We start from the raw sequence: 57,671 nt of genomic DNA on the forward strand, positions 1-57,671 counted from the left end.
CACTGGTTTTTCTGTTGAGCTTTGGCTGGCCGCTTGTTCAGGAACAGCTTCAGGCGCCTGAACTGCAGGCTGACCACAGCCAGTGAAAGCCAGACCACCGGCCAATACCAATAAACCTGTGCTGAGTTCTTTCCGCTTATTTACCTTTGCCATTACCATCACTCCTGCCAGCCAATTCATTAATAAATCCGCGCCTGACTTAAATAAGCCTTAGTAGCGCTGACCTCTGTTATGTCACCTTTGATGGTAAAACTGCCATTCAGCCGGATATCTGCTGAAGAGCTGCCAATCATCAATTTAATTTCGCCGGGTTCGACCACCCAGTTCATTTGTTGATCAAAAAACGCGAACAGGTTCACAGGCAACATAAATTCAATATGAGCCTGTTGACCTGGTTTTAGCGGCACCCGCTGAAAACCTTTCAGCTGCTTTATTGGCCGTGTGACGCTGGCAACAGGGTCCTGGATATACAGCTGCACCACTTCAGTGGCATCAAATTGACCGCTGTTGCGAATGCTCATACGAACTGTGACTTCCCCATTGGCTTTGGCATTGCTGTCATCAATCTTCAGCGCGCTGTAATCAAAACTGCTGTAACTCAGGCCATGACCAAAAGCGTAAAGAGGGCTGATATCGTCAAACAGGTAACCCCGCTTGGCAGAAACTTTGTGGTTGTAGTAACTCGGCACATGGCCAGCACTACGAGGAAAGGTCAGAGGCAATTTACCGGAAGGGCTTACATCGCCAAACAAAACATTCGCCAAGGCCGAGCCGGTTTCCTGTCCCAAATACCAGGCCTCAATAATAGCGGGCATAGACTCTGCCAACTCACCCAAAGCCAAAGGCCGGCCATTGGTCAACACCAGCACCAGCGGTTTACCTGTCGCCAGAATAGCTTTGGCTAACTCCAGTTGATTGCCAACCAAATCTAAACTGGTTCTGTCGCCTAAATGGGTGTCAGCCCAGGCTTCACGTGACAAGCCTTCATTTTCACCTAACACCAACACCACAGCATCAGAGTTTTTTGCTAAAGCCACAGCTTGCTCCAGCAAACCTTTGCGATCGGCCTCATCCGCTAAACGAATATCGTCATAATTCCAGCGCTGCATCGAATAAGTGCCAGCTGCTTTGCTGCGTTCGGCAATATCGCTGGTGACAAAAGCAGCCTGTTTGGCTGGGGTTTGGGTTAAGGCTTTAGTGAGTTTGGTACCTGGGGCGAATTCCACTTTGGCTTTGCCCTGCAACTTCTGCTTTAAGCCATCGACAATACTGACAGTCTGGCGCGGAATACTGCTGTAGCCCCCTAACAATACTTCATCGGCATGAGGGCCGATAACGGCCAGTTGTTTGATCTTGTCGGCTTTTAGCGGCAAAGTACCGTCGTTTTTCAACAGCACCATAGATTTTTCTGCCACCTGACAGGCAAAAACACGATCTGAGTCTGCGCCTACTATGCCATTGGCTTTGCTGGCGTCCACATAAGGTTGTTCAAACAAACCTAAACGGAATTTCAGCGCCAATACCCGCCGCACTGCTTTGTCTATTGCCGCTTCATCCAACTGACCGGATTGGACCAGGCCAGTTAAATGCGGAAAGGTTTTTGGATCCGGAGTTTCCATATCTACCCCGGCCAACAAAGCTGCTTTGGCTGCTGCGGCTTCGCTTTCATACAAACTATGTCTGGTATTGAGCTCTTCAATGGCAAAGTAGTCGCTGACAATCACGCCATTAAAGCCCCATTGCTTGCGCACCACATCTTCCAGCAAAGGCTTATTCACATGAGAAGGAATACCGTCAATTTCATTGTAGGACGCCATAATACTGCTGGCATGCGCCAGTTTTACCGCCGCTTCAAAAGGCGGTAAAAACACTTCATGCAGTTCACGCTCACCGATAAAAGCCGGCGCTATATTGACCCCAGCGGCTGGCTGACCATGACCTGTCAGATGCTTTAAGGTGGCTACTACTTTATCTGCAGCAAAGGGGCCTGTTTTACCGGTTTTGCCCTGAAAACCTTCCACTGCTGCCACACCCATGGCTGACATCAGATAAGGGTCTTCGCCCATGGTTTCTTCTATCCGGCCCCAACGTGGGTCGCGGGCTATATCCAGAATAGGAGTTAAAGCCCAGTGCGAACCCGTCGCGCGCATTTCACGGGCAGACAAGGCATAGACATCATGCATATCTTGTGGCGACCAGCTGCTGGCCAGTGCAATGGCTTGTGGAAAACTGGTGGCATCAAAAGCGGCATAGCCATGCAAAGCTTCTTCATGCATCATGGCCGGAATGCCCAAACGGGTGTTTTCCTTTAACCAGCGCTGTAAGGCATTATTAAATTCAGCGGTTTGTTGTGGGGTTTTAAATTCACTAGGGCGGCCTATATGACCAATACCCAGCGGTATCAATTCTTTGGCTTTTTCCGGCAAAAACCGCAGCTCTTTATCTTCCAGAGTACGGCGTTTTTGCCAGACGGTTTGCAGCTGCGCGACTTTTTCTTCCAGCGTCATGCGGGACAATAAATCATCCACCCGCTGCTCTGTTGGCAAACTGGCATTTTGATAAGGCTGCTGAGCCGAAGCCGCAAAAGCGACTCCTAAACCCAGCACCGCAGAGAGAAGTTGTTTGCCCACTAGAGCCTCCTGTGAAATACCTGATTAATCCCGGTAGGGCTTTAAGGTCTGGATTTTGCCGTCAGCGTCATACTGAATTTCCGCCATTTTGACTGAACGTAAATGAGTGACCCCTTCGGACAAAATAGAGTCGTGGTAAAACAGATACCATTTGCCTTCAAACTCACAGATGGAATGGTGAGTGGTCCAGCCGACTACAGGCTCTAAAATCCGGCCCTGATAGGTAAAAGGTCCGTACGGGTTATCGCCTGTGGCATAACATAAAAAGTGAGTGTCGCCTGTGGAATAAGAGAAGTAGTATTTGCCCTGATATTTATGCAACCAGGAGGCTTCAAAAAAGCGTCGGTCTGTATCACCTGCCAACAGTACCTGGCCTTGTTCATCCAAAATCAGTACTTCACGTGGCGCTTCAGCAAACTCCAGCATATCGTCACGTAACTTTGCTACTTTTGGCCCTAATGCCGGTTCAGCGGCAGCAGGTTCTGCATTGTCAGCCTTGTACTCATTGTTACGGTAGTTTTGTAACTGCCCACCCCAGATACCGCCAAAATACATATAAAAACTGCCGTCATCGTCTTCAAATACCGCTGGGTCTATTGAATAACTACCTTCAATAGCTTTTGGCTGAGCTTTAAAAGGCCCAACAGGAGAATCCGCTACAGCTACACCAATCTGAAAAATACCGTCCGGTCTTTTTGCCGGAAAATAAAAGTAATAGGTACCATCTTTTCTGGCTGCATCCGGTGCCCACATCTGACGTTCAGCCCATGGCACGTCTTTGATATGCAAAGCCACACCATGATCCACAGCTGGGCTTTCAGGGCTATCCAGCGACAACACATGGTAATCCTGCATACCAAAGTGATCGCCGTTATCGTTAAAGGGAATACCAGCCTCAATATCGTGCGACGGATAAATGTAGATGCGACCGTCAAACACGTGAGCCGAAGGGTCGGCCGTATAAATGTGTTCCACTAAGGGCTGCGAAATAGCTTTGGTTTTCAGCGCTTTCAAATCCTGAACTTGCAAATCTTCAGACATAAAACTTACTCCGCTTGTGCTAAACCAGCAGCAGCGCGACGTTCATTCAGCTCCTGCTCAATCTGGTTTTCTTTGTGTTTGTTAATTTCATAAAGGCAAACGCAGGCCACACCCAACAGGAAAGGTATTGAGGCAAACAGACTGACCGATAATTTAATGCCGTTAATAGTGTCAGGTGCCTGAGCGGCCAACTGTGCGTCGTAGCCAAAGTGAGCCAGAATACCAGCCACCAAAGCACCACCTATACTCAGGCCCAGTTTCAGACCAAAAATCATCGCAGAGAAAATAATAGCGGTCGCGCGACGATGGTTTTTCCATTCGGAATAATCCGCTACATCAGCAATCATGGCCCACAGCAATGGAATGGTGATGCCGTAGAAAAAGCCATGTAAAAGTTGTGAGGAAAACACCAGACCTATGGCATCGGACGGGAACAGATAAAACGCCATGACAAATAAAGTGGAGATAAAAAGCGCTACAGCAAACACATCGCGTTTGCCAAAACGATCAGCCAAAGGTTTAGAAAAACCTATGCCTAAAATCATGCAGATAATGCCACCGGCATTAAATAAACTAAAACCTGAAGTCGCCGCATCTTTAGGCCAGAGGAATTCAGTCAGCCCCATACCAGTCAGCATAGCGTTTAAACCGGCAATAAAAGCGTTAAAGCCAATATCTTCAAGAAATACAGCGACATGCTGTTCGCTTAAATAATTCTCGAAGTAAAAAATATACATGCCGCCTTTCAGCGCCAGGGTAATAAACACCAGCACGGTCAGCACCAGCATAATGACCCAGGGCCGGTTTTTCAGCAGGTCGCCAATGTCCTGACGAATAGTTGAGCTTTGCGCGCTGCAGGTCAACACCCGCTCTTTGGTGGTGATAAAAGTAATAAGGAAAAACACGATGCCGACACAGGCAAATAACGTCATGGTGTTTTCAAAACCGACCGCTTTATCGCCATCGCCCAGAATCAGCACCAGCGGTAACAACAAGGCCTGAATAATAAACTGCGCCACCATCACTGCAACAAAACGGTAAGCCGACAAACTGTTTCGGTCGGCCATATTGCCGGTCAATACACCACTTAAGGCTGAATACGGCAGGTTATTCGCAGAGTACACCAGCACCAGCACTACATAAGTAATAAAAGCATAGGCAATTTTTCCTTCCGGGCTGAAATCCGGCGTACTGAAAGCTAACAGCGCTATCACACCAAAAGGGATGGAGGTCCAGAGGATCCAGGGTCTGAACTTGCCCCAGCGGGTTTGAGTGCGGTCGGCGATAATGCCCATAATGGGGTTAAAACAAGCACCAATTAAACCACCAATAAAAATGATAGTGGCGGCTGCCCCTGCAGGTATTTGGTAAACATCTGTGTAGAAAAAAGCCAGGAAGGTCATCAGGGTTTGAAAAATAAGATTGGCCGCCAAATCCCCGAGGCTATAACCGATTTTTTCGGTCACCGATAATTTTTGTACTTCTGTTTGCATATCAATTCGCCTGTTGCAGTTTCATGCCCGCTTAAAGCAGGCTGTTCTTTTTATAGTTGTTCTGTTGCCACTGCTGCAAGAGCTGCGGGCAAGCCAGTGTTGCTGTTTTTTCTGACCTTAACATACATCGACAGTTGCCAAAGCGGACTAACGGAATGTACTGAAAGAATTATGATTTTTAACAAGCTGGCTGTATTTCAGTCAAACAGAACTTATGCTCAGGCTATGCGCTAAGTCTATGCGCTCACCGACAGGAGTTATTATTTTGCAGCACAGCAACCAGCCAGCCGTTTCAGAAGACAACAAGGTCTTTATTTTGTTTATCAGCTTAGTCGCCACCATAGGCGGCTTTTTATTTGGTTTTGACAGCGGGGTGATCAACGGCACAGTCGATGGCCTTCGACAAGCCTTTAACTCAGAGAGTGTGGGCACAGGCTTTAATGTCGCCAGTATGCTGCTGGGCTGTGCTGTAGGTGCATTTTTTGCCGGGCGATTGGCAGATATCAGCGGCCGTAAAACTATATTGTTGCTTGCGGCTGTGTTTTTTATTGTCAGTGCCTGGGGTTCTGGTATTGCCGAAGGTTCTTTCGAGTTTGTGATTTACCGTATTTTAGGTGGATTGGCCGTAGGCGCAGCCTCGGTCATTACCCCGGCTTATATTTGTGAGGTAGCACCAGCCCGTTACAGAGGCATGCTCACTACTTTGCAGCAAATCGCTATTATCTTTGGTCTTTTTATGGCTTTTGTCAGCAATTACCTGCTGGCCGAAGTGGCCGGAGCTTCTACTTCTGCCTTATGGCTGGACTTCGCCGCCTGGCGCTGGATGTTCTGGATCGAACTTGTCCCTGCCGTACTCTTTTTAATTATGCTGTTTTTTATTCCTGAAAGCCCACGTTTTTTGGTGCTAAAAGGCAGCAACGAAGCTGCAGCGGCAGTACTGACCCGTTTGTATGGCAGCGATGCCGCGACACGTAAACTCGCTGAAATTCAGCAATCCTTAACAGCTGACCATCAACCCCGACTAGCTGATTTAGTAAGTAACCAAACAGGTAAAGTACGCAAAATTGTTTGGGTAGGTATTGGCCTTGCCAGCTTTCAGCAACTGGTGGGCATTAACGTGGTGTTTTATTACGGTGCCGTATTGTGGCAAGCGGTCGGTTTTTCTGAATCCGATGCCTTGTTGATTAACGTCATTAGCGGCGGTTTAAGCATAGCTGCTTGTGTCATTACCTTGCTGATTATCGACAAAGTGGGCCGTAAACCTCTGTTGAAATGGGGCTCAATAGGCATGGCTGTCACTCTGGGTTTGATGGTGCTTTGTTTTGCCAATGCGGGCCAGGATGAGAGCGGCAATTTGCTGTTAGGTGACTGGGGCAAAGTAGCGCTGATCAGTGCCAACGCTTATGTGTTCTTTTTCAACTTGTCCTGGGGCCCTGTGATGTGGGTGATGTTGGGCGAAATGTTCCCGAACCAAATTCGAGGTTTAGGCCTTGCAGTTAGCGGCTTAGCACAGTGGAGCTGTAACTTCCTGATTACGATGACCTTCCCTTTACTGCTGGCAGGTATTGGTCTGGCCGGAACTTATGGTCTTTACACACTAGGCGCCGCGCTCTCGATCGTTTTTGTGATCAGGATGGTGCATGAGACCAAGGGAACGGAATTGGAAGATATGCAAGGTTAAACCCAGCGTTAAAAAAGAGAGCGAGTTTATGAATGTCTTTCATTTGACCAATAAAGCTGGCGACCAGTTGAGCATACTTGAAAGAGGTGCTGCTATGCAGCGCTGGTCTACCGCGTTGGGCAATAGCAACCGCGAACTATTGCTGTGTTATCCACAACCCGAGGATTATGGCCAGGACTGTTTTTATCTGGGCTCTTTGGTTGGGCCTTATGCCAATAGAATCAGTAAAGGCCGCTTGATGATAGGTCAGCGGCTTTACCAGTTGGAGCAAAACGAAGGTCAAAATCAGTTGCACGGTGGCTCCTCAGGTTTGCATCAAATGAACTGGCATGTAGTGGAGCAACAAACTTCCAAACTGGTTCTTGGCTGCGAAATGGCGGATGGTCAAGGGGGCTACCCGGGCCCAGTGTCTTTTCGCATCACTTATCAATTATCAGACCAAAGCATTTTAGATGTTTTGCTGGAGGCCAGCAGTGATGTCACTACTCTTGTTGGCCCCACGCTGCATCCATACTTTAATTTGTCCGCAGACAAGGCAAGCATAAACCAACACCAACTTTGCCTGCATGCAGCTCATTACGCTGTAGTAGATGCGCAGAGCATTCCTACCGGACAGCTGCCCAAAGTGCAGGGTAGCGCTATGGATTTCAGCTGCGCCAAAACACTGAATAGCATTCGATTGGACCATAATTTTGTCGTGAACGGCAATTTGCATCAGCCCGCAGCTGAATTAATCAGTCCGGACGGTTTGTTGCGCTTGAAAGTAAGTTCTGACTATCCGGGCTTGCAGGTGTATACAGGGGATCACTTAAGCGGGCCATTCAAATCACGACAAGGCATTTGCCTCGAACCGCAGTTTTTCCCGGACTCACCGAATCAAAAAGGTTTTCCATTTCACTTTACCAGCCCCGGCCAACCTTTTAAGGCTCGGATCCGCTATCAGTTAGAAAAAGCAGGTTAACAGCTGCAGTTGTATTGATTTTTAATTTACTTATCGGAGTCATCAAATGCGATCTACCTCACTTTGTTTTATGTTGTTCAGCACCCTTCTTGCGGGCAGTGTGCTGGCAGAAAACCAAAGCACCTCTCTACAGCAAGCCTACAGCCCTTATTTCAGTATCGGAACTGCATTAAGTGAACGCCAAATACGGGATCAGGAGCCTGGTACTCTGGATCTGGTAAAACAGCAGTTTAATGTTTTAACGGCCGAAAACGTGATGAAATGGGAAGCCATTGAACCTGTAGAAGGTCAGTTCAACTTTGCCGCCGCCGACGCCATGATTGAGTTCGCCGAAGCCAATAACATCAAAGTGATAGGCCATGTATTGTTATGGCATGAACAAACGCCAGCCTGGGTATTTCAGGACGCCAAAGGCCAACCCGCCTCAAAAGAGCTGGTGTTATCCAGACTGAAAAACCATATCAACGCCGTGATGGGCCGCTACAAAGGCCGTATTCAGGGCTGGGATGCGGTGAACGAAGCATTAAACGAAGACGGCACTTTGCGCCAATCCAACTGGTATAAAGCCTTAGGCGAAGACTATATAGCCACAGTCTTTGAACTGGCGCATCAGGCCGACCCTAAAGCGGAACTTTATTACAACGACTTCAATTTATTTAAACCTGAAAAACGTGACGGCGTATTAAAACTGGTTGCCGCTTTAAAAGCGAAAAATGTGCCTATACACGGCATTGGTGAGCAAGGCCATTACAGCCTGGATTACCCGGAGCTGCAGCAAGTGGAAGACTCGATAGTCGCTTTTGGCAAAACAGGGCTACCTGTGATGATTACCGAATTAGATATCTCAGTGCTGCCATTTCCTGATCCAGAAAACATAGGCGCTGACATCTCATTAAATATGAAGTTAAAGCAGGAATTTAACCCTTACGCCGCTGGCTTGTCTAAGGCAGTCAGCGACCAGCTCTCAAACAAGTACCTGCAGTTATTTGAACTGTTTTTACGCCACAGCGACATCGTCCAACGGGTCACTTTATGGGGCGTGAACGACAACCAAACCTGGCGCAACGATTGGCCAATGAAAGGCAGAACAGACTACCCCTTATTATTTGACCGGAAAAACCAGCCAAAAGAAGTGGTGCCACAATTGATAGAACTTGCGCAGAGCGCTGACAAGACCAAAAAATAACAAAAAGCTAACTGGCTGACAAACTCAGGGGCACAGGGAAAGATTTGCCCCTTTGCTTGTGGTTCGCTCAAGATAACGTTGAATCAACCCCAATTTAAACTCTAACTGCTTATATTCTGCAGGATCTGCTGCTACAGAATTAAATGCTTTTTGCTGAATTGCAGGATCTAAGTATCCTTCTTTCATAATACTTAGCGCGAGCCCATGATAAGCTTCAAATGAACCATATTTCCGTTTGAAGTCCTGTTCAAAAAATCTGTTTTGCCTGAAACCTTTTATTGCAGATAAAGCTTCCTTAACGACAGCATCAAATTGCTCGGTAATAAGCTCACTCAAGTGAATACTTTGCGTTACATAATTCTCAACAGAATATGGGATATTATTTCTCTGCAACCACTTGGTCACAGACCAGCCGTAGTTAATGAAATACAGACCTATAAATTGCGCTTCTTCAATATCAATAATCAAATTTGCAAGAGGGACATGAATCACGCCCACTTCAAATTCTGGCATTTTAGATTTCGGGTTCGGTGAATGCACCAAGACTGCCTGAGAGAAAGCCTTTTCGCTTTCTTTAACAAAAACCGCGACGCCGTATTTAGCATTTATTTTTTTATAGCCAAACGCTTTTAGCGACTTTGTTACTTCTCTGATTTGAAACATGCTCGTTACCCTGAAATTTAATTCTATACAATCTAACATTCTTTGGTGATTACGAACTTAGCAAAAAAATGGGGTCATCACATTAGACCTGACCCCAAACGCTCCACACGTTTTTGCTCTTTATTGTGGATCGTAGAAAAATCAATTCCAACTACTGCCACCAAATCCCCGTTGGGGCGCGAGCCGGACAAAATTGGGTGGCCAAGGTTTTAAGGCTGGGAGTGTTTGAGTGAGGAGCGGTAGCGACGAGCGAGTTACCCAGCCGCCTTGGACGCACGATTTTGGGCCGGGCTTTCGCTGCGACCTGGGGTCGCCTTTTCTTTGGATAGCTTTCTTTTGGCGAAGCAAAAGAAAGTATCTCGCCAAAGGCGAAACGCTTTTAACGGAATTTCAGCAGATAGGAGGTCAAGCAGTGACAAGAAAGAAAATAGGGCGCAGTATCTTTCCTGCGCCCGGATAAAATACCCGGCAAGCCGGGCTACGACAGGGTTCGGGAGGCCTATCTGAACAACACTAAATTCACCTGGTTTTCCAGCAATTCCTGACGGCCGCTGACGGCTTTCGGGCTTAACTGTTCGCGTTCAACCATAGCAGCCAGAGTTTGCAGTGAATGTTCGCTGCTCTGAATGGCTTTACCTAAAGAGCCATTCCAGCCGGCATAACGCTCTGCGACTGCCTTACCTAAGAAGTCTTTTTCAACCAGAACTGCAGCACGTTTCAGTGCCATAGCCAGATGATCCATACCACCAATATGACCATGGAACAGATCGGCGCGGTCCATACTCTGACGGCGCAGTTTGGCGTCAAAGTTAAAGCCACCGGTTTTGAAGCCACCAGCTTTCAGAATTTCGTACATCACCAGGCTCAGCTCTTCTACGCTGTTCGGGAATTGGTCTGTATCCCAGCCGTTTTGCGCATCGCCACGGTTGGCGTCAATGCTGCCAAAAATATCCAGAGAAATAGCAGTAGCCACTTCATGATGGAAGGAATGACCAGCCAAAGTCGCGTGGTTGGCTTCGATATTAACGGCGAATTCTTTTTCCAGACCAAATTGCTTCAGGAAACCATAGACAGTAGCGGAGTCGTAATCGTACTGGTGCTTGGTTGGTTCCTGTGGCTTAGGTTCGATCAGTAAAGTGCCTTTGAAACCGATTTTATGCTTGTGCTCAACTACCATTTGCATAAAGCGGCCCAGTTGCTCACGTTCCTGACGCAGGTTGGTATTCAGCAGAGTTTCGTACCCTTCACGACCGCCCCACAGTACGTAGTTTTCTCCACCTAAACGCTGAGTGGCGTTCATTGCATGGAAAACCTGAGTGGCGCCGTAGCTGAAAATTTCCGGATTTGGGTTGGTGGCAGCACCTGCAGCGTAACGTGGGTTACTGAATAAATTGGCTGTGCCCCACAACAGCTTCACACCGGTTTCAGCTTGCTTTTGCTCAAGCACATCCACCATAGCAGCGAAGTTGTTGATGTATTCTTTAATGCTGTTGCCTTCAGGCGCCACGTCTATGTCATGGAAGCAGTAATAAGGAATGCTCAGCTTGCTGAAGAATTCAAAAGCGACGTCGGCTTTGGCTTTGGCTTGCGCCATAGCGTCACCAGCTTCTAACCATGGGCGACCAAAAGTACCCTGACCAAATACATCCTGACCATTCCAGCAGAAGTTGTGCCAGTAGCAAGCGGCCATACGCAGATGTTCTGCCATGGTTTTGCCCAGGATCTTCTCATTGGCGTTGTAATGTTTAAAAGCTAAAGGGTTGGTGCTGTCGGCACCTTCATAGGCAATTTTGTTAATCTGATCGAAATACTGAGCCATTTTGCTCTCCTGTGTTACATCAATTCCAATGCTGCTAATGGTGAGCATTGCAAGCCCGGTTCACAATTATGTTTTTTCAGAGCAACCTTGTGCTTTTAAGTTGTTATCTAAAAATGCTCAGCCAACGACTTATACAAAGCCTTAAACTTGCTGTAGCGTTTCGCCAAAGCAGCGTGACGTTTGGCATCCGGTTTATGCTGGCTGACCACTGGTGGCGGCGGACAAAGTACGTCCAGCGCTGTGTCGGGTTCCATAGCTAACCTGGCAAGACGGGCAGCACCTAAAGCTGGCCCTACTTCACCGCCTTCTCTGAAGGTCAGTGGTTGGTTCATTACATCAGCCAACAACTGCCGCCAATAAGAGCTTCTGGCACCACCACCTATAAGGTTAATTTCGGTGGGCATCAGGCCGCTGGCATGCAGCGCTTCTGCGCCCTGAAACAAGGCAAAACTGACACCTTCAAGCACTGAATACGTCAGAGCTTTTTGGTCTGTGTTGTAGTTCAGACCAAACCAGACGCCTTTGGCATTGGGGTTGTTATGCGGCGTGCGCTCACCCGACAGGTAAGGTAAAAACAGCGGCATATCTTCAAGATCGCCTGGCCCTTGTTCCAAATCGGCCAGCAAAGTAGCAACAGGGGTTTTCACTAAGTGCTCGGCGTACCATTGCAAACAACTGGCAGCACTTAAGGTGACAGACATCAAATGCCAGGTATTCGGCAAGGCATGACAAAAGCTATGTACAGCGGATTTCGGGTTCGTCAGAAAGCCATCACTAACGGCAAAATACACCCCCGAAGTACCAAGGGATAACATGGCCTGACCCGAGCGCACTATGCCAGCGCCCACAGCACCAGCTGCATTATCACCACCGCCTGCAATCAAAGGCACAGCGGCTAAGCCCCAGCGTTTTGCCAGTTCTGGTAATAAGCTGCCGGTGATTTGATTGCCCTCATAGAGTTTTGGCATCTGATCACGGCTTAAACCGCAAGCGCATAACAGTTCGTCGTTCCAGTCACGTTTAGCCACATCCAGCCATAAAGTACCGGCAGAATCCGACATATCAGAAGCAAAGTCGCCACTTAAACAAAAACGTAAATAATCTTTTGGCAGCAATACTTTGGCTACCTTAGCAAAAGCTTGTGGTTCTTGTTGGCGTAACCAAAGTAATTTAGGAGCAGTAAAACCCGGCATCGCCAGATTGCCTGTGATCTGTGGCAAATCCGCCACTTTCACTTCCAATTGCTGGCATTGCTCAAAAGAGCGGCCATCGTTCCATAAAATAGCAGGGCGAATGATCTGGTTCTGATCGTCCAGCAACGTAGCGCCATGCATCTGACCCGCCAAGCCTATAGCTTTGACCGAAGATAAGGACTGACGCTGACTTAATTGGTCCATACAAGACTCTAGTCCAAGCCACCAATGCTCTGGGTTTTGCTCCGACCATAAGGGCTGCGGCCTGCTGACTAACAGCTCGGCACTAGCGCTGTCTATGACTTTGCCGTTCTCGCCCAGCAAAATCACCTTGATGCCCGAAGTGCCTAAATCTATGCCTATGTACATATTCTGCAATCTGTTCTGACTTTTGGTGAGCTAATACTTGGCGAGGGAATGCTTGCCAGCAATTACGAAAATTCATAATTAACTGCTGAATTCTGTTTTATAGTTTGCCAAAAAAGCCTGACTGGCTAATATTTAACCCGCTTAATTAGAAAAAATAAAAAAGATAACTACAAATACCCAAAGTAATTGGAATTGCAGCAGGCGACAGGCGCACGAGACTCCAGGAGCATAGTTGTGCTATGTGACCAGAGTGAACAGCGCAGTCAACAACGCTGTGGCTTCAAGGACGAAGGGTATAACGACAGGACGGGGACAAGATAAATGTTTAAAGCTAAACACAGCATTACACTTTTGTTTAATGCCAATAAGGTATTCGACAGGCAAGTGATCGAAGGCATAGGTCATTACCTGCAATCATCTAAAGTCGACTGGGACGTGTATCTGGAGGAAGATTTCCTCTGTCGTCTCGAACATATTCATGAATGGGGTGGCGACGGTATTATTGCCGACTTCGACGATATGAATATTCAACGTGCTCTGGCAGGTTCAACCAAACCTATAGTTGGAGTAGGTGGCTCTTATAGCAAAGCAGCAGATTATCCTGCAGTGCCTTATGTCGCTACCGACAACTATGCTCTGGTGCATGCAGCTTATGAGCATCTGAAACGCAAAGGCTTAGACCGTTTTGCGTTTTATAGTGTGCCAACAGATGAACATCACCGCTGGGCCAGTGAGCGCGAAAACGCGGTGAAAAAATTAACGGCTCAGGATGGCTACGACTGTCAGATTTATCAGGGCCATTGCACCAGACCTGAAACCTGGCAATACGCCATGAACCGTTTAACAGACTGGCTGGAAAGCTTACCCAAACCTATTGGCATTATTGCCGTCACCGACTCCCGCGCCCGCCACCTGCTACAAGCCTGTGAGCATCTTGGCATAGTGGTGCCAGACAACGTTTCCATCATTGGCATAGATGACGACGACATAGCCCGCTTTCTGAACCGCATCAGTTTAAGCTCAGTGACTCAAGGTTGCTTTGAAATGGGCTACAAAGCCGCCAAGCTGCTGCACACTCAATTGAACAATATTGAAGTAGGCCATAAACGTATTCTGGTACCGCCTGTCGGTGTGGCATCACGCCAGTCTACCGATTTTAAAGCCCTGCGTGACCCTTATGTGATTCAGGCCATGCACTATATCCGCCGCAACGCCACCCGTGGTGCCAAAGTAGAACAAGTCACAGATTTTGTCGGCATATCCAGATCCAATCTGGAGCAACGTTTCAGAGCGGAGCGCGGTCATTCCATTCATACCGAATTGCATAATCAGAAACTGGTGAAAGCCTGCAAAATGCTGGTGGATACTCAGGTAAACCCGATAGAAATTGCCAATATTTGCGGCTACCCTTCATTGCAATATATGTATGCGGTATTTAAACGCCATTTCTGCCAAACGCCAAAAGAATACCGTGAAACCCGCGGAGAACTGATGAGTCATCTGGCGGTGAATAACTGAACCAGTGCAGTAAATTGTACGGGCGCGGTTTATCCGCGCCCGTCTCGTTTTTAAATCCTCCCCTCCTAAAAAACGCACAAAGCTGACGTATTTTCATAAATCCGAAGCCATTGATGATCATGGTATTTTTCTGTTCAACCCTGACTCCAATTGTCAAAGGAATGGATAAAAATGAAAACTACCTATGCTTGTGTGATGCTGGGTTTCAGCCTGTTGCTAAGCGGATGCCAACCTGAAAAACCAACTAATGAAGCGGATACAGCAGCCACTTTTCATTGGTTTGATTATCAGGGCCAGGACGCAGTTTTTGCTGAACCTTTAGCTAAAGGATCCTACCAAAACCCTGTAGTGGCAGGCTTTTTTCCTGATCCCAGCATTACCCGCCGTGGTGATGACTATTACATGGTGATGTCGTCTTTTTCCTATACACCGGGCTTGCCGATTTTACACAGCACCGACTTGGTGAACTGGCAACTGATAGGCCATGCCTTAAGCCGAGCCTCACAAGTGGATATGGCGGGTATGCAGGTGTCCCGTGGCATTTTTGCCCCTACTATTCGGTATCACGATGGTACTTTTTACCTGATCACCACGGTAGTGGATAAAGGCGGTAACTTTATTCTGACCGCCACAGACCCGGCCGGGCCATGGTCTGATCCGATCTGGTTGCCGGAAGTAGAAGGCATAGACCCGGATATCTTTTTTGATGATGATGGCAAGGTCTATATCAGCCATAACGGTGAAGCGCCGGGCGAAGCTTTGTATGAAGGCCACAGGGCGATTTGGATGTGGCAGTACGATCCGGTGAAAAAAGCCGTGCTGCCGGACTCCAAAAAACTGCTGGTCAATGGGGGTGTTGATTTAAGTACTCAGCCGATTTGGATAGAAGCCCCGCATATTTACAAACATAACGGCTGGTATTATCTGGTCTGTGCTGAGGGCGGCACAGCCGATCAGCATTCGGCCGTGGTATTCAGAACCCGCAACCTGAATGAGCCTTTTGTACCTGACGACAGCAACCCTATTCTGACGCAACGTGACTTGCCAGCCGACAGAGCCAACCCTATTACCACAGCTGGTCATGCTGATTTTGTGCAGTTACCTGATGGCCAGTGGTGGGCCGTGTTTCTCGCTACCCGGGCTTACGACCAACGTTTTTACAATACGGGACGTGAAACCTTTTTACTGCCGGTCAGTTGGAAAGACGAATGGCCAACTATTCTGCCTAAAGGACAAGAAATTCCTTACCAGCTTCCAGCCCCAACAGGCTTAATCAGCAGCACCGGGGGTCTGACACAAACCGGCAATTTCAAATGGCGTGACGAATTTGATGGTCAAAGCTTAAAGCTCGACTGGAACCTGCTACGTGAGTTTGATCAAAGCTGGATAACTTTAGATGGACAGAACCTGCAACTTAAAGCCAAAACTGTGGGCATGGATTCTTTATCGCAACCTGCTTTTATGGGTCGTCGCCAGCAACATACCAGTTTTGAAACCAGCACCAGCCTGGTGGTGCCAAAAGGCAATATTTCAGCTGGTTTGGTGGCGTTTCAGAACGAGCAATATCATTACTATCTGGGCATAAAAACTGAAGGCGGTAAGCCCACAGTATTTCTTGAACAAGCTAAAGGCGGCAAACCAACACTGATAACCAGCCAACACTTAGCGGCCAATACCACAGAGCTGCGATTAAAAATTCAGGGCAATGCCGCAGAAATCAGTTTTTATTACGCAGATAAAAATGGCGACTGGCAGCAATTGGGCGAAGTTCAGGATGCCAAAATACTAAGCACTCAAGTTGCAGGTGGTTTTGTCGGCACCACCTTGGGTGTGCATGCACGACAGGACAAAGAGGTAGCGCCATGAAACAACTCTTCTTGTTCAGCTTATTTCTCAGCAGCTTTATCGTTCAGGCTTTACCCGGAGATTATCTGGCACAACAGCCAACCAAAGCCGACTTTGCTTTGGTTGGCAAAAGTTCTGTGGCCCACATTCAGCTGGATGATAAAGACCATAAAGGCTTAAAGCGTGCCGTACAAAGCTTGCAACAGGATATTCAAAAAGTCAGCGGCAAAAGCTTAAGCATCAGCTCAAAAACAGATGCCAAACAATTGCTGATTATCGGCAGTCTGGGTAACAATCAGCTTTTAGATCAACTGATTGCAGCAGGAAAGTTGGATGTAAGTAGCATCCAAGGCCGCTGGGAAGCATATCTTATTCAGGTGATTGAACAACCTCTGCCGGGCGTAGAACAGGCTTTGGTGATTGCTGGTAGCGATAAACGCGGTGCTATTTTTGGCGTTTATGATCTGGCCGAAACCATAGGGGTATCGCCCTGGAGTTGGTGGGCCGATGTGCCGGTGAAAAAGCAGGCAGAGCTGTATATCAAAGCAGGCACCCACCTGACGGATGCGCCCAAAGTAAAATACCGTGGCATCTTTTTAAATGACGAACACCCAGCCTTAACCAATTGGACCAGCGAAAAATTTGGCGGCTACAACAGCCAGTTTTATCAGCATGTGTTTGAGCTGTTGCTGCGGCTCAAGTCGAATTTCCTTTGGCCTGCCATGTGGAATAACGCCTTTGCCGATGACGATCCGCAAAACGCTATTCTGGCTGATGAAATGGGCATAGTGATGAGCAACAGCCACCACGAACCTATGATGCGCGCTGACAAAGAGTGGAACAGATACGGCAAAGGACCATGGGAGTACTCCAGCAACCGCGACAATATCTATAAGTTCTGGCAAGAAGGCGCAGAACGGCATAAAAACCTGGAGAGCATCTATACCCTCGGCATGCGTGGCCAGGAAGATGAGCCGATGAGCGAAGGCGAAAACATCGGTCTGCTGGAACAAATTGTGGCGGATCAGCGCCAGATCCTGACAGAAACCTTCAAAGACAAGCCTGTGACTGAAGTGCCACAAGTCTGGGCTTTGTACAAAGAAGTGCAAGGCTTTTACGAACGCGGTATGAGAGTGCCGGACGATGTCACTTTGCTTTGGGCTGATGATAACTACGGCAATATCCGCCGTCTGCCTACAGCGGAAGAACGCGGCCGTGCCGGTGGCGCTGGTGTGTATTATCACTTTGATTATGTCGGCAGCCCCCGCTCCTATCGTTGGATCAATACAGTGCCTATGGCAAAAATCTGGGAGCAAATGAATTTAGCCTGGCAGTTTCAGGCTGATCGTATCTGGATAGTCAATGTGGGTGATTTAAAGCCGATGGAATTTCCGATCGACTTTTTCCTGCGTATGGCCTGGAACCCACCTGCTTTTAAAGCCGATAATTTAGAGCAATTTGCCGTCAGTTGGGCCACGCAACAATTCAGTGAACAACATGCTGCGACCGTAGCTGAACTGATCCAGGGCTACACCACACATAACGGCCGCCGTAAACCCGAAGCTGTGGAACCTCATACCTACAGCATTTTGCATTATCAGGAAGCAGAAAGGGTCAGCAGCGAACTTGCCGCTTTAGTGAAAAAATCCGACGAGCTGTACCGTCAATTGCCGACTGAACAAAGGGATGCTTATATCCAGTTGGTATCGCATCCACTCAAAGCCAGTCAGGCGGTGTATGAATTAAACCGCGCTGTGGCGATGAATAAACTGCATGGCGAACAAGGCCGGGTGACGACCACTTATTGGGCTGAACAGGTGCGTTATTGGTTTAAACAGGATGCCGAGCTGACCACTATTTATCACAACCTCGGCAATGGCCGCTGGAACCATATGATGTCGCAGCCTCATATTGGTTTTACTTACTGGCGAAACCCTCCTGCGAACTTAATGCCAGTGGTTTCAGTCGCAGAACCTATGCCAGTGGCAGATATGGGCGTAGCACCTGAAGGTTCGGCTTTTTCATGGCCTATCAGCGAATACAAAGGTCAGCCGTTAGAGCTGGACCCTTTTTACCCTCACGGCCAAACAGAGCGCAGCATTGAAGTTTTTAACAAAGGCAGCCTGCCTTTTGAATTTAGTGCCAAAGCATCAGCCGACTGGATTAAGCTAAGCCAGACTAAAGGCCAGATTGAAGTTGCACAGACTATTCAGGTCAAGATCGATTGGAGCAAAGTCAAAACTGGTTTGAATGTCGGTGAAGTGCATGTGCAGGGCACTGGCTGGGGCGGCGCAAAAATTAAAGTGTCGGCCATGAAACCTGAAACAAAGCCGACTTCAGGTTTTGTTGAAGCGGACGGTTATATAGCACTGGACGCCACCAGTGCAAAAGTACAGGGCAATACCACACGAAGCTGGTGGCAACTGATCCCAGGCCATGGCCGTGGTGTTGCCTCAATGGCCGCTATGACTGAACTGGATTATCAAACCAAAGATATTCGTAAAGCTCCTTATCTGGAATACCCGCTGTATTTCCATTCCACTGGCGAATTCACTTTACATAGCGTGATAGCCCCTACTTTGGATCTGGTGCCTGGCCGTGGTTTGCGCTTTGCTGTGTCGCTAAATAATGCTGAACCTGAACTTGTAGACAGCTTGGCAAATAAAAGCCCGACTGTGTGGGATAACGCAGTGTTGGATGGGGTGCGGGTGATCAAAACTGCTATCAAAGTGAATAAGCCTGGCGAACACAAACTACGAATTTACCTGGTAGACCCAGCTTTAGTGCTGCAAAAACTCATCATTGATACAGGCGGCCTGAAACCCAGTTACTTAGGGCCAGAGCAAAGCCAGCGTGTTACAACGACTATAGGAAAATAGGGAAGAGTATGAATCAGCTCGAACAACTTAGCAAAATGACGGTGGTAGTGGCAGACAGCGGTGATATTGCCGCTATACAGCAGCTTCAACCGACCGAGGCCACCACTAACCCATCGTTGATCTTACAGGCCAGCCAGCAGGCGGATTATCAGCATTTATTACATAGCGCTTTAAAAGGCAATGAACAAGATATTGCCGCAGCCTGTGAGCAAGTGACAGTGAATTTTGGCTGTGAAATTTTGCGTCATATTCCGGGTCGGGTCTCGACTGAAATTGACGCCCGTTTGTCTTTTGATACCGAAGCCAGCGTGGCCAAGGCCTTGAGTATTATTGAACGTTACCGAGCAGCAGGGGTCGACTCAAACAGAGTGCTGATTAAACTGGCGGCCACCTGGCAAGGTATTCAGGCCGCAGCCCGGCTGGAAAAGCTAGGTATTCATTGCAATCTGACCTTGATTTTTAGCCTGGCGCAAGCCAAAGCCTGTGCCGATGCAGGGGTCACTTTAATTTCCCCTTTTGTTGGCCGTATTCTGGATTGGTATAAACACAATCAGCCAGAGCAGGATTTTTCCGGCGACAAAGACCCAGGCGTTATGTCGGTAAAAACCATTTATAACCATTACAAAAGCCATGGCATACCTACTGTGGTGATGGGTGCCAGCTTTCGCAATGTGGAGCAAATCCGCCAACTGGCTGGCTGTGATTTACTGACCATAGCCCCTAACTTGTTACTGCAATTAAAAGATTCCACTGACCCTTTGCCTGCAGCGCTGCAACCTCATACAACTCAAAGCCCTGATGCCACCAAAGCTTTAAGTCAGGCTGAATTTTTATGGCAACTGAATGAAGACGCCATGGCCACAGAAAAGCTGGCCGAAGGTATTCGCAAATTTGCAGTGGATCAGCGCAAGCTGGAACAACTGTTACAGAACTTGGCCCCAAGCCGCTAGGATATGTCTATGCAAACCACTCAGCACACTGATCATAAAAGCCGCGCTAACGCTATTCGCGCTTTAGCTATGGATGCAGTACAAAAAGCCAACTCAGGTCACCCAGGTGCGCCTATGGGTATGGCCGATATTGCCGAAGTCCTCTGGCTGCACTTCTTAAAGCATAACCCCGCCAACCCGTTGTTTAGCAACAGAGACCGTTTTGTGCTGAGTAACGGCCATGCTTCTATGTTGTTGTATTCCTTGCTGCATTTAACAGGTTATGAATTATCTATTGAGGATTTAAAGTCTTTCCGTCAACTGCATTCGAAAACGCCTGGGCACCCTGAATTGGGCTATACAGCAGGCGTCGAAACTACCACTGGTCCTTTGGGCGCTGGTATTGCCAATGCGGTAGGTATGGCCATCGCCGAAAAAACTCTGGCAGCGCAATTTAACCGCCCTGATTACCCAGTCGTCGATCACTTTACTTATTGCTTCCTCGGTGACGGCTGTCTGATGGAAGGTTTATCCCACGAAGCCTGTTCACTGGCTGGCACTTTAGGCCTGGGTAAACTGATTGCCTTTTGGGATGATAATGGTATTTCTATTGATGGTCATGTCGAAGGCTGGTTTACCGACGACACGCCAGCGCGCTTTCACTCTTACGGCTGGCAGGTCATTCAGGTGGATGGTCATAACCCAACCCAGATTGCTGATGCCATCACACAAGCTCAGGCAGAAACAGACAGACCCACGCTGATTTGCTGTAAAACTGTCATAGGTTATGGCAGCCCGAATAAATCAGGCACTCACGACAGTCACGGCTCACCACTAGGTGACGGCGAAATAGCTAAAACCCGTGAATTTCTGCAATGGTCGCACGTTCCTTTTGAAATTCCGGCCGAGATTTATGCCGATTGGGACTGCAAAAGCAAAGGTGCAGCACTGGAGCAACAATGGACAGAGTTATTTGCTGCGTACAAAAAGGAATATCCAGAACTGGCTGGTGAATACCAACGTCGGGTTATAAATCGCGAATTACCAGCCAACTTTGAAGCTGCCACTCAAAGCTTTATCGAAAATTGTCAAAACCAACAACAGGATATTGCCAGTCGCAAAGCTTCGCAGCTCTGTATCGCTCACTTTGCGGCACTGCTGCCTGAAGTCTTAGGCGGTTCAGCCGATTTGGCTGGTTCGAACCTGACTTTATGGTCGGGCAGCAAAGGCCTGAGCAAAGACGATAGCTCCGGCAACTATATCTACTATGGTGTGCGCGAATTTGGCATGGTTGCCATAATGAACGGCATTAGTGCCCATGGTGGTTTCCGTTGTTACGGCGCTACTTTCCTGATGTTTATGGAATACGCCCGCAATGCAGTGAGGATATCGGCTTTAATGAAGCTGCCGAATATTTATGTCTTTACCCATGATTCCATAGGTCAGGGTGAAGACGGCCCAACGCACCAGCCGATAGAACAGCTGACGAATTTGCGGACCACACCAAACCTCGTCACCTGGCGCCCAGCCGATTTAACTGAAACCGCTGTGGCCTGGAAAGCAGCCTTAACAACCACAACCTCGCCTTCAGCTTTGGTATTTAGCCGGCAGAATCTGCGTCAGTTCCAGCGCAATTCGGAGCAAATCAAGTTAATCAGCAAAGGCGGTTATATTTTAAAAGACTGCGGCGCAGCGCCGGATATAGTGCTGATAGCCACTGGTTCTGAACTGCAACTGGCTTGTGATACCGCCGACAAACTCAGCGCTGCAGGTAAAAAAGTGAATGTGGTGTCTATGCCAAGCACCACTTTATTTGACCAGCAATCTGAGTTTTACCGTGATTCCGTGCTGCCTGATCAGGCACAAATTGTTGCAATAGAAGCAGCTCACCCGGATTTCTGGTACAAATACGTCGGCAAAAAAGGCCTGATTATTGGTATCAGCAGCTTTGGCGAATCAGCGCCAGGCCCTGCCTTGCTGGATTATTTTGGTTTTAATGCAGACGTCATTGCAGCTAAGATTCTGGCCTAAACGCCAGAAATCAGCAAACAACGGCTTCGACCTTATCAACCTAATAAGGTTGAAGTCTGACTCTAGCTCTCTGAACAAGGATTTTGTTATGCGCCTGGCTTTTTCTGTACTTTGTTTTGTTTCCGCTGCCAGCTCTTACGCCGCAGCACCAGCACCTCAACTGAAATTCAACCAAAGCGGTTACCACCATCAGGGCCAAAAACTGGCGGTGATCCCAGGAAAAAGCCAACAAGCCTTTCAACTGGTCGCCTTGCCATCAGGCAAGATTGTGTTCAAGGGCCAAAGTTCGGAAGCTCAGCTTTGGGCTCCGGCAGGCGAAAGCGTCAGTATTGCAGATTTCACCAAAGTACAAACCAATGGCAGTTACCGACTGGAAGTTGCAGGCTATGCAGCAGTTGAACTGCAGATTGCAGCCCAACCTTATGCCCAATTGCATGATGCAGCTATCAAAGCCTATTACTTCAACAGAGCTTCGCAGCAACTAGACAAAGCTTATGCTGGTGTCTGGGCCCGCCCTGCCGGGCACCCGGATGACAAAGTTAAAATACATGCCTCAGCAGCTTCCGCCAGCAGACCGACAGGCACCGTAGTTCAGTCGCCTAAAGGCTGGTATGACGCTGGTGATTACAATAAATACATAGTGAATTCCGGCATCAGTACTTTTACCTTGTTAGACGCCTGGACAGACTTCACAGACTTTTACCGCCAGCGGCAATGGACTATCCCTGAATCTGGCAACAGCATGCCGGATTTGCTGGATGAAGTATTGTGGAATCTGGACTGGATGAGCAGCATGCAAGACCCTGCTGACGGCGGCGTTTACCATAAACTGACGACACTGAATTTTGAAGGCGCCGTTATGCCGCATCAGGCAGTAGCGCAACGTTATCTGGTACAAAAAACTACGGCAGCCGCTTTAAACTTTGCCGCTGTAATGGCCAAAGCCAGCAGAGTGCTAAGCGAATTTGATAAAGAGCAACCAGGCAAAGCTGTTTTGTTCAGACAACAGGCTATTCAGGCATGGCAATGGGCCAGCAAGAATCCGGATATTCCTTATCAACAACCTGCGGATGTCAACACAGGCGCTTATGGCGATAAAAATCTGGCAGATGAATTTGCATGGGCGGCGGCAGAGCTTTATCTACTAACGGGTGAAGAGCCTTATCTGCAACAGTTTTTCCAGCTGGCTCAGCCAGTACAAACCGCTTCATGGGCTTCGGTCGCTGCTTTGGGTTACTTCTCTTTGGCAAAAGAAGCAAATCGGCTGAAGCCAGCACAGCGCCAGTTGGTGTTCAGCGCTATTACAGCTGTGGCCGATCAATTTGCAGCTCAGCATCAGGCTTCAGCCTATAAAGTAGCTATGGTGCCGGAAGATTTTGTCTGGGGCAGTAATGCGGTGGCGATGAATAAAGCCATACTGCTGTATAAAGCCAACCAGATCACTGCAAAAGCCAGCTATGTGGAAGCAATGCAAGGCCTGCTGGATTATGTGCTGGGTCGTAATCCGCTCGATTTATCTTATGTCACAGGTTTTGGTGTAAAAAGCCCACAGCATATCCATCACCGCCCCTCTGAAGCTGACGGTATAAAAGCACCAGTGCCGGGTTGGTTAGCAGGTGGTGCGCAGCCAGGACAGCAAGATAAATGTAAGTACAGCAGCACATTACCAGCCAAATCTTATGTCGACGACTGGTGCAGCTATGCCAGCAACGAAGTCACCATCAACTGGAATGCGCCACTGGTGTATATGCTGGCCGCGTTTTCTCAGCCTGACTAACCTTCTCAAGGGCCAGAGTTAAAACTCTGGCCTGCCCAGCCTCCACACCTAAATAGTTACACACTCATATGAGTTTTTTGTCCTCTCATCGCAAGCTGTCATAGACGACAGACCGAATACGTATGCAATGCCTTGTATAAAAAAGTTAAAAAACCAACTATTCAACCGGGCTATCACAGGGTGAGGCTCAGGCCCACTTTGAATCACGCACAGAGGATGCAGTTGTCGTGGTTTTTGTGGGGATTTGTAGATTAAAAAAGAGATACAATAATGCTTAAATCACCACTAAAACTACTCACACTCTCGTGCTTAGCAGCCACAAGCTTTCTTTACAGCACCATAAGCTTGGCTTTTTGCCCCCAAACCTCTGACGCAACGCCAAAAGGTCCTATTCCGCTGAACGAGCAAGGAGAATTTGTGCCGCTTTGGGCTAAAAGCGCGACCTGGTATCAAATTTTCCCAGAACGCTTCCGTGATGGCGACCCGTCGAATAATCCTACTGCAAAAGATCTGCTGGGCGCAGATCCTGCTGAACCACCAAAAGAGTGGCGAATTCATCCCTGGGGCAGTGACTGGTACAAATTACAGCCCTACGAAGTGGCAAATGGCGAAGCTGAATTATGGAAACATTTGCTGCGTCGTCGTTATGGTGGCGACTTGCAAGGCATTATCGACAAGTTAGACTACATAAAAGGCCTGGGCTTTAACGCGATTTACCTGAACCCTATATTTGACGCGCCATCCCTGCATAAATATGACGGTGCCAGTTACCATCATGTCGACCCTAATTTTGGCCCCGATCCAAAGGGTGATAGGGCTATGATGGCCAAAGAGAACCCGCTTGACCCATCAACCTGGGTCTGGACTAAAGCCGATGAACTAGCGCTGGAGTTAATTAAACAGGCCAAACAACGGGGCATCAGAGTTATTTTTGATGGCGTCTTTAACCATATGGGTGTCAATAGCTTTGCCTTCCAGCATCTGAAACAGCACCAACAAAACTCGCCTTATAAAGACTGGTTTACGGTGAAGAGCTTTGATAACAAACAGACTGGCAGCACCTTTAGCTACGAAGGCTGGTTTGGCGTGTCTTCGTTACCAGAATTTAAAGAGGACAATAAAGGACTAGCCGCAGGTCCGCGGGATTATATTTTTGCCGCAACAGAGCGCTGGATGAACCCGAAAGGCAAAGGTACAGAATACGGCGTGGATGGCTGGCGATTAGATGTGGCCTTTTGTGTAGCTCATGGCTTTTGGAAAGATTGGCGCCGCCATGTCAAAACCATCAATCCACAAGCTTACATTACCGCTGAACTGGTGATGCCTTCCGAGCAAGTGAAACCTTATTTTCAGGGCGATGAGTTTGATGGCGAGATGAACTACAACTTCGCCTTTAACGCTGCTGAATTTATGTTTAATCCAGCTCCGCATAAAATCAGCCCTACTCAGTTCGATGCCAAGCTGGCACAGGACAGAGCCTTGTATCCTAAAGGCGTAGCTTACGTCACGCAAAATCTGTTTGGCAGTCACGACTCAAACCGTATTGGATCTCATATCGTAAATAGAGGCATAGGTAATTTCCGCGATTGGGGTAAGTACTTCCAGCTATCTCAGGTCGGTAGCAACCCTGCCTATCAGGTGCGTAAACCTAATGCTGAAGAAATTCGTCTGCAAAAACTATTTGTTATTTTCCAGATGACCTATGTCGGAGCGCCTATGGTGTATTACGGAGATGAAGTAGGAATGTGGGGAGCCAACGACCCGGATGACCGTAAACCTATGGTTTGGGACGATATCAACTATGAAGACGAAGTCACTCAGCCTGACGGCAGTAAACGCCCGGCTGATGCAGTGACCGTTAACAAAGATCTGCAACAACACTATAGTAAGCTACTGAAATTACGAAATAGCTTACCGGCTTTGCAGTTGGGTAGTTTTACCACCCTAGTAGCAGACGATGGCCGTGATCTTTATGCTTTTGAGCGTAGTTATCAGCAACAGCAAGTAAGGGTGTTGTTAAACAACAGCAATAGCTCTGCCGAATTTGAGCTCAGCCATGATGGCCTGAACTGGCAAGAGCAACTTGATAAACTTTCGGTCAGTCGCAAAGGGGACAAAATCTATCTGACCGTGCCCGCCAAATGGGGCGCTGTGCTGGTCGCTCAGTAGCTTTGACAGCAGAGGAGATTCAAAGAGGCTACAGCTGGATTGGCTGTAGCCTTTTTTAAGTCACCTATCTAACAAGCTGCAACTGGATTCTCCTGGCTGCGTTGCTGACGGCTACGCCTGAACCATAACACCATCATAAGTCCCAACAGAGCTGTACCGGCACCAGCCAAAGGCACATAACTCAAGCCTAAACCTGTTTTGATAATGGCGGCACCCAAGACGGCGCCCAAAGCATTACCCAGATTAAAAGCGCCTATGTTCATTGCAGCAGCTAAATTGGGCGCAGCTTTGGCTTCTTGTACCACCAATGATTGCAGTGGCGGAACCAAAGCAAAACTGGCAATACCCCATAAAAAAATCAAAGGCGCGACAATCATTGGCGATGACACAGTCATAGAGAACAAAGCTAATAACAAAGTGACAGCAACCAAAGAGGTGATAAGAGTTAAATCCAGTGAGCGATCAGCAAAACGGCCACCCAGATAATTTCCTACCGCCAAACCTGTACCGTACAACACCAGCATTGCTGTGACAAAAGCCGTTGATGCATGGGTTTCATCCTGCAATATAGGCACTATGTAAGTAAATACAGTAAACATTGAGCTTGAACTGACCACTGTTAACAACAAAGCCGCTAACACCGAGCCTTTGCTCAAGACTCTGAGCTCATTACGCACATTGGCTTTGCCTTCGTTCGCCAGTGGCGGCAATGACAAGCGCAGCGCCAGCATAGTAATTACCCCTATCACGGCCATAGCAAAAAAAGCAGGACGCCAGCCAATGACTTCACCAACATAGGCAGCCAGAGGAACACCTCCAATAGTAGCTATGGTCAAACCGGAAAACATAGCTGCTACAGCAGCAGAGCGTTTTTCTGGCGGCACAATACTCATAGCAACAACAGAGCCAACGCCAAAAAAAGCACCATGATTAAATGAAGTAACAATACGCCCAAACAACAACAGGTTATAGCTATCCGCCATAGCGGAGATCAGGTTGCCGAGGGTAAAAATTCCCATAGATAACAGCAACAGGTTGCGGCGACTCATATTGGCAAAAACTAAGGTCATTAAAGGTGCGCCAATCAGCACACCAAAGGCATAAGCGCTAATTAACATGCCCGCTGTTGGAATAGAAACAGCTAAGTCATTGGCAATAACAGGTAACATCCCCATGGGGGAAAATTCGGTGACACCTATACCAAAAGCCCCCAGTGCAAGGGCCAGTAAAGGAATATTGATTTTCATACAAAGTCTCGCTAATTTGTGATGCGAAGGAATATAAACAATCACAACACCAAGAAAAAGTAGCGCAGGATACATTCAGTTTTGCTTCGGAGTCACAAATGAGCGCTGAAAAGACAGGAAAGACAGATCGAACAGCTGAAATGGAGACCTTTTTGTCCGTTGCCTGCACGGGAAGTTTAAGCGCAGCAGCCCGTGAATTAGATCTCACCCCATCCGCAGTCAGCCGTATTATGACCCGTCTTGAAAAACGTCTGGGCGTCAGGCTTATAGTTCGCAGCACCCGCAAACTGCGTTTAACCAGTGAAGGGGAATCTTATGCACTGGCAGCCCGACGGATTTTAAAAGATTTGGAGGACACAGAAGCCAGTATTGCCAGCCGTGGCAGTCCAAGTGGCATGATCAAAGTCACCACAGCAACGGCGCATAGCCGCCTGACCATAGTGCCGCTGCTGAAAGAGTTTCTACAACGTTATCCGGATATCCGCCTTGAAATCGATGTATCAGACCAAATCCGCGATGTTCATGCTGGTCATGTCGATGTTGCCATCCGTTTTGGCCCCTTGCCGGATAGCGGCCTGCATGCCCGCCGTTTGGGTGAAACAGGCCGGGTTGTGCTTGCGTCCCCTGAATATCTGGCCAAAGCCGGAGTACCCCAAACACCAGCTGATTTAACAAAGCACAATTGCCTGGATTTCAGTTTCAGACGACTGGAACCTGGCTGGCCATTTCGTGAAAATGAACAGGACTATATGCTCGCAGTCAGCGGCAATGTGATAGCAAATAATGGTGAAACGCTGGTTGAACTGGCCCTGCAGGGCATAGGCATTACCCGTGTCGGCCGTTTTCATGTGCAGCAGGCATTGGCAACAGGCCAACTTGTAGCTTTACTTGAAGAGTACAATCCGCAGGACCGCGAAGCTATTCATGCAGTTTTTATTGGTGGCCATACTATGCCGGCCAGAATACGGGTATTTGTCGATTATCTGGTGGAGAAGATGACGGACACTAGCTAAGTCGCAGATATAGCCCCTCGTTTCTCTACCAGAAAGTCGAGCAGCGCACGCACTTTGGATGGCATATGCTGCCGTGACGGAGTGTATAAATAAAAACCAGCCTGGCTATATTTCCAATCACTTAACACCTGCACCAGACTGCCATCGGCCAGCTGCTGCTGTATCGAAATATCAAGATGCTGACTTAACCCTATGCCCTGCAATGTTGCCCTTGTCATGCTTTGATCATCATTCAGTATCAGGTTTCCGGCAACGGACTGAGTAAAGTGCCGCCCATCCTTGCCAGGCTCGTTGAAATCCCATGCACGGATGGCTCCGGTACTGGCATAACGGTAATTGATGCAGTTGTGCTGTGCCAGATCTGCCGGAGTTTGTGGCACCCCATAGTGCTCAAAGTAAGAAGGTGCGCCCACTACCACCATAGCAAGCTCAGGACTAACAGGAACAGCAACCACATGATCGGCAAGGCTTTGGCCTAAACGTATGCCGAAATCGCAGCCATCGGCAATAATATTGGACAGCGTATCGTCCAGGATCAGTTCAAGCCTGATCTGCGGATAACGCCGGTAAAATTCAGCCAATTGAGGTTCGACTAAAGTGCGTGCAGCCAGTCGTGAGGTATTAATCCGGATTAGGCCTGATGGCTCTGCCGCGCTGTCCCCCAGGTTTTGCACTGCATCTTCAATCTGAGCCAGACTGCTATTCAAAGTATCAAACAACTGCTGACCAGCCTCTGTCAGCGACATATCGCGGGTGGTGCGATACAGCAGCTTTACGCCGATCTGGTGCTCTAAAGCTTTCAGATTCTGCGACAAAGCAGCACGGGACACGCCCATTTCTTCCGCTGCACGGGTAAAACTGCGATGCCGGGCTATATGGGTAAACCAGGCCAGAGATGGTAGCAAAGACGGATTCATGGCGTTATTGTAAACCTGAGCTTAACTCTCATGTCTGGATTCTAGTCTTCTTTTTAACCAATGCAATACTTATGATTTGATCTCCCTGAACAGCCTAGAGAGATCTGACATGATAGTGATAAAGCGGCTACCTCTTCATCCTCAGCAAAAACTCCGTATTGCTGTGCTGTTAAGCGGCCTGGTAGTGCTGTGCTGCACAGCCATTTTTGCCAAGGCAAATCCCACTCATGCGGTTTCCGGCGAAAGCAGTTTTGCGTTAGCAACCGGCAGCATTGTCGTCAGCCAGGTCATGCAGATGAGTGTGGTGATCGAAACGCCCGCCGGAGTCATTTACACCGACCCGACTCAAGGGAAATCCCGGTATTCAGCCTATCCAACACCAGACCTTATTCTGATCTCCCATGAGCATCACGAACATTTTGATCACACAACGCTGGAACAGCTTGTGGGTCCGACTACGCGCATAGTTGTGCCGCCTTTTGTTATGCAGCAACTTCCGGCCAGCCTGAAAAGCCAGGCTGTAGCTTTGGCCAATGGCGAAATGGCGGAATTAGGTAACATCAGAGTGGAGGCTATTCCTGCTTATGGTCTGAGAGGCCAGTCAGCCCGCTGGCACCCTTTTGGTAGGGGAAATGGTTATGTGCTGACTGTTGATGGTCAGCGGCTTTATATCGCAGGTTCCACAGAGGCCACACCAGAAGTGCTGCAACTGCAAAATATTAATATCGCCTTCCTGCCGTTATACCCGCCTTATGCCATGGGGGTGAATGACGCAATTCAGGCAGTGCAAGCCATCAAACCTCAATTTACTTACATCTATCAGTACAACAGTCGCAGCACAAGGGACAACTTCATCCAAAAGATGAACAACAACCCCGTCAACACCATTGTGGTTGCACCGGATATCCCATTCTGAGGCAACTTTTGTTCCCGTTTTATTTCACTCTTATCAATGGAGAAAACCTATGTCGACTAAACAATTGCGTGTCGGAATTATCGGCGCAGATACACAAGCAAGCTGGGCCGGAGCCTCACATGTTCCGGCTATTCAGGCGAACCCTGCATTGCGGCTTGCTGCTGTGGCCACCCGCCGTGAAGAGAGTGCCAAAGCCGCAGCAGAGGCTTTTGGTGCTGAACACTGGTACGCCAACCCTTACGATCTGATTAACGATGATAGCATCGATATTGTCACTATTGCCGTCAAAGTGCCAGCACATAAGGAGTTAGTACTGGCAGCTTTGGCGGCGAACAAAGCCGTTTATTGTGAAGCCCCTTTAGGTTCGACCTTGGCGGAAACTGCAGAGATGGCTGCAGCAGTGGGCTCATTGCATACAGCTATTGGCCTGCAGGGACGGATGAATCCTTCAGTGCGACGCGCTGCAGAGCTAATTGCCGCAGGCAAGATTGGCAAGCTGATGTCTGCCAATGTCAGAGCGACCACCTTCGGATTTGGCCCTCAATCCTCCAGTGTCTATGACTATTTCAACAAAGCGGCCTCAGGCGCAAGCTTTCTGACGATTACGACCGCTCATGTGCTGGATCTGGTTGAAGCTGTACTTGGCAACATCACCGAAGTTGATGCCCGCACTGAGCTGCTGTGGCCGGAGATCCAACTGGTAGATACAGGTGAAACGTCTGTTCGTGAAATCCCTGATCATCTGGATCTGATAGCAAAAACAGCTTTAGGCGCCTCTGTCTCTGTGCAGGTACTGGCTGGTATTCCGCCTGAAGATGCACATTTTGTGCTGGAAATTCGTGGTTACACAGGTTGGATCAAGCTCACAGGTCATCATCTGGCCGGAGTTCAGGTGGGCGATCTAAACCTGTCAGCAAGTACAGACTTTGCTCAGCCAGATTCTCCGATAGCGTCTGGCTCCGTTGGTCCAACAGCTGCGGATTTCTGGACGGGCGCATCCATCAATGTCGGCGAAGTTTACGCCAGTCTCGCACGCGATATAACCGCAAATACCTTCACTACTAAAGGTTTTGCCCATGCACTGCACAATAGTCGTCTGATTGCTGCGGTAGAACGCGCAGCCCAAGGCGGCACAAGACAATATCCTCTGAACAAAGGAGATCATCATGCAAACAAATGAAAAAACCGGACTCAGCAGACGCAGTTTCGTACTTGGCGCAACAGCGGGCATTGCAGCTATTGCCGCCTCGTCTATTGGTGCAACACAAGCTGCAGCAGCAGAGCAAAAAGCCACAGAAAGCCGAACCCAGGATCTGGCCGGCAAACGCGCTCTGGTGACAGGTGCTTCACGGGGCATCGGTGCAGGCATAGCGCTGGAACTGGCAGACAGAGGCGCTGATGTGGTGATTACTTATATCCGATCCACTGATAAAGCGGCTGAGATAGTGAAGATGATTGAAGCAAAAGGACGGCGAGCCCTGGCCGTTCAGGCTGACAGTGGTGATCCGGCTGCGGTAAAACGCTCTGTCGAAGAAACAGTGAAAAAACTCGGCGGGCTGGATATTCTGGTCAATAACGTCGGTATTGCACGCTCTGGTCCACTGGTGACTATGAGCTTTGCAGATATTCAGGATTTAATGAACGTGAACGCCCGTTCGGCTGTATTGGCTTCGCAGGCAGCAATTCCTTACCTGAAAAAAGGCGGGCGCATTATCACAACGGGTTCGTGTCTGGCCGAACGTGTGCCATATCCAGAGTTAACTGTGTACTCCATGTCGAAATCTGCCTTGCTTGCCTTTACCAGGGGTTTAGCGCGTGAACTTGGTCCGCAAGACATTACAGTAAATCTTGTTCAGCCCGGCCCTATAGATACAGATCAGAACCCAGCAGATGGCGACTGGGCTGAATCCAATCGCCGCCTGACGTCTCTGGGACGTTATGGAAAACCCGCTGATGTAGCAGCAGTGGTTGCTTTTCTTGCAAGCCCTGCAGCACATTTTATGACAGGCTCAGTGGTGACAGTGGACGCAGGTTTTAACGCCTGAACCAGTGACTGCAGCGCAAACAAAATAAACTAAAAGCATCACAGCCTTAGCACTGCTGTGATGCTTTTGAGCTTTAAGGCTTGATGCTACGGTCCAAAAACTCCAGCATAGTTGCTGCGATTTCATTACCGTGCGTTTCAATCGCGAAGTGACCCGTATTCAGAAACTGCACTTCAGCTTTCGGATTATCACGCTGGAATGCTTTAGCGCCTGCCGGAAGAAAGAATGGATCTTTATCCCCCCAAATAGCTAATAAAGGCGGTTGCTTGCTGCGGAAGAACTGGTGCAACGCTTTGTACTGCTTCACATTGCTGCCGTAATCCAGCAGCAAATCCATTTGCGCATCAACGCCAATGCGCTCTATTGCCGCATGAGCTAACTGATAAGGTTCCGGCGCGATCACTGAGGTATCCTCTACACCTTCAGTGTATTGCCACTTCAGCATGTCTGGGGTATTGAACTTGCGTAAGGCTTCGCGGTTTTCCGCTGTTGGGTTAGCCCATGCTTTACGCATATCTGCCCAACCTTCACTCAGTCCTTCTTCGTAGCCATTACCATTCTGGGTCACAATGCCCGTGATCTTTTCTGGATTTTTCACCGCCAGACGCCAGCCCACCGGAGCACCATAATCAAACACGTACATAGCGTAGTGCTCGAGGTTTTTAGCGACGGTGAACGCATCAATCACAGAGGCGAGATTGTCGAAGTTGTAGTTAAATTTAACGCCGGGTTTGACTGTGGTTTGACCAAAACCAGGCAGATCCGGCGCTATCACATGATACTTCTGTGCCAGTTTTGGCATCAAATCTCTGAACATATAAGACGAAGCACCAAAGCCATGCAACAACAATACTGTTGGCGCTTGTGGCGAACCTGCCTCGCGGTAAAACACATTAACGCCTTGCACATCCAGGCTTTGATAACGCACCAGCGTTTTATCTTCTGCAGCTGTGGCAGAAAGAGAGGCAGCTAAGGCGGTAGCTGCGAGCAGTATTTTTTTCGTATTCATGGTTACTCCGTGAAGTTAAAGTTGGCAATATCACTTAGTAACCCATATAATCAAACTTAAGTGGTTACTTGAATCAAGTTTGGCTGAACAAAAGTAACCTGTCAAATTAATTTTTAAAGGTTACTCATGACGATTTCAACAATTCTGCACGAAGAAACGCCAAGTGGCGCTCCAATGCTGGGTGATCATTTGGCTATGGACTTACTCAATACAGAAGCACGCGACGATGGCAAAGCTATTGAATTCTGGAACAGTGATGCAGAAGTACTGCAATGGCTGGCCCGCTACGACATAGCGCCAACAACAGAGGGCAAGACTCTTGCTCCCGGTGAACTACTCACTCAGGCCAAAGCATTACGAGCGCTGGCGCGGCAGCTCATCACTGAGTTTAAAGAGGAAAAATCACCGGAGATCGGTAAGTTAAATCAGTATTTGCAGTCTTTTCTTACTGTCCCCACTCTGGAAAGGGATCATAACGGCCAACTGGTATTAAACCGTGTGTCACGCAGTGAAATGATTGGATCTTTATTAGGCCCAGTCGCAGAGGCTGTCGCGCAGTTATTGGTTGAAGGCAACTTCGATTTGGTTAAACAATGCGAACACCCCGACTGCATTTTATGGTTTTACGATCGAACCAAAGCACACAAACGCCGTTGGTGCAGCATGGCTTTATGTGGCAACAGGCATAAAGCGGCACAGTTCAGGAAAAGAAGTAGTAGTTCAGATTCTGTATAGCAATAAATGACATAAAAAAGCCTCTAATTTCAGAGGCTTAATTTTATAGCGAACAAACCGTTGTCATCAGAACGGAATATCGTCGTCGAAGTCGATTGGTGGTTCCATTGGGCCACGTTGTTGTGGTGCTGCCTGATTAAAACCGCCTTGTGGTTGGTTAAAATTGCCCTGAGGCTGGAAGCCGCCCTGAGCTGGACGTTGCTGGTAACCACCTTGAGCCGGTGCTGCAGCAGCTGGAGCTTGAGGAGCGTAACCGCCTTGAGCTGCCGGAGCCGCTTGTGGCATACGTTGTTGTGGTGCAGCAGCAGGTTGTTGATAACCACCTTGGTTACCGCCCTGATTGCCCATTGGAGCACCGCCGCCCATAGCAGGAGCCTGACCAGCGCCCTGGCCTTCACCACGGCCGTCTAACATTTGCAGCTCGTTGGCAATGATTTCAGTGGTGTAACGTTCAACACCTTGCTGATCCTGCCACTTACGGGTACGTAAACGACCTTCGATATAAACCTTGCTGCCTTTACGCAGGTATTCACCGGCAATTTCAGCCAAACGCTGATAAATCACTACACGGTGCCATTCAGTATTTTCTTTCTTTTCATTGGTCGTTTTGTCGGTCCAGCTTTCGCTGGTCGCAATAGTCAGGTTAGCCACTGCGCCGCCTGTAGGCATATAACGAACTTCAGGATCTGTGCCTAAGTTACCAATCAAAATTACTTTATTAATTCCACGAGCCATGCGACTTCTCCTTAACTTTTTTGGCTGCTCTCAACCAAAGACTGTGCCTCTGCCAAATCAAAATGTTGCTGGCCGACTTTTAAATACAAACGTTGTTCCGCAACCACCACCGTGACCTCCAACACACCCTGGAGTTGGGTCAGGCGCTGCGCCAATTGGGCTGCGGCGGCTTCATCGGCCACTTTGACAGGCAATGACAGCCGTTGCGATCGCGCTGGCACTGTCATGCTGCTGGCATAAGCCAACCATAGTAAACCAATCAGGGCAGCCACGGCAAACAACGATTCACCGCTGCTGAAACTAGCCACAGCACCGCCTAAAATACCGCCTGCAAAGGCACCAAAAAATTGAGCACTGGCGTAAGTACCCATAGCAGTACCTTTTAATCCAGCAGGAGCAATACGCGACAACAAAGCAGGCATGCTGGCTTCTAAATAGTTAAAGCCAACAAAAAACAACAACAGCGCCAGGGCGATCGACCACAACTGCTGATTGATTAAAATTAACACAAAACTAACAATAAGCAGGCTTATTGCCAGTAATAAATAGCCTTTTTCCTGTTGCTTGCGACTGGCCAGAATCATCAGTGGCACCATCAGAATAAAAGCAGCAATTAAAACAGGCAGATACAGCTGCCAGTGCTGTTCTGACACAAAACTCTGCTGTAACAATAGAGTGGGCAATACCACAAAAATAGCCGTCAGTAGTAAGTGCAATACCAGCACACCAAAGTTCAGTCGTAATAATTCAGGGTGGCGAAACAATGCTGCGATTTGGCCTTTGGTAGCTAGCGTTTCAGAAGCTGGTGCTTTACTGACAGCCACAGGCACCACTTTCCAGACCACTAGCAAACCGGTAATGGCCATCAAAGCTGTGCACCAGAAAATACCGCTTAAACCGCTGGCCGCTGCTATCGCAGGACCAGCCACCATAGCTACGGTGAATGACAAACCTATGGTCATGCCAATCACAGCCATCACTTTGGGTCTTTGTTCTTCACGGGTCAGGTCGGATGCCAGCGCCATCACAGCACCGGAAATAGCGCCCATGCCTTGCAGCACCCGGCCAAAAGTCACCATATAAACAGAATCGGCTAAAGCAGCCACCACAGAACCCAGCACAAAAAAACTAAGCCCCAGTAACATGACAGGTTTTCGGCCCCATTTATCCGACAGCCAACCCATAGGAATTTGTAACAGTGCCTGAGTTAAACCATAAGCACCAATAGCTAAGCCTATCCACAAAGGCGAAAAGCCGATCAGGTCTTTGCCAAAAATGGCAAAGACGGGGATCAGCATAAATAAACCAAGCATCCGGAAAGCAAATACCAGTGCCAAAGACCAGGCGGCACGTTTTTCCAGTGGATTCAGATGGGACATCTGCGACTCTATCTCCGGGTTAAAGCGGGCGGCGATTGTAGCACAGCGCCAAGGGAGCCTGCCATCACCGAACTAAAGAGTGTCTGTGGCAAATTCGATACGATCACGGCCTCTGGCTTTGGCTTGATATAAAGCATGATCAGCGCGGCGCAACTGGCAATCAAAATCAAAGTCAGCGTTAAATACCGTGATCCCCACACTGATACTCAAGCCATTTTGGCTACCGAGTTGAGGCAACTGCAGATGACGCACCGCCAGCAATAAACGTTCAGCCGCCAATTGCGCTGAATCACTGTCGGTTTGAGGTAAAAACACAATAAACTCCTCACCGCCATAACGCGCCAGCACGTCACTTTGGCGTAACTCTTTTTGCAGCACTTCGGCCACAGCAATCAACACCTCATCACCGCCCTCATGGCCAATTTTGTCGTTGATTTGTTTAAAGTGGTCCAGATCAATCATAAAAAGTGCGGCACTGTGCTGCTGGCGTTGTAAATAAGCCAGGCAACCCTGAATAGCGTTGACTAAACCACGACGGTTCAGCAGGCCTGTTAAAGGGTCGTGCAGGGCTTCATTTTTGAATTTTTGCTGGGTTTCTTCCATATAACCTGTCAAAGCAAAGATGCAGTAGCCCGCAGAAACAGCAGGCCAAAAAGACTGAGAAATCAACAAACCAGACAATAACCACTCTGGGGCGACCAGCAGCATAAAAGAGCGAAGCAGGCAAATGAGCAGCCAGGCAACAAAAACGGCAGCCATCATCAAATCGGACAGGGTAGGATTGGGCTTTAAATAGCGGAAACACCAGAAGCAAGGGCCTATCAGTAAAAATGCAAACAAAGTCATCAGATGTAAGCTGACATTTTGCTGTTGATGGTACGAAAAATAACTATAAGAAAATGCCAACGCCAAACCTACAGGCACTATCCACAGCCAGGGCACTGCTCTGCCTGATCTTTTAAAACAAAAAGCGGTTAGCAAACTCATATTCAGTGCCGAGAAACTTAATGACAGCACTAAACTTGGTCCAGGAGCAGGCCAAAAGTAGAATAACCAGCTTAATAATTCAGCAGCTATGGCAGCTTGCAGCAGAGGTAAAGCTCTGCTGTTTTGATCGGTTGCACGCAAGCGAAAACTGGCCAGTAAAAACACCAGCAACACCTGGATCATTGCAAAGCAGTAGAGTTGTTCTGAGGTCATAGTACGTCTTAACCACAAGTGGACACCTTCAACTTAGCTTTAACTTATTCAATCCGCAAATCTGGTTCAAAAACAGTTAAATAGCAGCCTATTTCTTTGCTGTTTTTCTAGGCGGCTGGCTTGCTATAAAGCATGTATTTATATACAGTATCGCCAATTGAATTATTGCCCGGCTGATCCGGTTTTGGCTCTGCCACATAAAGCTTTAACCTGACACCCAACATCGCTAACAAGGGTATAATTCGTTTTTCCCAAGCCGACCTCAACAGGCAAGAGACGTAGGATGCAGTCGCCCACAGGGCACTGCATATGTGACAAAGGTACATTTCGTTTTCCGAAGTCTGCATCAATAGGCAAGAGACCCAATAGTATGGATAAAATAGATATTCGGGGTGCCCGCACCCACAACCTGAAAAATATTTCACTGGAAATTCCACGTGACAAACTGGTGGTGATCACTGGTTTATCCGGTTCAGGTAAATCCTCTTTGGCCTTTGATACGCTGTACGCTGAAGGTCAGCGCCGTTATGTTGAGTCTTTGTCGGCCTATGCCCGGCAGTTTTTAAGCCTGATGGAAAAACCCGATGTCGATCATATCGAAGGTTTATCCCCAGCTATTTCTATTGAACAAAAGTCGACGTCGCATAACCCACGTTCGACTGTGGGCACTATCACTGAAATTTACGACTACCTGCGTTTATTATTTGCCCGGGTTGGCGAACCGCGTTGCCCTACTCACGATTTGCCTTTAACTGCTCAAACTGTCAGTGAAATGGTGGATAAAGTGGTGGCCTTCCCTGAAGGCACCAAGCTGATGGTATTAGCACCTGTAGTGCAGGAACGTAAAGGTGAGCACGTCAAAACGCTGGAAACCTTAGCGGCTCAGGGTTATATCCGTGCCCGTATTAATGGCGAAATTTGTGATTTGTCTGATCCACCCAAGCTGGATTTACACAAAAAACACACCATTGAAGTGGTGATCGACCGGATTAAAGTGCGCGACGATATTAAACAGCGTTTAGCCGAAAGTTTTGAAACCGCGCTGGAGCTGTCCGGTGGTATCGCTAAAGTAGCGTCGATGGACGATGAAAAAGCACCTGAACTGATTTTCTCTGCTAACTTTGCCTGCCCTACTTGTGGCTATTCAATGGCCGAGCTGGAACCACGGTTGTTTTCCTTTAACAACCCGGCCGGTGCTTGCCAAAGTTGTGATGGCTTAGGTGTAAAACAGTATTTTGATGCCAATAAAGTCATAGTCAGCGACGAGCTGAGTTTATCCGGCGGCGCTATTCGTGGCTGGGATAAACGCAACTTCTATTATTTCCAGATGCTGAAATCTTTAGCAGACCATTACGGCTTTGAGCTGGAAGTGCCTTTTGCCAGTTTAAGCAAACAGCATCAGCAGGTGATTTTAAACGGCACAGGCAAAACCGACATTGAGTTTAAGTACCTGAACGACCGTGGCGATATCATTAAACGTAAACATCCGTTTGAAGGCATTTTGCCGAATATGGAACGGCGTTATCACGAAACCGAATCTAATGCGGTACGGGAAGAGCTAGCCAAGTATTTAGCCTCGCAGTGTTGCCCAAGTTGTGACGGCTCACGTTTACGCGAAGAAGCCCGCCACGTTTTTATTGGCAAAACCACGTTGCCTGAAGTAGTGGAGCTGTCGATTGGTGACTGTTTAGAGTTCTTCCGCCAGTTGACCTTAATGGGCCAGAAAGCTCAAATTGCCGAAAAAATTCTGAAGGAAATTCAAGACCGGCTGATGTTTTTAGTCAACGTAGGCTTGAATTACCTGAACCTGTCCCGCAGCGCCGAAACCCTGTCTGGTGGTGAAGCTCAGCGTATTCGTTTAGCCAGCCAGATTGGTGCTGGCTTAGTAGGTGTGATGTATGTGTTGGACGAACCCTCCATTGGTTTGCATCAGCGCGACAACGACAGATTATTGGGCACACTGACGCATTTACGCGACTTGGGGAACACCGTCATAGTGGTAGAACACGACGAAGACGCAGTGCGTGCCGCCGACCATATTATTGACATTGGCCCAGGTGCCGGTGTGCATGGTGGTTATATTGTGGCGCAAGGCAGCCTGGAAGATATTAAAAATACCCCAGAGTCGTTAACAGGCCAGTATTTATCCGGCGTGCGCAAAATTGCGGTACCAGACAAACGCCACGAAGGCAAAAAAGGCAAAGAACTACGAGTGTTAGGCGCAACAGGCAACAACCTGAAAAACGTCGATTTAGAAATTCCTTTTGGCGTGATGACCTGTATCACAGGGGTATCAGGCTCAGGTAAATCCACCTTAATTAATGACACTTTATTCCGCGTTGCCCACCGTGTATTAAACAAAGGTGAAGGCAATGAACCTGCGGCTCACAAAGCTATTGAAGGCATGGAACATTTTGATAAATGTGTCGACATCGACCAAAGCCCGATAGGCCGCACCCCACGCTCTAACCCAGCGACTTACACTGGTATTTTCACTGCAGTGCGGGATTTATTCGCCGGTACTCAGGAATCCCGTTCTCGTGGTTATCAGGTTGGCCGTTTTAGCTTTAACGTCAAAGGCGGCCGCTGTGAAGCCTGTCAGGGCGACGGCATGATCAAGGTAGAAATGCACTTCCTGCCAGATGTGTACGTGCCATGCGATGTCTGTAAAGGCAAACGCTACAACCGCGAAACGCTGGAAGTAAAATACAAAGGCAAAAACATTCACGAAGTGCTGGAAATGACAGTGGAAGACGCTCACGAATTTTTCGAAAGTATTCCGGCCATAGCCCGCAAACTCAAAACTCTGATGGACGTAGGTTTAACCTATATCCGCCTCGGCCAGTCGGCAACTACGCTATCAGGCGGCGAAGCCCAGCGGGTTAAACTGGCGCGTGAACTCAGTAAACGCGACACTGGCAAAACCTTGTATATCCTCGACGAGCCCACCACAGGCCTGCACTTCTTTGATATCCAGCAACTGCTAAACGTACTGCATAAACTGCGCGACGCCGGCAACACAATAGTGGTGATTGAACACAACCTCGACGTGATCAAAACCGCAGACTGGGTAGTCGACTTAGGCCCGGAAGGCGGTAGCGGCGGCGGTGAAATCCTGATCGCAGGCACACCGGAACAAGTGGCAGCCTTTGATAAGTCTTACACTGGGCATTATTTGAAGCCGTTGTTGGGGATGTAGTATTCTGTCTCTCTGTAAGGGCGCGGTTGATCCGCGCCCATCAGTCATTTAAGCCTATGGCCGATATCAAAATGCTAAAAAGCTTCCGCCCATAGACCAGTACAAGTTTTTTTGCAAAATAGCAGCCCCAAATAAGTCTGTTATCTGAAAAAAGCCGTAGTAGATACATAGTTTGACGATATTTTTACCAAATCCCCCATAAAAGTTTTTGGCTTATAACGTAAACCACTCACTATTCAGCGATAAACCGGGTTGGACAAAAGCACACCTGCACACTGGATCCGTCGTAATAATCTGTTCCATGCTAAAAAAGCAAGGTGTAATACATGAATGTAATTAAGCGCTTATACGCAGGCTTCGCAATTTTATTGGTCATCATGCTGGGGATCACCTTGCTTGGACTATTAAAAATCAGCGTAGCAGACAATAACCTGACCCAACTCTCTGAACAGACTGCAGTAGAGCAGCGCCATGCCATTAATTTCAGGGGCAGTGTGCACGACAGAGCCATCTCTATTCGCGATGCTGTGCTGGTTCAAAACAAAGCGAATGCAGAAATTCATCAGAACCAGATTGTCCGGCTTAATGACTTTTATCAGCAATCAGCCGTAGCCCTGGACGATATGTATCGCAAAGAATCACACAGCTCTGAAGAAACCTCCTTGCTGCTATCTATTAAGCAAATTGAAGCATCGACTTTAATATTGACAGATACATTGCTGGATATGATCAACAACGAGCGTCATGATGAAGCCATTAGCTATTTGCTCACCACAGTGTCGCCAGCCTATAGCGAATGGTTAAAACGCATCAACAAACTGATCGATTTTCAGGAAACACTTGTCCAACAGCAAGTAACAGCAGCTCGCGAGCAAACCAATAGTTTTCAATGGATTATGCTCAGTGTGACCGCATTCGCCATACTGATTGGCAGCTTTGTGGCCGTACGTGCCGTGAACAGATTAAAGAGGTTGATTGGCGGAGAACCTGAGTATGCGGCAAGTGTGCTTAAGCATATTGCTTCTGGTGACCTGACGATAAAAGTACAGGTTGGCGCGCCTGAAAGCATCTTAAGCGCAGTAAGAGATTTAACCATTCATATGTCAGAAATGACCAGAAACTCAATGCAGGCCGCAGACGAATTGCTCACCGCATCAAAGAATCTGTTAATGACAGCTCATCAAAACGAAGATTTGATCGGCAATCAAAAATTGGCGACAGAACAAGGTGCCAGTGCTATCCATCAGATGTCAGCAACAGTAGGTGACGTAGCGAACCATACCAGCGAAGCCGCAGCTATTGCACATACTGCTATGAGTGAATTTAACGCAGGCCAAAACGAAGTACGTAAAACTCAGGCCAGCATCAAGTTACTGGCGGATAAAGTTGCTGAAGCAGCAGAGGTAATTAACTATTTGTCAGAAGACAGTCGTCAGATTGGATCAGTACTGGACGTGATCCAAGGCATAGCAGAACAGACGAATTTACTGGCATTAAACGCGGCCATAGAAGCAGCCAGAGCCGGTGAACAAGGTCGTGGTTTTGCTGTTGTCGCAGACGAAGTCCGTAACCTTGCCCGTCGTACTCAGGAATCCACTCGCCAAATTCAGGCCGTAATCGAAAAAATGCAGGGCAGTTCACTTAAAGCGGTGACGGTCATGAATGAAGGAAAAACTCAGGCCGAGTTAAGTGTTGAGCAAGCCACCTGTGCAGGAGACTCACTGAACGCAATTAACCAGTCGGTGACACTGATCAGTGATATGAACACACAAATTGCCACTGCAGCCGAAGAGCAATCTGTGGTAGCGGCTGAGATTAACCGTAACTTCAGTCAAATCACCAGTGCAGCTATTCAAGCCGAGCTAGAGGCATCGAAAATCACAGCGGCCAGCCAACAGCTTGAACAACTGGCAAAAACGCTTGAGCTTAATGTAAAACAGTTTAGAACATCCTGATCTGACAGGACTCTGCGCACACTAAGGCCGCTGGCTGAGGGCCTTAGTGTTTTGTTTGTATCCAGCAACGCATTGCGACACAAATCTGCTTTTATGCTGCTGTAGTCAAGCTGTTAGTAAACCTTCTTCTAAATCAGAGGCACGATACAGACCTGCCTGCAGACTTAAAGCATAGTGCTGCTTGAGGGAATATAAGTCTTGTGGTTCAAGCGTAGTCACGACACAGGAAAAACCCTGTATATCCCCGACGTGACCAAAACCGCAGACTGGGTGGTCGATTTAGGCCCGGAAGGCGGCAGCGGCGGCGTTGAAATCCTGATCGCGGGCACACCAGAACAGGTAGCTGCTTACGAGAAATCTTACACAGGGCATTATTTGAAAGGGGATGTAGATTTTTGTTCTATGAGGGCTGATTCTTTGATCAGCCCTCAATCATTTTGACTCCACACTCAGCCAAATAATCTGCAATCCCCTGATAAAACTTAGGTAATCTCGTCGCATCGTCAGCGTCACCTTCAGGTACAAAAATTACCATGCCCTCGCGCGCCCGAGTCAGCAATACCCTGTAGGCATTCTCAAGATATCTTTGGTTTTCTATTTTGCTACATTTTTGCCAACGTTTGCCGGAAAAATGCCAATGTTCAAACGACCCGCGAACCATTCTTAAATCAGCATCCCAAGCAACTAATGCCCAATCAAGTTCGAGACCTTGAACATCAAACTCAGTAGCAACATCTTCGAGAAAATTACTGGAGCGAATGTCATCTCCCGAACCCAAGAACCAGTTTTTCGCCTCAATTTGGTTTTTAACAAAAATACCTTCAGCTTTTAATCGAATACCATTCGAGGACGCCAACAATCCTGAGCGTCGTCCACCTTTGGTTCGCTTACTGATCCACTTTTTCGCTGTGGCTAGGTCGCGAGTCATTACTACTGGAAACTTATCTTTGAACCCATGTAATACCATCGAGGCTTTAGCTGAATCTCCCTCAATCAGATAATGCACAAAATCAGATAGTTTTTCAGCCCTAAAGGACCGCATCGACGTAGCCAAATGCAGGGACGGCTTCAACTTAAATTTTGAGAGCGATTCCACGGTGAGTTCATCACGAACATATTCGCCTTGCAGCAACTTAGGCGAGCAATAGGCATCCCATTTTTCATTACTTTTAAGCACAGCATCGAACCAACCTGATATACCTGCTTCACCTGTATTGATCTCTTGTCCACCACCGATCAATGCAATAACTACTGCCCAATCTTGGTGCCTTGCCATTACAGAAATTAGAAATTCAGGTTCCGATTGTGAGAAATCTCCGAGACCCCGTTTTCGCTGCATAAAATTTGCAGTCTGCTTTAAATCCCAAGCGCGCTGTGCCTCGTCAAAAATAACAACATGCTCCGCAGGTGGCTTTAGATCTTTTAGGTATTCATCACGAAATTTATGAATATTTTGGATAAAGCTTTTAGTCCTTTGCCGTGCTGCAGCGATAGTTGTTAATTCAGGATTATTTTGATACTGATCGCGCGCTAAAGCTTCCTGTAAAACATCAACTAATGGCCCGTTACCACTGAGAAAAACTGAATATTCTAGGTCTTTGCTGTCAGCATGTTGATTAGCTATATTCAGCCCAACTAAAGTTTTTCCGGCTCCTGGAACGCCAGTAACAAAACAGATAATTTTACGGTGGTATCTACAGGCACTATGGATCAATTCCAGTAATGTGGTGCTTGTCTCATGCAGATTTTCTGCGCCAGCTTCTGATCGTGAAATATCAACCACACTATGTTTTGCATAAAGTGCTTGAGCAGCCTCCACTATAGTTGGTGTTGGTTGATAAGCAGATAAACTCCATTGCACAGCGTCAAAAGAACGACCTTTTATTCGAGCTATTGTTTCGCCCACAAATGTATTTAGAGTGCTTGGAGGCAAACAAATCACTGTCGATACCTGCTCAGAATCAAGTGAGTAGGTAGAAAAAGTTTCTGTCGCCTTTGTAGCAATCAGAACAGGAATTATAGTTTTGTCGTGACTACCTTGATGAAAATGCTTTAGATCTAAAGCGTAACCCTCAGCCTGTTGTCGGTCAGCGTAGAGATAAGCTGATGCGCCAACCTTAAACTCCAATACAAAAATAATGCCTTGCACCACCAGCACACAATCAGCTCTTTTACCCATTCGCGGAATAATGAACTCAAAGAATAGATAAGCGTCGTTAGGCAAACCCCAAAGCTGAGTTTTCAATATCTTGATTTGTTCTAGCCAAGCTCCTGTTTGCTGCTGAACCAAATGTTGACTGTGGTTTTGTGCTAACTGCCCAATAATTGTATTGGCGTCTGTAGATAAGAAAGATGAGACAGCATCGCTGTAAAAAGAACGAGACATCAAGTCAGCCCCTCAATATCTAGTAGCTGGCTTGCAGTGACATTAAGAGCTGAGGCAATTTTAAGAATATTTTTCAGACTAAGGTTACGTTTACCGCGTTCGATCCCGCTGATGTAAGTGCGATCTAACTCTGTTAAGGCTGCAAGTTCTTCTTGGCTGATACCTTTTTCAGAACGTAACTCACGCACCCGCAATCCAAAAAGCAACAACGAGTCTTGACGCATAACCAGATCCCTTTTAATTCTTGGTTATATCGTCAACGGATGTGACTTATAATACTACGGACTATAAGTCACAAACGGACACAAATGTCCCGCAACAACAAGTGATAAAACAAAGGAGCGCGCTATGCTTGATGCAATTCAGCAACAATACCTCAACCTAGCAGATGTGTTATTACAGCAGCGATATGCTATTACACTGAAGGACACAGGCTATGACGGCTTGGAGTGGCTTGCTCGGTTTGGTGACCAACCAGTAGAAGATGCGGTTACAGAATATGCGGCAAAATACGATTTAATACCGACCTCGACAGTCTGTCAGTATTAAAAACATCCATTGGTTATTAGTCTTAGCCCATCACCCCGGCCAAGGCAACTGCCCATCCACCAAAAACAAATCCAGTGGATAGGCATAAAGCTCTGCTTCGCCTTGTTGTTTAAATACCACCAGATCGGCGCTTAGTTCACAGAGCCAGGGGCTGGTGTGATCGGGTTTGGTGCTGTTGAAGGCTTTGGGGGAAAACAGGCCAACGCAGATGCCCTGGTTTGGATCGCGGGCGGATTGGTATTCGAATAACTCGACTCCGGCACTTCGCATAGCTGTGCCTAGTTGTTGGCTGTGTAGGTAGTTGGTTTTAGCTGTTAATTCTGTGCTGTAAGCGCTAAAAGGGGGCTGATGCAAAGCCACTGCTTTGGTTGAACTGTAACCGACACTAAGCAAGCTATGTTGTGATCTCAGGCTGTTTTTGGGTGCTGCGGTCTCTATCGAATACCAAAAAATAAATCTGTAGTAAGCCGATTCCGCCAAGGTGGTTGTAACAGCACAGGCACCATAAAAAATGCCGGGTTCAAACACAGAACCAAAACGAGAGCCCCAGCTTAAAGGCGGGTAACGGAAAGGGGATTTCAGCAAGTAATGCAAAGACTCTGTCGCTTCTGGTAACGCAGGTTTGACGTTTTCCAGCAGTTGTTCAAGCACAGCCTGTTCGGCCAGGGTATCCACATAACTAAAAGTGGCCACTTGTTGCTGGCTTTCAACCAGCCGGAACAATTGCCCGCGGAGCTTTTTGATCTGCTTTGGCCCTTCGCAGCTTATCCACAGCGCATCTGACGCCACAGCAACTGACACTATAATTTGCCCCGCATCGCATCAACAAACTGCAGCACCTGCATCAGGCCCTGAATACTCTGCACCTGCTGTGCTGGTATGCCGCCTGTGACTTTATTGGGGCTATGCATAAAGTGTTTAATCCACTCAGGGTCGCCACCAGCCAGACTATATAAAGCGCGGGCGACACGAATAAGCAATAAAGCCAGTTCACCTTGTTTTGACGCAGGGTCCAACGTCGGATTCTGTTTTAAGCGGCTGACTGCAGTGCGATGCACACCCAATACAGCAGCTAAATCAGCCTGCTTTAAACCCAGTTGATCGGCAGCATTTAATACAGCTTTGGCCAATACCAGTTGCGGTTGTGGAGCTTGTTGTAGCAATGCGGTCATCACACACCTCCCCTTGTTCTTTATGCACAAATAATAGGACAAAAGTGCATCACGCACAAGACAGCTCAATATATAACGCATTTTAAAAGCGTACTCAGAAACAACATAACAGGCACACCAAAACAATTGCGAACTATTACCATTTGTAATTGAGATCTATTTGCATCTTGGTTAATATAACAACGAACTAAACAACACCTTGATCTGCCAATTAAAACCAGCCGGAGAAACCTCATGACACGCACTGCTGCGAAGCATTTTCAATTATCTGCTTTGGCTTTATGCCTGAGTGCAACCCTGCCATTGATGGCGCAACAAAGCCCGGATGGCGCAGCAGAAGAAGCAGCCATTGAAAAAATTACAGTGCGGGGTGAAAAGACAGCTCGATCGCTACAGGAAACCACCAGTAGTGTGGCAGTGACCACGGCCTTACGTATAGAACAGGAAAATTTGCAAAGCCTGTTTGATGTGCTGAGCCGCACTGCCAATGTGTCGCAAATGTATGGCAACAGAGGTTTTACTATCCGCGGTATAGCGGATGAGGCTGGCGCACCTAACCCTTTAGCTACAGTGTATTTGGATGGTGCGGCTTTACCCAGCCAGATTGGCGACTCAGGCCCGACTGATTTATGGGATATAGCTCAGGTTGAAGTGTTGCGTGGCCCTCAGTCCACTATTCAGGGTGAAAATGCGTTGGCTGGTGCCATCATTTTGCGCACTGAAGATCCCTCTATGGATTGGAACGGCAGAGCTCGTCTGCTCTGGTCTGATCCATCGGACCGCCGTATCGCTTTTGCTGGTGGTGGCCCTTTAATTGAAGACGAGCTGGCTTTCCGGCTGGCGGTAGAACAGCGTGATTTTGATGGTTTTGTCTATAACCCAACCCGCAACACGGAAGAAGATACTGTAGACGCATTAGTGGCCCGGGCTAAATTACTCTGGACCCCCTCAACACTACCGGGATTTACCGCTCGTCTTAGCTTTATGCGTGACGATCACGAAGGCCCTTATATGTATAGCTACTCGCGGCTGGACGAGGACGATTACTTCAACAACAGAGTCAACACGTCGAACAGACCAAACACCACGGATATCGTCAGCGATGTCAGCACGCTGGAGTTAAGTTATGAGTTCAACGATGCCTGGTCTTTATCCGCTGTGACTTCAAACACCAGTTCAGATGCCATGCGATCTTATGATAATGATCTCACAGAGGCAGAGATAGCCTTTGGCAACACAGACGAAAACTACGATAGCCTGTCGCAGGAATTACGCCTGCATTTTACTGTGGATAAGTTCAGAGGTTTAGTGGGTCTCTACGGCTCGAAACGCGAGGCTGATTATAAAATCACAACGTTAAGCAATGTTGTGACTCCGCTAAGCACTATAGCTGCCGTGTTACAGGCAAACGGTTTAGATACAACAACAGCCAATTACCTTGCAAACCTGTATGGTCAGGCTTTGCCACTGATCCCAGTGGACTACCATAATGACGCACCAAGTAAGTCGGAAAACAAGGCTATTTTTACGGATCTGGAATATCAATTCACAACTGAGATAGCACTGTTAGCCGGCTTTCGATACGACAACGAAAAATACACTTATGCCTCAGAAACAACGGCCAATTTTGTCGGCATTCTGCCTGATCCATTAGCTTTTGGTGCTGCGGGCACAGCTTTGAATACCGCAGTGACAGGCATTAACTACGCGGTATTGGGTTTAGTGGCTGACGCGAATGGTATCACCCCATCCAGCACCCGCGATTTTACTGCTTTCTTACCAAAACTAGGCCTGCGTTGGGACTACAGTACTGAACTGTCTTTAGCTTTTACTGCTCAGCGTGGTTATCGTTCAGGGGGGAGCTCCTACAATATTGCCCGCAGCGAGATCTTTGCTTACGAGCCTGAATTTACCACTAACTATGAACTGGCCTGGCGCAGCAGCTGGCTGGACAACAGTGTCACACTCAATAGCAACCTGTATTACATCGACTGGAAAGACAAACAGGTTACAGCCTCTTTTGGTTTGAATAACTTCGACACTCATACAGTCAACGCAGGTAAAGCACACTTGTATGGCCTTGAACTGGAAGCCAGACAACGCCTGAATAATAGCGTGGACTGGTATAGCTCTTACGGCTTTTCACGCACTCAGTACGATGAATTTGACGCAATTCTGGGTGCCAGTATTACCGATTATGCCGGTCAGGAATTTGCCTACGCTCCACGCCATACCTTCGCTATAGGTTCAAATTACTACTTTGCCGACAACTGGTCCGCCAATCTGAATGCGAATTACAGAAGCTCTGTGTTTATGAATGTAGGCGTCAGTGATCAGGAATTGTCATCACGTACGCTAGTAAACGCCAAACTGAGTTACGACACCAATACCTGGTCTGTGTATCTGTTTGCCAATAACCTGCTGGACAAAGGTTATGTGCAGTATCGCTGGCCTGCTGAGCCTAACGCCATTTTTGGTGACCCTAGGGTTGTTGGTGTTGGATTAGAAGGTCGCTGGTAAGCTCGGTGACCAAGCACAGGGGACCACTATGACATTTGCTTATCTGTTGACTGCAACGCTCGCCGCCGTGCTGTTTTATCTGACATCAGCACGGCAAACACTCTGGCTGGCAGCAGCCAGCAAAGCAAAACTATTGCGGGGTTTGGCCTGGTTGTCAGTTGTATTGGCCTGGGTCTTTGCTGCACTGGTCATAGGTATTTGGGCAGGCTTTTTTGCCACCTTGACCATTTTGATGCTGGTATTGGTGGCTTTGCCTTTTATCGACGCTTACCGGAGAAAACAGCATGTGGGGTAAATCAACAGCCGCAGCTTTGCTTGGCTTGCCATTGAGTGTGGGCCTGATCGGTTTGTTAGCTTTGTTATGGCCGGGGCAAAATAACCAACTGGTATTGCCCTGGTTGCTGATGGTATTCCCAGTTTGGATTGGCATTATGGCCGGGACTTTTTTATTTCGTAGCGGCAAACAGGCCTGGCTGATCCTTGGACTATCGACCTTTTGCAGCTTTGCGCTGCTTTCTCTGGTGAAACAATTTATGAGCTCATCGCTATGAAAGTCGCAACCCAACGCACCTTCCGAGCTGTCCATACCTGGACAGGTCTGATTGCTGGTATGGCGCTTTTTATTGCCTTTTACGCCGGCGCTATTTCTGTGTTTGTGCACGAGTTGTATGACTGGCAACAACAAGGCGAACTGGTACAAACCGATTCACTGAAGCAGGCTCAGCCTTTAGTTGATGCACTGCTACAGCAGCAACCAGAAGCTAGCCATGGTTTTACTTTGTTGCTGCCAGGCCATCACGGGCCTGAACTTAGTGCCTATTGGTACGACAACTCCAGCGGTACTCAGCATAAGTTTAAACTCAGTGCAGACAATCAACTTAGCCAAAGCCCGGCCAGAGCTGACTTCGTCAGTTTTATTTATGACCTGCATTTTACGGCGGGTTTACCCCGTACCACAGGAATGTATCTTTTTGGTCTATTTTGTTTGCTCTATGGTTTAGCTCTGGTCAGTGGTGTGGTGATTTATACACCGGTGTTTTTAAAAGACTTATTTGCGCTACGCCTTGGCCCTAGTGTGAAACGCTTATGGCAAGACGCTCATAATGTGGTGGGCATATTATCTTTGCCTTTCCATATTTTATTTGCCTGGAGCGGCGCTGTTTTGACTATAGGTTTTCTGATGCTGGCTCCATTTCAGTTTGCTGTTTTTGACGGTAAGTTACTCGAAATTCTGGAGCCAGATTTTGAAGTAGTGCCTCATGTCGAACCTGCCGGAGCACAAAAACCTTTGGTCAGCGTGGATGAATTATTAGCGACAGCCAAAACTGCCATGCCACAGCTGGAGGTTGAAAGCATGTTTTATCATGACGCCGGCGATCTGAATGGCACTGTCACTTTATACGGCGTAATCGACAGCCCTACTGTGACCCATTCAGCAGCTGTAGTGATCAACACAGCCAGCGGTGAACTGATCAAAACCCTGACCCCGGAAGAATTTACACCGGGCACAGCATTTCTGCGGGGTATTCAAAGCCTGCATTATGGCGACTTTGGCGATTACCCGGTGAAATGGCTGTATTTTGCGCTCGGCATGGCAGGTGCTTTTTTATTTTACAGCGGTAATTTGTTATGGATTGAATCCAGACGCAACGCCAACACAACACAGCAACCCCGTAATACCCGCATTATGGCCGGCTTAACATTGGGTATAGCGCTGGGCTGTATGGCGGGCGTGTCGGCCTTGTTTTTAGCCGGTGCTTTATTGCCCGAAGCTCTGCATATCCGCTGCTACTATCTGGTGTTTTTTCTGGTGCTGCTGTGGTGTTTAGTGCGTCATCCGTCGAAAGCTGCAGTGGAAATGTTAATGCTTACCGCCCTGTTGAGCGCATTGATTCCTGTCGCCAGTTTTATCCAAAGTGGCCAGCATCTCTTACACTCTTTTTGGGACGGCCATTGGATACGCTTTAGTGTCGATCTGACCGCTTTGGTAATGGCCTGGTGTTTTTGGCGTATGGCATTGGCCGCCAAAAAACGCGCCAGAACAGGGCCTGCAAATAGCTTATGGGCTTTGCCTGCAAAAGGCTAGTTTGAGCTCAGGCATCAAAAGGGGCTCAGGCTCCTTTTAATGTTTTTAATAAAGCAGCCGTAAACTCAATCTTTTCATTACTCAACTGACGGTAATCAAAATAGGGCGTGACCAGCACTTTGCTGCTTGGGTCTATCGCAAACTCTTCATTCAGCCAATGCAGCTGGCAGCCTAAACCTTGCTGGATCAGCTGTTTGGCATGAGTGCGACCAGCTATTAAGTGAATGGTGCCGCTGTTTGGGTTTAGCTGCGGCATATCAAATAACAAAGCTGTGTCTGAAGCTTTTTGCAGTAAAAATTGGTCGCGATACTGCTGCCAACTCGCGGCCTGAGTCGGGAAATGAAATAGCTTTGGATCCAGAACACACAACAGTTTGGCGTAGACATTAAACAACTTGCGCCAGCCATTGCCACAGTGCTGATAAATCAGATCGATATCGCCTGCTTGCACTGCTTCGCAGTCAAACAACTGCTGGTACTGTGGCATTTTGGGTCTGTTTTCCACATAGACCCTAAAGCTGGCGTTTTGATCCCCTAATCCAATCACTGTATTGTCTCATTCGGTAAAAACTGCCGTTATGGTAACGGATTTTAGTGATGATTACCTGCTGCTGCTTAGTCCGCGAATTGCTGGCGCATAGGAGCACTCATCAACGCATCCCATAACAAATTCAGGTTTAGCCTGATGCTGCTCGCCTGGTCTTCAGCAAAATCTTCTAATTGCAGCAGCAAAACCTTTGGATACCAGTGCCCTGCCAGCACTACGGCTTCTGGTTGGCGCATACTGGCTAAATCCAGCAAAGGGTTATGATTCAGCAATACCAAATCGGCGGTTTTACCCACAGCAATTGAACCTGTTTGTGCTGAGATACCAGCAAAAATGGCGGGATTAATAGTAGCGGTTTGAATCACTTCTAAAGGGCTTAAACCGGCTTGCTGATACAACGCCAGCTCGTCGTGTAAGCCTGAGCCTGCAAAGACAAAAGAGTCTGGAGTATCGGTGCCTGCCAGAATTTTAACGCCTGCTTGCTGCGCTTGTTTTAATTGCTGCTGCGCCAAAGCCAGCAACTCGATATGCACATTCAGATCATTGTTATCATAGGATCTTTTCAGCATAGAATCGGCGTCGCCCTGCCATAACAGCTGTAGCAGGTATGGCACAAACTTCAGTCTGCTGTCCTGACGAAATTCGGTATCACCGGCTTTAGCACCCAATTGCAGGGTTAATAAGGTAGGGCTCCACCAGGTGTTGGATAACGCCATTTGTTGCATCAGTTGCTGGCACAACTCTGGGTTTTGGCTTTGCAGCAGCGCGCGCCATTGATCTGGCTGAAAACTCTGGGTGAGTGACTGTTTTTTATAGGCTTTAATGGCGTCGGCACATTCAAAAACAAAAACCCGGCCATGCTCTACGCTAGCTTGATTTGCATCTAACATCTGCTGAAAAGAGACTAACCAGGGTTGATGCCCAGCCAACGCCATACCAGCCTCTTTGGCTGCTGCAACTAACCACTGGTATTGCTGAGCACTCAGTTGTTCATACACTTTTATAAAATCAGTGCCTTGCGCCTGATAATGCGCCACCAAAGTTTTGGCATCAGTGGCAGATTGCAGCTTAAAAAATGCCGGATAGTCAGCTGGTACTTCCGGACCACCATTGAGCTGGTAACTGCTGTGTAACCAATAGTTTGGGCTGGTTCTGTGCCCTGCTACCACTTGTTTTTGCCAGAGTTTTCGGTCTGCTGTGCAGGCCTGAAAACTGTCCGGCTCCAGCATACAACCTGATAAATCCCGCACTGCAGTTACACCAGCTGCTATCCATAGCGGATGATGCAGTTGAGGAGAAATCTGTAAAGAGTGAGTGTGCATATCGGTCAGGCCTGGCATTAAAAAACGCCCGGCTGCATGCACTTTCAACCGCCCATCGGCCATCAGCTCAGTGCGAACTGCAGCGCTGCTTTCTGTTGATATGCCATCTGAAGCCGTAATGTTGCTAATTCTGCCTTTATCAATCCACACCGCCTGATATGGATGAATTTGGCCTGTTTCTACATCCACAATACTGACATTATCCAGCAACAACGGGCCACTACTGGCAGGGCCTGGTGCTTCAGGCAAAGGCCAGTTGACACAGCCTGCCAGCACAAGTGAGCAAATAAACAGCACTGCAAACAAGGTCCGTGTGATTTTTTTTAACAGATAAAATAGTCGATACATAACAAAGATCCGGTTCATGAACTCTCAGCATCATGTCGGAAGAAGTGTGAAAGGGGCGTCAAAGTTTCGGCCAGATTAGCCTTACTATCAGTTGTTGCTCGGAGCGGTTTAGCTGAAGCTCTAATCCTGTTTGCTGACAGAGCCGTTGCACTATGCCCAGGCCCAAACCATAACCACTGCTTTGGCGGCCTTTGGCAAATAAAGCGGTTAACTCAGTGGGCACATCTTCGGCTTGCAAGGGGTTACGGATCAGCAACTCCTGCGAGTCGGCGCTGATATGCACAGTACCGGCGGCGCTATGTAAAAAAGCATTTTGCAGTAAGTTGGTCAGCACCATTTGCAGCAATACTGGGTTGAGTTGCAACTGCAGATCAGGTTCCACCTGCAGCTCAAGTTCGATGTGTTTACCGTCCAGCAAAGGCGATAAGTTCAGTACCAGTTGCTCCAGCAAACCAGCCAATTTGATCGTTTCAGTCTGGCCCAAATGCTGCTCACGTGACATAGCCAGTAAAGTGCTGATCAGCTGGTTCATTTGCCTGCTACTGTGCTGAATTTGCTCTAAGCGTTGTTGCTGCTCAGCTGGCCATGCTTGTGTTGATGCTTGCGCCAATAACAACTCACAGCTGCTTTGGATCACTGCCAGCGGTGTTCGCAGCTCATGGCTGGCGTCGCGGCTAAACGCTTGCTCCCGGGCAATAAAGGCCTGCACTCTTTGCCAGTTCTGCTCTAACGCCTCAGCCAATACGCCTATTTCATTGGCCGGAAAAACTTTAGAAAAACCCGGACTAAACTGATCGTTTTGCACCAGTTCAGCCAACTGAGTTAAAGGCCGGGTTGCCCGGCGCGCCAGGGCAAAACCTAAAGCTGCTGCCAGCAACAACATCATTAAAGTGCTGACGCCATAAAGTAAAAACATTTCATCCCGAATTGGTCGCACTACCAGTTGCTGACTGACCTCCGCCACCAGCCAGACAGGCGCCTTTGCCGCAGGATGAACAAAGCTGCGCAGATGATAATGCCGCCCATCCAGGCCACTGTATTCCGTACGCTTGGTGTTGAGTTCAAGAACTTGCAGCAGATCTGCCGGAAAATCCTTAGTGCCAAGGTAAATTCGCATAGCAGGAGATTGAGGTGCAGATAACTGCGGCTGTTGCAGTTGGCGTTTTTCTTCGTCCATTAACTGATGACGAAAAAACTGGTCTTCCACCGTATAAACAAAAATTACGTTAAAAAAGCTGAATAAAGAAGCACAAAGCAACGCCAGAATAACAAAAGCCCAGACAATACGCTGACCTAAACTACGAGCTGGTTTATTCATTGATGAGGCCCATGCGGCACGACCAGCTTAAAACCTATGCCGTACACTGTGTGTAACATGGCAGCAGAAAATGACTTATCCAGTTGCTGGCGCAGCAGATAAATATGAGCACGCAACGCATCTGAATCCGGCGGCTCGTCGCCCCACAGCTGATAACTTAAATCAGAGCGGCTGACCAAGGCCGGATAAGCTTCGGCCAGCACCACCAAAATACGATAACCCAGCGGATGCAAATCCAACGGCTGACCGGATCGGCTGGCTTGTTGTTGTGAACGGTCTATCACTAAAGGCCCCAGCTGTAATTGCGGATCGACGCTAAGTAAATGACGACGACTTAAGGCCATACAACGCACAGCCAATTCGGCCAACTCAAAAGGTTTGGTCAGGTAATCATCAGCACCAGCAGCAAAACCCTGCAACTTATCATCCAGACTATCCAAAGCGGTCAACATCAATACGGGCACAGCTTTCAGCCACAACTGGCGTAACTGCATACAGAGCTGCCTGCCATCTATATCCGGCAACATCAAATCCAACAGCACTAAATCGTAGCTATGCTGTTTCGCCAGTTGCAAAGCCAAAGCGCCAGTAGCCGCATAATCCAGCTGATGCCCGGTTGCTGTCAGATAATCGATAATATTGGCGGCCAACGCCTGCTGGTCTTCCACCAGCAGAATACGCAGGCCTGGTTGGCAATGGTTTTTCAAGTTCTGAGCTTTCACTTTATCCTTGAGCTTTTGTCAGCAATTCTTGTGCTGCTTTGGAGTCTGGTTGTTGTTTTAGCACAGCTTTTGCAAGTTCAACAGCGCGAGTTATATTGCCCTGCTGCAGTTGTCCTTGCGCTAATGCCATTAAAAACTGCGGATCGGTAAAGCGGCCACTCACCATTTCCATCACTTGCACTGCTTGCTGACGCTCTGGCTCGGCTTCGGCAAATTGCAAAGAGTAGTAACCCCAAGCCGCCATCAGCGGAATATCTACCCGCTTTTCATCCAGTGGTTGTGGCACAGCTTGTCCAGCCAAAAACTGCTGAATTAAAGTGACAGCCTGTTCATCCGGATACGCCTGACGCTGTGCAGTTTTCAGTTCCAACTGACTTAACATCGCATCGACCAAAGCTGGTGTTGAGTAGGGGTTTTGCCCGGTAATCAGCTTACCATCCTGCACCACCAAGGGCAGCATAGGGCCAGTTTGTTGATACAAGGCTCCGGCTTTGGTTAAACCGTCCTGTAGTAAAAACGGATAAAGCGACAGCATTTCTTTGGCAAACATAGTTTCTTCCTGATTGCTAAAGCCTGCTACTTTTTTGCCTTGCAGCAACAGCGAACCATCTTTGTTTTTCACATGAATTAAAGCCGCAGGGCCATGACAAACCGCAGCTATCAGCTTCTGCTGCTGCGCCATATCCGCCAGTAATTGCTGTAAAGGCTGATGTTCGGCTAAGTCAAACATGGCGCCTTTGCCACCCAGTACCAGCGCAGCCTGATAGTCGTTCGCTTTAATCTCGCTGAGTTTTTTGCTGCCGGCCAGTAGTTGCATGGCTGCAGGACTGGCTAAGGCTGCCGCGTTATAAGGCTTGGTTTTGTTGTAGCCACCCACTTCAACTTTGCCGCCTTTTGGGCTGGCCAGCTCCAGCTGAACTTGCGGACTTAACAATTGATAAGCCATGGCATATTCATCAAATTCCAAACCAGGTTTTTTCGGGTCATCGGCCACGCCGTAACTGCTGGCAATTAATAACACTTTAGGTTTCTGAATAAGTTCTTCAGCCTGGGCTGCACCATTACACACAGCAGCACCCAATAGTGATAGTACGGCCAGCAGCCAAAGCCTGTTTTTACCTAATGTAGATTTCATCTTTTGTTACTCCGTTGTCAGGGTTCACCAGCAGAGTGACAAAACAAAAGTAAAAAGGGCGTGAAAAGCAATTAAGGCTGATAACACCCAAAGAGTTACAACTGAATGGCTGTATCAGGCGGGCCAAAACAGGCCCGCATACTCAATTGACTCTATCGGAAAAACAATCAATGGCAGAGATCAGTCAAGTACAGCGCCAACATGGATCTCGCAAAAACATGATCAACTGCATACAACAACTCCTCACTCCCGCAGTACGCTACTGCGGCGAAATTCATCCTGTGGGAACACCCTGCCATTTAGCATGCATTCAAAAATGTGTTTAAACACTAAACCCGCTTCACCCCGCTGCCGACCGCAAAGAAAGTACGAATGACCTTTAGGGCTGTCGTACAGATTGTTCAGATCGTCACAATCTACACTGTATAAGTTATGTGGGGTTTGGCTGATGTCTTCCGGCCCTGTATGACCCAGTCGGCGCGACGCCACCTTGTTTTTCAAATTAGCTACTTTACTGCTGCGTAAAGCCAAGTCGTCAGAGGCAAAATAGACCACTACATTACGTGAGGCGTCGGCAATGAGCTTGCCTGGTTGGTTTTTGTGAATGGACTCATTACGAATATCAGCCGCCACCATAAAGGTGTTGCGGAAAATTAACGGCACACCGTCGGCCAAATCATTTTTGTCCCAGTCGACCAAGGTCTGGCGCAACACCCTGTTTCCCATCGAATGAGCCAACACATTAATGCGCTTCAAACAAGGCGCAGTTTCTGGTTCGTTGGCAGGGGAACTGCGCCAGTCCATAAAAATACTTAAAGCGCGGGAGAAGGCTGCCGCACTTTGGTCAGCAGATTTTTGATCATCCCAATAGTCTTTCACTATGCCAAGATCAGCGTCACATGGCCAAACAACAGGCACAACCAACACTTCGTCCGGCTTTTCTGCATTACAAAGCTGCTGCAGTTCAATAGCAGATGCAAAGACATCATCCGGTAAGTTAGAAAAACCGTGAATATACAATAGCAATTGTCT

Annotated in this window: 45 protein-coding genes and 1 pseudogene (2 of these 46 cut by a window edge); 23 read left to right on the forward strand and 23 right to left on the reverse strand. The window is 48.0% G+C overall.

Annotated features, from left to right (window positions below; all coding sequences use genetic code 11):
* The 4 genes in view from P3C17_RS09025 to P3C17_RS09040 are tightly spaced (at most 26 nt apart) and all read right to left on the reverse strand, a layout consistent with a single transcriptional unit that may run on beyond the window.
* On the reverse strand, positions 1-153 hold the beginning of the coding sequence (locus P3C17_RS09025) for an exo 1,3/1,4-beta-D-glucan glucohydrolase (protein WP_300929122.1). 2,436 nt of this gene lie to the left of the window's left edge; the window shows 153 of its 2,589 coding nt (coding positions 1-153); the start codon lies at positions 151-153; its stop codon lies off the left edge, out of view.
* Between the two features lie 26 nt (positions 154-179).
* Positions 180-2,630, reverse strand: coding sequence for a glycoside hydrolase family 3 N-terminal domain-containing protein (locus P3C17_RS09030; protein WP_300929123.1), 2,451 nt, complete (start codon positions 2,628-2,630; stop codon positions 180-182).
* A 24-nt stretch (positions 2,631-2,654) separates the two neighbouring features.
* The gene (locus tag P3C17_RS09035) at positions 2,655-3,671 is read right to left on the reverse strand and encodes a glycoside hydrolase family 43 protein (RefSeq protein ID WP_300929124.1); all 1,017 of its coding nucleotides are present in this window, start codon (positions 3,669-3,671) and stop codon (positions 2,655-2,657) included.
* A 5-nt stretch (positions 3,672-3,676) separates the two neighbouring features.
* Complete coding sequence (locus P3C17_RS09040) at positions 3,677-5,164, reverse strand: MFS transporter (protein WP_300929125.1); 1,488 nt, start codon at positions 5,162-5,164, stop codon at positions 3,677-3,679.
* A 265-nt stretch (positions 5,165-5,429) separates the two neighbouring features.
* Between P3C17_RS09040 and P3C17_RS09045 the strand changes: the two genes are divergently transcribed.
* Genes P3C17_RS09045 through P3C17_RS09055 form a run of 3 tightly spaced genes read left to right on the forward strand, consistent with a single transcriptional unit; the run spans position 5,430 to position 8,992 of the window.
* Positions 5,430-6,845 (forward strand): sugar porter family MFS transporter, encoded by a 1,416-nt coding sequence (locus P3C17_RS09045; RefSeq protein ID WP_300929126.1) that lies wholly within the window; start codon positions 5,430-5,432, stop codon positions 6,843-6,845.
* A gap of 28 nt (positions 6,846-6,873) precedes the next feature.
* Positions 6,874-7,806, forward strand: a complete 933-nt coding sequence (locus tag P3C17_RS09050; RefSeq protein ID WP_300929127.1) for an aldose epimerase family protein — start codon at positions 6,874-6,876, stop codon at positions 7,804-7,806.
* Positions 7,807-7,852: 46 nt separating this feature from the next.
* A complete protein-coding gene (locus P3C17_RS09055; RefSeq protein ID WP_300929128.1) occupies positions 7,853-8,992 on the forward strand; it encodes an endo-1,4-beta-xylanase in 1,140 nt (379 codons plus the stop codon).
* Between the two features lie 24 nt (positions 8,993-9,016).
* Here the strand turns inward: P3C17_RS09055 and P3C17_RS09060 are convergent, their stop codons facing one another.
* From P3C17_RS09060 to xylB, 3 genes are all read right to left on the reverse strand, one after another.
* The gene (locus P3C17_RS09060) at positions 9,017-9,655 is read right to left on the reverse strand and encodes a hypothetical protein (RefSeq protein WP_300929129.1); all 639 of its coding nucleotides are present in this window, start codon (positions 9,653-9,655) and stop codon (positions 9,017-9,019) included.
* A gap of 499 nt (positions 9,656-10,154) precedes the next feature.
* A complete protein-coding gene (gene xylA / locus P3C17_RS09065) occupies positions 10,155-11,474 on the reverse strand; it encodes a xylose isomerase (RefSeq protein WP_300929130.1) in 1,320 nt (439 codons plus the stop codon).
* Between the two features lie 107 nt (positions 11,475-11,581).
* Positions 11,582-13,036 (reverse strand): xylulokinase, encoded by a 1,455-nt coding sequence (gene xylB, locus P3C17_RS09070; protein WP_300929131.1) that lies wholly within the window; start codon positions 13,034-13,036, stop codon positions 11,582-11,584.
* Between the two features lie 321 nt (positions 13,037-13,357).
* On the opposite strand from xylB, the gene P3C17_RS09075 reads away from it, so the two are divergent.
* The 7 genes from P3C17_RS09075 (at position 13,358) to P3C17_RS09105 (ending at position 26,184) form a co-directional block, all read left to right on the forward strand.
* Positions 13,358-14,554, forward strand: coding sequence for a DNA-binding transcriptional regulator (locus P3C17_RS09075; RefSeq protein ID WP_300929132.1), 1,197 nt, complete (start codon positions 13,358-13,360; stop codon positions 14,552-14,554).
* A 171-nt stretch (positions 14,555-14,725) separates the two neighbouring features.
* A complete protein-coding gene (locus tag P3C17_RS09080) occupies positions 14,726-16,420 on the forward strand; it encodes a family 43 glycosylhydrolase (RefSeq protein WP_300929133.1) in 1,695 nt (564 codons plus the stop codon).
* Positions 16,417-19,278, forward strand: a complete 2,862-nt coding sequence (locus tag P3C17_RS09085; protein ID WP_300929134.1) for a glycosyl hydrolase 115 family protein — start codon at positions 16,417-16,419, stop codon at positions 19,276-19,278. Before P3C17_RS09080 ends, P3C17_RS09085 begins: the two co-directional genes overlap by 4 nt.
* An 8-nt stretch (positions 19,279-19,286) precedes the next feature.
* Entirely contained in the window at positions 19,287-20,228 is a 942-nt protein-coding gene (gene tal / locus P3C17_RS09090; protein WP_300929135.1) for a transaldolase, read from the forward strand.
* Positions 20,229-20,237: 9 nt separating this feature from the next.
* Positions 20,238-22,238, forward strand: a complete 2,001-nt coding sequence (tkt, locus tag P3C17_RS09095) for a transketolase (protein WP_300929136.1) — start codon at positions 20,238-20,240, stop codon at positions 22,236-22,238.
* Between the two features lie 88 nt (positions 22,239-22,326).
* Positions 22,327-24,015 carry a glycoside hydrolase family 9 protein gene (locus tag P3C17_RS09100; RefSeq protein ID WP_300929137.1) on the forward strand — a complete coding sequence of 563 codons (1,689 nt, stop codon included), beginning with the start codon at positions 22,327-22,329 and terminating at the stop codon, positions 24,013-24,015.
* 417 nt (positions 24,016-24,432) lie between these two features.
* Positions 24,433-26,184, forward strand: coding sequence for a glycoside hydrolase family 13 protein (locus P3C17_RS09105; RefSeq protein ID WP_300929138.1), 1,752 nt, complete (start codon positions 24,433-24,435; stop codon positions 26,182-26,184).
* 68 nt (positions 26,185-26,252) lie between these two features.
* On the opposite strand, the gene P3C17_RS09110 is transcribed toward P3C17_RS09105, so the two are convergent.
* Positions 26,253-27,431: an MFS transporter gene (locus P3C17_RS09110; protein ID WP_300929139.1), complete on the reverse strand. Its 1,179-nt coding sequence runs from the start codon at positions 27,429-27,431 to the stop codon at positions 26,253-26,255.
* A 98-nt stretch (positions 27,432-27,529) separates the two neighbouring features.
* Between P3C17_RS09110 and P3C17_RS09115 the strand changes: the two genes are divergently transcribed.
* Complete coding sequence (locus tag P3C17_RS09115) at positions 27,530-28,444, forward strand: LysR family transcriptional regulator (protein WP_300929140.1); 915 nt, start codon at positions 27,530-27,532, stop codon at positions 28,442-28,444.
* Here P3C17_RS09115 and P3C17_RS09120 read toward each other — a convergent pair.
* A complete protein-coding gene (locus P3C17_RS09120) occupies positions 28,441-29,361 on the reverse strand; it encodes a LysR family transcriptional regulator (RefSeq protein ID WP_300929141.1) in 921 nt (306 codons plus the stop codon). The two genes, P3C17_RS09115 and P3C17_RS09120, sit on opposite strands and share 4 nt — an antisense overlap.
* Before the next feature lie 109 nt (positions 29,362-29,470).
* Here P3C17_RS09120 and P3C17_RS09125 point away from each other — a divergent pair, with 109 nt between their 5' ends.
* The 3 genes from P3C17_RS09125 to P3C17_RS09135 are packed head-to-tail and all read left to right on the forward strand — an operon-like array spanning position 29,471 to position 32,322.
* Positions 29,471-30,277, forward strand: a complete 807-nt coding sequence (locus P3C17_RS09125; RefSeq protein ID WP_300929142.1) for an MBL fold metallo-hydrolase — start codon at positions 29,471-29,473, stop codon at positions 30,275-30,277.
* 49 nt (positions 30,278-30,326) lie between these two features.
* On the forward strand, positions 30,327-31,457 hold the full coding sequence (locus P3C17_RS09130; protein WP_300929143.1) for a Gfo/Idh/MocA family oxidoreductase: 1,131 nt from the start codon (positions 30,327-30,329) through the stop codon (positions 31,455-31,457).
* Positions 31,444-32,322 (forward strand): 3-oxoacyl-ACP reductase family protein, encoded by an 879-nt coding sequence (locus P3C17_RS09135; protein WP_300929144.1) that lies wholly within the window; start codon positions 31,444-31,446, stop codon positions 32,320-32,322. The genes P3C17_RS09130 and P3C17_RS09135 overlap by 14 nt, the downstream gene beginning before the upstream one ends.
* A 73-nt stretch (positions 32,323-32,395) precedes the next feature.
* Here the strand turns inward: P3C17_RS09135 and P3C17_RS09140 are convergent, their stop codons facing one another.
* Positions 32,396-33,331, reverse strand: a complete 936-nt coding sequence (locus tag P3C17_RS09140) for an alpha/beta hydrolase (protein ID WP_300929145.1) — start codon at positions 33,329-33,331, stop codon at positions 32,396-32,398.
* 126 nt (positions 33,332-33,457) lie between these two features.
* Here P3C17_RS09140 and P3C17_RS09145 point away from each other — a divergent pair, with 126 nt between their 5' ends.
* Positions 33,458-34,066, forward strand: coding sequence for a CGNR zinc finger domain-containing protein (locus tag P3C17_RS09145; RefSeq protein ID WP_300929146.1), 609 nt, complete (start codon positions 33,458-33,460; stop codon positions 34,064-34,066).
* Between the two features lie 66 nt (positions 34,067-34,132).
* Here the strand turns inward: P3C17_RS09145 and ssb are convergent, their stop codons facing one another.
* The 3 genes from ssb to P3C17_RS09160 form a co-directional block, all read right to left on the reverse strand.
* The gene (gene ssb / locus P3C17_RS09150) at positions 34,133-34,801 is read right to left on the reverse strand and encodes a single-stranded DNA-binding protein (protein ID WP_300929147.1); all 669 of its coding nucleotides are present in this window, start codon (positions 34,799-34,801) and stop codon (positions 34,133-34,135) included.
* A gap of 11 nt (positions 34,802-34,812) precedes the next feature.
* Positions 34,813-36,180, reverse strand: coding sequence for an MFS transporter (locus P3C17_RS09155; RefSeq protein ID WP_300929148.1), 1,368 nt, complete (start codon positions 36,178-36,180; stop codon positions 34,813-34,815).
* 72 nt (positions 36,181-36,252) lie between these two features.
* Positions 36,253-37,398, reverse strand: coding sequence for a GGDEF domain-containing protein (locus P3C17_RS09160; RefSeq protein ID WP_300929149.1), 1,146 nt, complete (start codon positions 37,396-37,398; stop codon positions 36,253-36,255).
* Between the two features lie 352 nt (positions 37,399-37,750).
* Here P3C17_RS09160 and uvrA point away from each other — a divergent pair, with 352 nt between their 5' ends.
* The 3 genes and pseudogenes from uvrA to P3C17_RS09175 form a co-directional block, all read left to right on the forward strand.
* Entirely contained in the window at positions 37,751-40,579 is a 2,829-nt protein-coding gene (gene uvrA / locus P3C17_RS09165; RefSeq protein WP_300929150.1) for an excinuclease ABC subunit UvrA, read from the forward strand.
* A 326-nt stretch (positions 40,580-40,905) separates the two neighbouring features.
* Positions 40,906-42,534 carry a methyl-accepting chemotaxis protein gene (locus P3C17_RS09170; protein WP_300929151.1) on the forward strand — a complete coding sequence of 543 codons (1,629 nt, stop codon included), beginning with the start codon at positions 40,906-40,908 and terminating at the stop codon, positions 42,532-42,534.
* A 246-nt stretch (positions 42,535-42,780) separates the two neighbouring features.
* Positions 42,781-42,975 (forward strand): annotated as a pseudogene (locus tag P3C17_RS09175) (hypothetical protein); the annotation flags it as partial.
* Here the strand turns inward: P3C17_RS09175 and P3C17_RS09180 are convergent.
* Together P3C17_RS09180 and P3C17_RS09185 are read right to left on the reverse strand one after the other, a co-directional pair.
* The gene (locus tag P3C17_RS09180) at positions 42,956-44,920 is read right to left on the reverse strand and encodes a DUF2075 domain-containing protein (protein WP_300929152.1); all 1,965 of its coding nucleotides are present in this window, start codon (positions 44,918-44,920) and stop codon (positions 42,956-42,958) included. The pseudogene P3C17_RS09175 and the gene P3C17_RS09180 sit on opposite strands and share 20 nt — an antisense overlap.
* Positions 44,920-45,144 (reverse strand): helix-turn-helix transcriptional regulator, encoded by a 225-nt coding sequence (locus P3C17_RS09185; protein WP_300929153.1) that lies wholly within the window; start codon positions 45,142-45,144, stop codon positions 44,920-44,922. The genes P3C17_RS09180 and P3C17_RS09185 overlap by 1 nt, the downstream gene beginning before the upstream one ends.
* A 124-nt stretch (positions 45,145-45,268) precedes the next feature.
* Here P3C17_RS09185 and P3C17_RS09190 point away from each other — a divergent pair, with 124 nt between their 5' ends.
* A complete protein-coding gene (locus P3C17_RS09190; protein WP_300929154.1) occupies positions 45,269-45,469 on the forward strand; it encodes a hypothetical protein in 201 nt (66 codons plus the stop codon).
* Positions 45,470-45,499: 30 nt separating this feature from the next.
* On the opposite strand, the gene P3C17_RS09195 is transcribed toward P3C17_RS09190, so the two are convergent.
* Both P3C17_RS09195 and P3C17_RS09200 read right to left on the reverse strand, forming a co-directional pair.
* A complete protein-coding gene (locus tag P3C17_RS09195) occupies positions 45,500-46,270 on the reverse strand; it encodes an RES family NAD+ phosphorylase (protein WP_300929155.1) in 771 nt (256 codons plus the stop codon).
* The gene (locus tag P3C17_RS09200; RefSeq protein ID WP_300929156.1) at positions 46,270-46,641 is read right to left on the reverse strand and encodes an XRE family transcriptional regulator; all 372 of its coding nucleotides are present in this window, start codon (positions 46,639-46,641) and stop codon (positions 46,270-46,272) included. The genes P3C17_RS09195 and P3C17_RS09200 overlap by 1 nt, the downstream gene beginning before the upstream one ends.
* 234 nt (positions 46,642-46,875) lie before the next feature.
* On the opposite strand from P3C17_RS09200, the gene P3C17_RS09205 reads away from it, so the two are divergent.
* Genes P3C17_RS09205 through P3C17_RS09220 form a run of 4 tightly spaced genes read left to right on the forward strand, consistent with a single transcriptional unit; the run spans position 46,876 to position 51,247 of the window.
* Positions 46,876-49,161, forward strand: a complete 2,286-nt coding sequence (locus P3C17_RS09205; protein ID WP_300929157.1) for a TonB-dependent receptor — start codon at positions 46,876-46,878, stop codon at positions 49,159-49,161.
* 28 nt (positions 49,162-49,189) lie between these two features.
* Positions 49,190-49,456: a hypothetical protein gene (locus P3C17_RS09210; RefSeq protein WP_300929158.1), complete on the forward strand. Its 267-nt coding sequence runs from the start codon at positions 49,190-49,192 to the stop codon at positions 49,454-49,456.
* Positions 49,446-49,712 (forward strand): hypothetical protein, encoded by a 267-nt coding sequence (locus P3C17_RS09215; RefSeq protein WP_300929159.1) that lies wholly within the window; start codon positions 49,446-49,448, stop codon positions 49,710-49,712. The genes P3C17_RS09210 and P3C17_RS09215 overlap by 11 nt, the downstream gene beginning before the upstream one ends.
* Complete coding sequence (locus tag P3C17_RS09220) at positions 49,709-51,247, forward strand: PepSY-associated TM helix domain-containing protein (RefSeq protein WP_300929160.1); 1,539 nt, start codon at positions 49,709-49,711, stop codon at positions 51,245-51,247. The genes P3C17_RS09215 and P3C17_RS09220 overlap by 4 nt, the downstream gene beginning before the upstream one ends.
* A gap of 25 nt (positions 51,248-51,272) precedes the next feature.
* Here P3C17_RS09220 and P3C17_RS09225 read toward each other — a convergent pair whose 3' ends face one another.
* The 6 genes from P3C17_RS09225 to P3C17_RS09250 all read right to left on the reverse strand — a co-directional run.
* Positions 51,273-51,794: a hypothetical protein gene (locus P3C17_RS09225; protein ID WP_300929161.1), complete on the reverse strand. Its 522-nt coding sequence runs from the start codon at positions 51,792-51,794 to the stop codon at positions 51,273-51,275.
* Positions 51,795-51,862: 68 nt separating this feature from the next.
* Positions 51,863-53,464, reverse strand: a complete 1,602-nt coding sequence (locus P3C17_RS09230) for an amidohydrolase family protein (RefSeq protein ID WP_300929162.1) — start codon at positions 53,462-53,464, stop codon at positions 51,863-51,865.
* Positions 53,465-53,522: 58 nt separating this feature from the next.
* Positions 53,523-54,782: a HAMP domain-containing sensor histidine kinase gene (locus P3C17_RS09235; protein ID WP_300929163.1), complete on the reverse strand. Its 1,260-nt coding sequence runs from the start codon at positions 54,780-54,782 to the stop codon at positions 53,523-53,525.
* A complete protein-coding gene (locus tag P3C17_RS09240; RefSeq protein WP_300929164.1) occupies positions 54,779-55,504 on the reverse strand; it encodes a response regulator transcription factor in 726 nt (241 codons plus the stop codon). The genes P3C17_RS09235 and P3C17_RS09240 overlap by 4 nt, the downstream gene beginning before the upstream one ends.
* 1 nt (position 55,505) lies before the next feature.
* Positions 55,506-56,639, reverse strand: coding sequence for a type 1 glutamine amidotransferase domain-containing protein (locus P3C17_RS09245; RefSeq protein WP_300929165.1), 1,134 nt, complete (start codon positions 56,637-56,639; stop codon positions 55,506-55,508).
* A gap of 243 nt (positions 56,640-56,882) precedes the next feature.
* Positions 56,883-57,671, reverse strand: the 3' portion of a protein-coding gene (locus P3C17_RS09250) for an alpha/beta hydrolase (RefSeq protein ID WP_300929166.1). Its footprint extends 186 nt past the window's final position; only the last 789 of its 975 coding nucleotides appear in the window; the start codon falls outside the window, past its right edge — the gene reads right to left on this strand; it ends in the stop codon at positions 56,883-56,885.

It is taken from the genome of Rheinheimera sp. 1928-s (genome assembly GCF_029269265.1).
Lineage (GTDB): Bacteria > Pseudomonadota > Gammaproteobacteria > Enterobacterales > Alteromonadaceae > Pararheinheimera.

What these genes read in the sequence shown, in the direction of transcription:
- P3C17_RS09100 (WP_300929137.1), top strand. Translation starts at nt 22,327, where the DNA reads ATGCGCCTGGCTTTTTCTGTACTTTGTTTTGTTTCCGCTGCCAGCTCT.
- P3C17_RS09235 (WP_300929163.1), bottom strand. Translation starts at nt 54,782, where the DNA reads ATGAATAAACCAGCTCGTAGTTTAGGTCAGCGTATTGTCTGGGCTTTT.
- P3C17_RS09145 (WP_300929146.1), top strand. Translation starts at nt 33,458, where the DNA reads ATGACGATTTCAACAATTCTGCACGAAGAAACGCCAAGTGGCGCTCCA.
- P3C17_RS09185 (WP_300929153.1), bottom strand. Translation starts at nt 45,144, where the DNA reads ATGCGTCAAGACTCGTTGTTGCTTTTTGGATTGCGGGTGCGTGAGTTA.
- P3C17_RS09155 (WP_300929148.1), bottom strand. Translation starts at nt 36,180, where the DNA reads ATGTCCCATCTGAATCCACTGGAAAAACGTGCCGCCTGGTCTTTGGCA.
- uvrA (WP_300929150.1), top strand. Translation starts at nt 37,751, where the DNA reads ATGGATAAAATAGATATTCGGGGTGCCCGCACCCACAACCTGAAAAAT.
- P3C17_RS09115 (WP_300929140.1), top strand. Translation starts at nt 27,530, where the DNA reads ATGAGCGCTGAAAAGACAGGAAAGACAGATCGAACAGCTGAAATGGAG.
- P3C17_RS09075 (WP_300929132.1), top strand. Translation starts at nt 13,358, where the DNA reads ATGTTTAAAGCTAAACACAGCATTACACTTTTGTTTAATGCCAATAAG.
- P3C17_RS09215 (WP_300929159.1), top strand. Translation starts at nt 49,446, where the DNA reads ATGTGGGGTAAATCAACAGCCGCAGCTTTGCTTGGCTTGCCATTGAGT.
- P3C17_RS09180 (WP_300929152.1), bottom strand. Translation starts at nt 44,920, where the DNA reads ATGTCTCGTTCTTTTTACAGCGATGCTGTCTCATCTTTCTTATCTACA.
- P3C17_RS09085 (WP_300929134.1), top strand. Translation starts at nt 16,417, where the DNA reads ATGAAACAACTCTTCTTGTTCAGCTTATTTCTCAGCAGCTTTATCGTT.
- tkt (WP_300929136.1), top strand. Translation starts at nt 20,238, where the DNA reads ATGCAAACCACTCAGCACACTGATCATAAAAGCCGCGCTAACGCTATT.
- P3C17_RS09245 (WP_300929165.1), bottom strand. Translation starts at nt 56,639, where the DNA reads ATGAAATCTACATTAGGTAAAAACAGGCTTTGGCTGCTGGCCGTACTA.
- P3C17_RS09110 (WP_300929139.1), bottom strand. Translation starts at nt 27,431, where the DNA reads ATGAAAATCAATATTCCTTTACTGGCCCTTGCACTGGGGGCTTTTGGT.
- P3C17_RS09060 (WP_300929129.1), bottom strand. Translation starts at nt 9,655, where the DNA reads ATGTTTCAAATCAGAGAAGTAACAAAGTCGCTAAAAGCGTTTGGCTAT.
- P3C17_RS09170 (WP_300929151.1), top strand. Translation starts at nt 40,906, where the DNA reads ATGAATGTAATTAAGCGCTTATACGCAGGCTTCGCAATTTTATTGGTC.
- P3C17_RS09055 (WP_300929128.1), top strand. Translation starts at nt 7,853, where the DNA reads ATGCGATCTACCTCACTTTGTTTTATGTTGTTCAGCACCCTTCTTGCG.
- P3C17_RS09200 (WP_300929156.1), bottom strand. Translation starts at nt 46,641, where the DNA reads ATGACCGCATTGCTACAACAAGCTCCACAACCGCAACTGGTATTGGCC.
- P3C17_RS09080 (WP_300929133.1), top strand. Translation starts at nt 14,726, where the DNA reads ATGAAAACTACCTATGCTTGTGTGATGCTGGGTTTCAGCCTGTTGCTA.
- P3C17_RS09210 (WP_300929158.1), top strand. Translation starts at nt 49,190, where the DNA reads ATGACATTTGCTTATCTGTTGACTGCAACGCTCGCCGCCGTGCTGTTT.
- P3C17_RS09040 (WP_300929125.1), bottom strand. Translation starts at nt 5,164, where the DNA reads ATGCAAACAGAAGTACAAAAATTATCGGTGACCGAAAAAATCGGTTAT.
- P3C17_RS09140 (WP_300929145.1), bottom strand. Translation starts at nt 33,331, where the DNA reads ATGAATACGAAAAAAATACTGCTCGCAGCTACCGCCTTAGCTGCCTCT.
- P3C17_RS09205 (WP_300929157.1), top strand. Translation starts at nt 46,876, where the DNA reads ATGACACGCACTGCTGCGAAGCATTTTCAATTATCTGCTTTGGCTTTA.
- ssb (WP_300929147.1), bottom strand. Translation starts at nt 34,801, where the DNA reads ATGGCTCGTGGAATTAATAAAGTAATTTTGATTGGTAACTTAGGCACA.
- P3C17_RS09050 (WP_300929127.1), top strand. Translation starts at nt 6,874, where the DNA reads ATGAATGTCTTTCATTTGACCAATAAAGCTGGCGACCAGTTGAGCATA.
- P3C17_RS09230 (WP_300929162.1), bottom strand. Translation starts at nt 53,464, where the DNA reads ATGTATCGACTATTTTATCTGTTAAAAAAAATCACACGGACCTTGTTT.
- P3C17_RS09190 (WP_300929154.1), top strand. Translation starts at nt 45,269, where the DNA reads ATGCTTGATGCAATTCAGCAACAATACCTCAACCTAGCAGATGTGTTA.
- P3C17_RS09125 (WP_300929142.1), top strand. Translation starts at nt 29,471, where the DNA reads ATGATAGTGATAAAGCGGCTACCTCTTCATCCTCAGCAAAAACTCCGT.
- P3C17_RS09135 (WP_300929144.1), top strand. Translation starts at nt 31,444, where the DNA reads ATGCAAACAAATGAAAAAACCGGACTCAGCAGACGCAGTTTCGTACTT.
- P3C17_RS09130 (WP_300929143.1), top strand. Translation starts at nt 30,327, where the DNA reads ATGTCGACTAAACAATTGCGTGTCGGAATTATCGGCGCAGATACACAA.
- P3C17_RS09220 (WP_300929160.1), top strand. Translation starts at nt 49,709, where the DNA reads ATGAAAGTCGCAACCCAACGCACCTTCCGAGCTGTCCATACCTGGACA.
- xylA (WP_300929130.1), bottom strand. Translation starts at nt 11,474, where the DNA reads ATGGCTCAGTATTTCGATCAGATTAACAAAATTGCCTATGAAGGTGCC.
- P3C17_RS09035 (WP_300929124.1), bottom strand. Translation starts at nt 3,671, where the DNA reads ATGTCTGAAGATTTGCAAGTTCAGGATTTGAAAGCGCTGAAAACCAAA.
- P3C17_RS09120 (WP_300929141.1), bottom strand. Translation starts at nt 29,361, where the DNA reads ATGAATCCGTCTTTGCTACCATCTCTGGCCTGGTTTACCCATATAGCC.
- xylB (WP_300929131.1), bottom strand. Translation starts at nt 13,036, where the DNA reads ATGTACATAGGCATAGATTTAGGCACTTCGGGCATCAAGGTGATTTTG.
- tal (WP_300929135.1), top strand. Translation starts at nt 19,287, where the DNA reads ATGAATCAGCTCGAACAACTTAGCAAAATGACGGTGGTAGTGGCAGAC.